38 protein-coding genes (2 of these 38 cut by a window edge) are annotated in these 57671 nt (G+C 54.6%); 10 read left to right on the forward strand and 28 right to left on the reverse strand.

Annotation, left to right across the window (positions count from 1 at the left end; genetic code table 11):
* The 9 genes from BQ7382_RS06385 to BQ7382_RS06425 all read right to left on the reverse strand — a co-directional run.
* Nucleotides 1–531: the 5' portion of a sensor histidine kinase gene (locus BQ7382_RS06385; RefSeq protein ID WP_077391294.1), read on the reverse strand. The gene continues 942 nt to the left of window position 1, outside the view; 531 of the gene's 1473 nt are visible here — the first part of the coding sequence; it begins with the start codon at nucleotides 529–531; its stop codon lies off the left edge, out of view.
* Entirely contained in the window at nucleotides 497–1192 is a 696-nt protein-coding gene (locus tag BQ7382_RS06390) for a response regulator transcription factor (RefSeq protein WP_077391295.1), read from the reverse strand. Before BQ7382_RS06390 ends, BQ7382_RS06385 begins: the two co-directional genes overlap by 35 nt.
* Nucleotides 1193–1346: 154 nt before the next feature.
* Nucleotides 1347–2714 (reverse strand): DNA repair protein RadA, encoded by a 1368-nt coding sequence (radA, locus tag BQ7382_RS06395; RefSeq protein ID WP_077391296.1) that lies wholly within the window; start codon nucleotides 2712–2714, stop codon nucleotides 1347–1349.
* Nucleotides 2715–2806: 92 nt separating this feature from the next.
* On the reverse strand, nucleotides 2807–4765 hold the full coding sequence (locus BQ7382_RS06400; RefSeq protein WP_328587316.1) for an elongation factor G: 1959 nt from the start codon (nucleotides 4763–4765) through the stop codon (nucleotides 2807–2809).
* 105 nt (nucleotides 4766–4870) lie between these two features.
* Entirely contained in the window at nucleotides 4871–6265 is a 1395-nt protein-coding gene (gene asnS / locus BQ7382_RS06405) for an asparagine--tRNA ligase (RefSeq protein WP_077391298.1), read from the reverse strand.
* Between the two features lie 140 nt (nucleotides 6266–6405).
* Complete coding sequence (locus BQ7382_RS06410) at nucleotides 6406–6894, reverse strand: methylglyoxal synthase (protein WP_077391299.1); 489 nt, start codon at nucleotides 6892–6894, stop codon at nucleotides 6406–6408.
* A gap of 6 nt (nucleotides 6895–6900) precedes the next feature.
* Complete coding sequence (locus BQ7382_RS06415; RefSeq protein WP_077391300.1) at nucleotides 6901–8247, reverse strand: replication-associated recombination protein A; 1347 nt, start codon at nucleotides 8245–8247, stop codon at nucleotides 6901–6903.
* Entirely contained in the window at nucleotides 8247–9419 is a 1173-nt protein-coding gene (locus BQ7382_RS06420) for a SpoIIE family protein phosphatase (protein ID WP_077391301.1), read from the reverse strand. Before BQ7382_RS06420 ends, BQ7382_RS06415 begins: the two co-directional genes overlap by 1 nt.
* Nucleotides 9412–11082: a [Fe-Fe] hydrogenase large subunit C-terminal domain-containing protein gene (locus tag BQ7382_RS06425; protein WP_077391302.1), complete on the reverse strand. Its 1671-nt coding sequence runs from the start codon at nucleotides 11080–11082 to the stop codon at nucleotides 9412–9414. The genes BQ7382_RS06420 and BQ7382_RS06425 overlap by 8 nt, the downstream gene beginning before the upstream one ends.
* A 301-nt stretch (nucleotides 11083–11383) precedes the next feature.
* On the opposite strand from BQ7382_RS06425, the gene BQ7382_RS06430 reads away from it, so the two are divergent.
* Complete coding sequence (locus BQ7382_RS06430) at nucleotides 11384–12175, forward strand: IclR family transcriptional regulator (protein WP_159437247.1); 792 nt, start codon at nucleotides 11384–11386, stop codon at nucleotides 12173–12175.
* A 78-nt stretch (nucleotides 12176–12253) separates the two neighbouring features.
* Here BQ7382_RS06430 and BQ7382_RS06435 read toward each other — a convergent pair whose 3' ends face one another.
* Genes BQ7382_RS06435 through BQ7382_RS06450 form a run of 4 tightly spaced genes read right to left on the reverse strand, consistent with a single transcriptional unit; the run spans nucleotide 12254 to nucleotide 14818 of the window.
* Nucleotides 12254–12790, reverse strand: a complete 537-nt coding sequence (locus BQ7382_RS06435) for a 2-oxoacid:acceptor oxidoreductase family protein (RefSeq protein ID WP_077391304.1) — start codon at nucleotides 12788–12790, stop codon at nucleotides 12254–12256.
* Nucleotides 12791–12803: 13 nt separating this feature from the next.
* Complete coding sequence (locus tag BQ7382_RS06440) at nucleotides 12804–13529, reverse strand: thiamine pyrophosphate-dependent enzyme (RefSeq protein WP_077391305.1); 726 nt, start codon at nucleotides 13527–13529, stop codon at nucleotides 12804–12806.
* Entirely contained in the window at nucleotides 13529–14602 is a 1074-nt protein-coding gene (locus BQ7382_RS06445; RefSeq protein ID WP_077391306.1) for a transketolase C-terminal domain-containing protein, read from the reverse strand. The genes BQ7382_RS06440 and BQ7382_RS06445 overlap by 1 nt, the downstream gene beginning before the upstream one ends.
* 18 nt (nucleotides 14603–14620) lie before the next feature.
* Nucleotides 14621–14818, reverse strand: coding sequence for a 4Fe-4S dicluster domain-containing protein (locus BQ7382_RS06450; protein ID WP_077391307.1), 198 nt, complete (start codon nucleotides 14816–14818; stop codon nucleotides 14621–14623).
* Between the two features lie 401 nt (nucleotides 14819–15219).
* Between BQ7382_RS06450 and nhaC (BQ7382_RS06455) the strand changes: the two genes are divergently transcribed.
* Together nhaC (BQ7382_RS06455) and BQ7382_RS06460 are read left to right on the forward strand one after the other, a co-directional pair.
* On the forward strand, nucleotides 15220–16677 hold the full coding sequence (nhaC, locus tag BQ7382_RS06455; RefSeq protein ID WP_077391308.1) for a Na+/H+ antiporter NhaC: 1458 nt from the start codon (nucleotides 15220–15222) through the stop codon (nucleotides 16675–16677).
* Between the two features lie 43 nt (nucleotides 16678–16720).
* The gene (locus BQ7382_RS06460; RefSeq protein WP_077391309.1) at nucleotides 16721–17887 is read left to right on the forward strand and encodes a M20 family metallopeptidase; all 1167 of its coding nucleotides are present in this window, start codon (nucleotides 16721–16723) and stop codon (nucleotides 17885–17887) included.
* A gap of 89 nt (nucleotides 17888–17976) precedes the next feature.
* Here the strand turns inward: BQ7382_RS06460 and nhaC (BQ7382_RS06465) are convergent, their stop codons facing one another.
* Nucleotides 17977–19413: a Na+/H+ antiporter NhaC gene (nhaC, locus tag BQ7382_RS06465; RefSeq protein WP_077391310.1), complete on the reverse strand. Its 1437-nt coding sequence runs from the start codon at nucleotides 19411–19413 to the stop codon at nucleotides 17977–17979.
* A gap of 40 nt (nucleotides 19414–19453) precedes the next feature.
* Nucleotides 19454–20449, reverse strand: a complete 996-nt coding sequence (locus BQ7382_RS06470) for an amidohydrolase family protein (RefSeq protein WP_159437248.1) — start codon at nucleotides 20447–20449, stop codon at nucleotides 19454–19456.
* A gap of 180 nt (nucleotides 20450–20629) precedes the next feature.
* Here BQ7382_RS06470 and BQ7382_RS06475 point away from each other — a divergent pair, with 180 nt between their 5' ends.
* The gene (locus tag BQ7382_RS06475; RefSeq protein WP_077391312.1) at nucleotides 20630–21523 is read left to right on the forward strand and encodes a LysR family transcriptional regulator; all 894 of its coding nucleotides are present in this window, start codon (nucleotides 20630–20632) and stop codon (nucleotides 21521–21523) included.
* A gap of 187 nt (nucleotides 21524–21710) precedes the next feature.
* Here BQ7382_RS06475 and BQ7382_RS06480 read toward each other — a convergent pair whose 3' ends face one another.
* From BQ7382_RS06480 to buk, 3 genes are all read right to left on the reverse strand, one after another.
* Nucleotides 21711–22988, reverse strand: coding sequence for an MFS transporter (locus BQ7382_RS06480; protein WP_077391313.1), 1278 nt, complete (start codon nucleotides 22986–22988; stop codon nucleotides 21711–21713).
* Nucleotides 22989–23004: 16 nt separating this feature from the next.
* Complete coding sequence (locus BQ7382_RS06485) at nucleotides 23005–24201, reverse strand: aminotransferase-like domain-containing protein (protein ID WP_077391314.1); 1197 nt, start codon at nucleotides 24199–24201, stop codon at nucleotides 23005–23007.
* A gap of 70 nt (nucleotides 24202–24271) precedes the next feature.
* Nucleotides 24272–25333, reverse strand: a complete 1062-nt coding sequence (buk, locus tag BQ7382_RS06490) for a butyrate kinase (protein ID WP_077391315.1) — start codon at nucleotides 25331–25333, stop codon at nucleotides 24272–24274.
* A 250-nt stretch (nucleotides 25334–25583) separates the two neighbouring features.
* On the opposite strand from buk, the gene BQ7382_RS06495 reads away from it, so the two are divergent.
* Complete coding sequence (locus tag BQ7382_RS06495; RefSeq protein ID WP_077391316.1) at nucleotides 25584–26162, forward strand: PduL/EutD family phosphate acyltransferase; 579 nt, start codon at nucleotides 25584–25586, stop codon at nucleotides 26160–26162.
* A 184-nt stretch (nucleotides 26163–26346) separates the two neighbouring features.
* Here the strand turns inward: BQ7382_RS06495 and BQ7382_RS06500 are convergent, their stop codons facing one another.
* Genes BQ7382_RS06500 through BQ7382_RS06510 form a run of 3 tightly spaced genes read right to left on the reverse strand, consistent with a single transcriptional unit; the run spans nucleotide 26347 to nucleotide 29592 of the window.
* Nucleotides 26347–26520, reverse strand: a complete 174-nt coding sequence (locus BQ7382_RS06500) for a FeoB-associated Cys-rich membrane protein (RefSeq protein ID WP_077391317.1) — start codon at nucleotides 26518–26520, stop codon at nucleotides 26347–26349.
* 36 nt (nucleotides 26521–26556) lie between these two features.
* Complete coding sequence (locus tag BQ7382_RS06505; RefSeq protein WP_077391318.1) at nucleotides 26557–29160, reverse strand: heavy metal translocating P-type ATPase; 2604 nt, start codon at nucleotides 29158–29160, stop codon at nucleotides 26557–26559.
* Nucleotides 29161–29190: 30 nt separating this feature from the next.
* On the reverse strand, nucleotides 29191–29592 hold the full coding sequence (locus BQ7382_RS06510; protein ID WP_330618571.1) for a metal-sensing transcriptional repressor: 402 nt from the start codon (nucleotides 29590–29592) through the stop codon (nucleotides 29191–29193).
* Between the two features lie 221 nt (nucleotides 29593–29813).
* Here BQ7382_RS06510 and BQ7382_RS06515 point away from each other — a divergent pair, with 221 nt between their 5' ends.
* Nucleotides 29814–30713 (forward strand): DMT family transporter, encoded by a 900-nt coding sequence (locus tag BQ7382_RS06515; RefSeq protein ID WP_077391843.1) that lies wholly within the window; start codon nucleotides 29814–29816, stop codon nucleotides 30711–30713.
* 169 nt (nucleotides 30714–30882) lie between these two features.
* Here BQ7382_RS06515 and BQ7382_RS06520 read toward each other — a convergent pair whose 3' ends face one another.
* Nucleotides 30883–31857 carry a DJ-1 family glyoxalase III gene (locus BQ7382_RS06520; RefSeq protein ID WP_077391319.1) on the reverse strand — a complete coding sequence of 325 codons (975 nt, stop codon included), beginning with the start codon at nucleotides 31855–31857 and terminating at the stop codon, nucleotides 30883–30885.
* Between the two features lie 148 nt (nucleotides 31858–32005).
* Between BQ7382_RS06520 and BQ7382_RS06525 the strand changes: the two genes are divergently transcribed.
* On the forward strand, nucleotides 32006–33385 hold the full coding sequence (locus BQ7382_RS06525) for a BaiN/RdsA family NAD(P)/FAD-dependent oxidoreductase (RefSeq protein ID WP_159437249.1): 1380 nt from the start codon (nucleotides 32006–32008) through the stop codon (nucleotides 33383–33385).
* Nucleotides 33386–33484: 99 nt separating this feature from the next.
* Here BQ7382_RS06525 and BQ7382_RS06530 read toward each other — a convergent pair whose 3' ends face one another.
* The 3 genes from BQ7382_RS06530 to surE all read right to left on the reverse strand — a co-directional run bounded on the left by BQ7382_RS06530 (nucleotide 33485) and on the right by surE (nucleotide 36995).
* The gene (locus BQ7382_RS06530) at nucleotides 33485–34738 is read right to left on the reverse strand and encodes an MFS transporter (protein ID WP_077391321.1); all 1254 of its coding nucleotides are present in this window, start codon (nucleotides 34736–34738) and stop codon (nucleotides 33485–33487) included.
* A 145-nt stretch (nucleotides 34739–34883) separates the two neighbouring features.
* The gene (locus tag BQ7382_RS06535) at nucleotides 34884–35588 is read right to left on the reverse strand and encodes a B3/B4 domain-containing protein (RefSeq protein ID WP_159437250.1); all 705 of its coding nucleotides are present in this window, start codon (nucleotides 35586–35588) and stop codon (nucleotides 34884–34886) included.
* Nucleotides 35589–35609: 21 nt separating this feature from the next.
* Entirely contained in the window at nucleotides 35610–36995 is a 1386-nt protein-coding gene (gene surE / locus BQ7382_RS06540) for a 5'/3'-nucleotidase SurE (protein ID WP_077391323.1), read from the reverse strand.
* A 148-nt stretch (nucleotides 36996–37143) separates the two neighbouring features.
* Between surE and BQ7382_RS06545 the strand changes: the two genes are divergently transcribed.
* A complete protein-coding gene (locus BQ7382_RS06545; RefSeq protein ID WP_077391324.1) occupies nucleotides 37144–38250 on the forward strand; it encodes a biotin--[acetyl-CoA-carboxylase] ligase in 1107 nt (368 codons plus the stop codon).
* Between the two features lie 43 nt (nucleotides 38251–38293).
* Here BQ7382_RS06545 and pdxR read toward each other — a convergent pair whose 3' ends face one another.
* Both pdxR and BQ7382_RS06555 read right to left on the reverse strand, forming a co-directional pair.
* On the reverse strand, nucleotides 38294–39820 hold the full coding sequence (gene pdxR, locus BQ7382_RS06550) for a MocR-like pyridoxine biosynthesis transcription factor PdxR (RefSeq protein WP_077391325.1): 1527 nt from the start codon (nucleotides 39818–39820) through the stop codon (nucleotides 38294–38296).
* Between the two features lie 23 nt (nucleotides 39821–39843).
* Nucleotides 39844–40914: an FAD:protein FMN transferase gene (locus BQ7382_RS06555; protein ID WP_235847970.1), complete on the reverse strand. Its 1071-nt coding sequence runs from the start codon at nucleotides 40912–40914 to the stop codon at nucleotides 39844–39846.
* 35 nt (nucleotides 40915–40949) lie between these two features.
* Here BQ7382_RS06555 and BQ7382_RS06560 point away from each other — a divergent pair, with 35 nt between their 5' ends.
* Both BQ7382_RS06560 and BQ7382_RS06565 read left to right on the forward strand, forming a co-directional pair.
* Nucleotides 40950–41333 carry a NusG domain II-containing protein gene (locus BQ7382_RS06560; protein WP_077391327.1) on the forward strand — a complete coding sequence of 128 codons (384 nt, stop codon included), beginning with the start codon at nucleotides 40950–40952 and terminating at the stop codon, nucleotides 41331–41333.
* On the forward strand, nucleotides 41317–41877 hold the full coding sequence (locus tag BQ7382_RS06565; RefSeq protein ID WP_077391328.1) for a Gx transporter family protein: 561 nt from the start codon (nucleotides 41317–41319) through the stop codon (nucleotides 41875–41877). The genes BQ7382_RS06560 and BQ7382_RS06565 overlap by 17 nt, the downstream gene beginning before the upstream one ends.
* A gap of 126 nt (nucleotides 41878–42003) precedes the next feature.
* Here the strand turns inward: BQ7382_RS06565 and BQ7382_RS06570 are convergent, their stop codons facing one another.
* Nucleotides 42004–57671, reverse strand: partial view of a YDG domain-containing protein gene (locus BQ7382_RS06570; RefSeq protein ID WP_077391329.1) — the 3' portion only. Its footprint extends 538 nt past the window's final position; 15668 of the gene's 16206 nt are visible here — the last part of the coding sequence; its start codon lies beyond the right edge, outside the window; it ends in the stop codon at nucleotides 42004–42006.

Here is a 57671-nt window from a genome sequence, read left to right on the forward strand (position 1 = left end):
GGCGACCACGAAAAGCACGTTGCCATCGTCCTTGTCGCCGAGATAACTCACGTGCACAAGCCTGGAATATCCGCTGTTGTTGTTGTCTTTTACGATGACGGAAGCCGAGCTGAAGGAGCTCTGTCCCAGTTGCTCCCTGGCCGCCTGGATCTCCGGGCTGAAAGGAGCGAGGGATCCGTCCTGTTCAGTGCCGTTTTCGTAAATGGTAGTCGAATCAGGGGTCTCCACTCTTATCGTGACCCCATTGCTCAGGGAATAACGCAGAGCCTTGGAGGCAAATTTCTCAGGGCTCTTCTCATAGAGACTCTCCAGCGTATGTGAGGTCTGGTTGGTCTCCCTTATCTTCATCCTCTGATAGTAGTTATCAACGAAAAAGGTCTGGAGGCACCATATCAGCAGGATGAGAATAATGGCATACATCACAAAATAGAGCAGCGTCACCGTCTTGATGCTGCTCCTGTCCACCTTGGACTTGAATTTGTCTTTGAGGAATCCTTTACTTGTCCTTGTCCTTGTCGTCTTCGTACTCAAACTTATACCCTACTCCTCTGAGCGTCACGATGAAATTCCTGTAAGGTCCCAGGTTGTTCCTGAGGTTCTTGATGTGAGTATCGATGGTCCTGTCGTCTCCGAAGAAGTCGTATCCCCAGATATCTGAAAGCAGCTTGTCCCTGGAGAGGGCGATGTTCCTGTTCTGGATCAGGTAGAACAGCAGGTCGTACTCCTTAGGCGTGAGGTCCACCCTCTTGCCGTCCACGGAGATCGTCCTGGCCGCGAAGTTCACCTCCAGGCCGTCGAACTTCATGACGTTCGAGGTGGCCTGGTCGGATCCGCTCTTTCTGGTGAGGACAGCGTTGACTCTGGCCATCAGCTCCTTCGGGCTGAAAGGCTTCACAACGTAGTCGTCGATCCCCAGCTCGAAGCCGAAGAGCTTGTCGTACTCCTCGCCCCTGGCGCTGAGCATGATAACAGGGATGTCCTTTATTTTCTTGATCTCTTTGATTGCACTGAAGCCGTCCAGCTTCGGCATCATCACGTCCATGATGATCAGGTCATAGTCGTTCAGCTTGCACAGGCCGATGGCGCTCATGCCGTCCTCTGCCTCGGTGACCTCGTATCCGCTGAACTCAGCATATTCTCTGATGACCTCTCTGATCTTTGCTTCATCATCTACTACAAGAAGCTTTTTCATTTTCTTTTTATCTCCTTGATTATAGTATTTGCAGGCGCCTTATAAGGTGCTTTTTGTTACTGGTGATTATATCACATGGTGTTTTTTTATAAAACGTGGGTTACTTTACAGGCGCGTGGGGCTTCGGTGAAGAGCACAAGGCGCCTGTGTGGAGCTACTGCTCCCTGAAGATCTTTATTGCGTCTCTGATCCCCGCCGCCCTGTGCACGGCGATGCTGCCCTCTTTTTTCACGGATGTCCTCGACGGTATGATGACCCCGTCAAACCCGAGGCGCTCCGCCTCCGGCAAAATCTTGTCCACGTTTCTCACAGATCTGAGATTTCCCGTGAGGCCTACCTCTCCCACTGCGATAAGCTTTTTCTTCGGGGATATGCCCCTGAAGGAGCTGTATATTGCGAGGGCCGTGGCCAGGTCCGCGGATGGTCCGTCGGGGCGTATGCCGCCCACCACATTCACGTACACGTCGTAGTTCAGGAGAGAGATGCCAGCCTTTTTCTCCAGGACAGCCAGGATCATGTTCAGCCTGTTGCTGTCCACGCCGACCGAGGTCCTCCTGGCGAAACCAACGTTCGCCGGTGACACAAGGGCCTGGATCTCGAAAAACACGGGGCGGGAACCCTCGTAGACGCCGGAGACCACGGAGCCCTCTTCGGAAATGTCCATGTTCTCCACCATGCTGCCGGACAGGTCGCTCACCTCTTCCATACCCTGTGCGCCCATCCTGAAGGCGCCGATCTCCTCCGTGGTGCCGAACCTGTTTTTGAAGGCCCTGAGAAGCCTCAGCTCCCCGTTGCGCTCTCCGGTAAAGCTGAGGACCGCATCCACCATGTGCTCGATGGTCTTCGGGCCGGCGATGTCGCCGGACTTGTTGATGTGGGCCACCATGAACACCGGAACCCCCTCGGACTTGGCGTACTGCATCAGGAGGCTGGAGCAGGCTCTTATCTGGGTGACGCTCCCGGCGATGTTGTCCAGCTCCTGGGTGTACATGGTCTGGATGGAGTCGATCACCAGGAACCGGGGCTTTATTTTCTTGCAGGCCTGGAGCACTCTCTCCATGTTCGTCTCCGAAAAGATATAGAGTTCCTCCGAGATGTCGCCGCACACACGGTCGGCCCTCAGCTTTATCTGCTCTTCGGATTCTTCTCCCGATACGTAGAGCACCCTGCCGTAGGTCCTTGCAACGCTGTCCGAGACCTGGATTATCAATGTGGATTTTCCTATTCCCGGCTCCCCGGATATCAGGATCAGCGAACCGGGGATGACGCCCCCTCCCAGCACCCTGTTCAGCTCTCCTATCCCCGTGTCTATACGGGAATACGTCCTGGTGCCGACTTTGCCAAGGGGGATCGGCTCCGTGGAATCAGAGAGTCCCCTGGGACGGTCTCCCGCCGGTGCCGACGGTGGGGTGTACTCTTCCAGCGTTCCCCAGGCTCTGCAGTTCGGGCACTGCCCCGCCCACGTGGGGCTCTCGAAGCCGCACTCGGAGCAAAGAAACACCTTTTTCACTTTTTTCGCCATAAATATCTCCTGCTTTCCTGATATATCAACGGAAGCCCCGGCATCAGCCGGAGCTTCCTGGTATCTGTCTCGGTAGAGACTTTTTCTTCTGTCTATGCCTCCTGGGCGGCATGCTCTGCGATGACCTTCTCCGCCAGGTTCCCAGGGAGTTCCTCATACTTGCAGAACTCCATCTCGAAGGAGCCTCTCGCCTGGGTCATGGCCCTCAGCTTGATGGCGTAATCGAAGAGCTCTGACTGAGGCGCCTCTGCGCTGAGGACGGTCTTGCCGTTCTCGGCAGGCTCCATTCCCAGGATCCTGCCTCTCCTCTTGTTCATGTCTCCCATCACGTCTCCCGTGTACTTCTCAGGAACGGTGATGGTCAGCTTCATGATAGGCTCGAGGAGACAAGGCTTTGCAGCCTTGATGCCCTTCTTGAAGGCGATGGAAGCGGCGATCTTGAATGACACCTCGTTGGAGTCCACCTCGTGATAGGAACCGTCGTAGAGAACGGCCTTAACGTTCACGACCTTGCAGCCCGCCAGAGGGCCCTTGTCCATACACTCTCTCAGTCCCTTCTCGACGGCAGGAACGTAGTTCTTCGGAACGGATCCGCCGAAGAGCTCCTCGGAGAACTCGAACTCCTCCTTGGACGGGGAGAACCTGATGTGCACGTCTCCGTACTGGCCCGCGCCTCCGGACTGCTTCTTGTGCTTGCCCTGGACGTCCGACGTTCCCTTGATGGTCTCCCTGTAGGCGATCTTCTGAGGAACGATCTTCACGTCGACGCCATAGCGCTCCTTGAGCTTAGCCAGGATGATGTTGATATGCATGTCTCCCTGACCTCCCAGGAGAGACTGGTGGGTCTCACTGTTCCTCTCCAGAACGAAGGACGGATCCTCCTCGTTCAGCTTGTGGAGGGACTGGGCCATCTTCTCTTCGTCGTTCTTGTCCTTAGCCTCGATAGCAACGTAATAAGTAGGCTTAGGGAACTTGATAGGATCCAGCGTCACCGGCTTCGCCTTGAGGCACAGGGTGTCGCCTGTTCCGGTGTGCTGGAGCTTGGCCAGGGCCACGATGTCTCCCGCAGGGACCTCTGTGGCGGCCTCCTGGCTCTTTCCTCTCACGAAGAACATGGATCCCAGCTTCTCTGTCTTCTGTGTCCTCGGGTTGTACATCTCCGCCCCGGACTTTACTGTCCCCGTGATCACCTTCGCATAGGAGATCTTTCCGAGGAAAGGATCCGCGATGGTCTTGAACACGTAGAGCAGTGGGTCCCTCTTCACGTCTGTAGGGATCTCTATCCTGTCTCCCGCGTTGTCTGTTGCCGGGTAAGGAGCGTGATCCTCCGGGTTCGGAACATACTTGGAGATGCACCTCAGCACCTCATCCACACCGTCGCCGCCTTCCAGGGCGGAGCACTTGATGATAGGAACGATGTCGCCGTTGGCGATGCCCTCTCTCAGGCCGGTAGTGAACTCCTCCTCGGTGAACGGCTCATCGTTGAAGAACTTTTCCATTAGCTCCTCGGAGGCGCCTGCGACTGCCTCGTTCAGCGCGTCCTGATCGTCGTCTGTAACGACGGAGTTGCCGAATGTCTCCCTGATCTGAGCAACTACCGCATCCGCGTCGACGCCCGGCTTGTCCATCTTGTTCAGGACCATGAACTTAGGCGTGTGATACTTGCTGCACATCTCCCAGGCCTTTTCCGTTCCGACCTGGACTCCCTCGGCGGCGTCCACCATGATGATGGCGGCTCCTGCCGTGCTGAGAGCCGAGATGACCTCTCCCTCAAAGTCGAAAAATCCTGGAGTATCGAGGAAGTTGTACTTGTACCCTTTGTATTCAACGGGAACCAGTGTGGTGTTGATGGAAAATTTCTTCTCTATTTCCATCTTGTCATAGTCGGATACAGTGTTTCCGTCCTCGACTCTTCCGAGTCTCTTGGTAACGCCGGTAGCCAGCAGTGCAGCTTCAATAAAAGTAGTCTTGCCGCAGCCTCCGTGTCCGAGAAGAACAACGTTTCTTACCTTGTCGCTGGAATATCCCTTCATCTTCGATCCTCCAATCATTTTTGTTTATTTTTGCAGATTTATGCATAACCTGCGTTAAGATTATATCAAACCGACAGCGGTACTACAATTCCCCGGCGGTCAAATATCTATCTTCATGCGCGCCTAGAACTCCGCGTTCTTAGGCGTGCGAGGGAACGGCAGCACGTCTCTGATGTTGCTCATCCCCGTGATGTACATGATGATCCTCTCGAATCCGAGACCGTACCCGGCGTGTTTCACGCCGCCGTACTTCCGGAGATCCATGTACCAGTCGTAACTGGAGCCGCCGATGCCCAGTTCCTCCATCCTTCTTGACAGCACGTCGAAGCGCTCTTCCCTCTGGCTTCCGCCGATGATCTCCCCGACTCCTGGCACAAGCATGTCGCATGCGGCCACGGTCTTCCCGTCGTCGTTGAGCCTCATGTAGAAGGCCTTGATGTCCTTAGGATAATCCGTCACGAAAATAGGCTTCTTGAACACCTCCTCCGTGAGGTATCTCTCGTGCTCGGTCTGCAGGTCGATGCCCCACTCTACAGGGTACTCGAACTTCCTGTCCGCCTTCTTGAGGATGTCCACGGCCTCGGTGTAGGTCACCCTGCGGAATTCCGAGTTCACTATGTGGTTCAGCCTGTCCAGAAGGCCCTTGTCGATGAACTTATTGAAGAACTCCATCTCCTCTGGAGCGTTCTCCAGAACGTAGCTGATGATGTACTTCACCATGTCCTCCGCCAGATCCATGTCGTCCTGAAGGTCGGCGAATGCGATCTCAGGCTCGATCATCCAGAACTCGGAGGCGTGGCGGGCGGTGTTGGAGTTCTCGGCCCTGAATGTAGGCCCGAACGTATAGACGTTCCTGAAGGCCAGTGCAAATGCCTCCGCCTCCAGCTGTCCGGATACGGTCAGGTTCGTCTCCTTGCCGAAGAAGTCCTGGGAATAGTCTATGGAGCCGTCTTCGTTCCTCGGGATGTTGTCCAGGTCGAGGGTGGTCACCTGGAACATCTCTCCTGCTCCCTCTGCGTCGCTTCCCGTGATCAGAGGAGCGTGGACGTATACGAAGTTCCTCTCCTGGAAAAATTTATGTATGGCGTAGGCCACCAGGCTGCGCACCCTAAACACCGCGGAAAAGGTGTTGCTCCTCGGGCGCAGATGTGCGATCTCCCTGAGGAACTCCATGGAGTGGCGCTTGTTCTGGAGCGGGTAGTCGGCGTCCGATCCCGCCTCCACCACTATCTCCAGGGCCTTGATCTCAAAAGGCTGTTTGGCCTCCGGAGTAAGGCGGAACATGCCCCTGACCATGAGGCCGGAGGCCAGATGAGCCTTGGCTATCTCATCGTAGTTCTCGAGATCTTCGGCCTCGTAGACCACCTGCACCGGCTTGAAGAAGGTGCCATCGTTCAGCTCGATGAAGCCGAATTTCTTTGAATTTCGATTGTTCCTGATCCAGCCTCTCACCACGATCTCCTGATCGGCATACTTCTCACTGTTCCGAAACAACTCTCTGATCTCGATATCTTTCATAGATTGATTCCTTCCTACGGGTAAAATTTCTTAATATTGTCTCAACAAGACAAAGTATAACATAGGGGTGTATTCTTTTCCACACAAAAAGAGGCCCCAAGCCGTACAGCGCAAGGGCTGAAAGCCGGCGGCCCCTTCTCCTATCTTCTGGCGTTTATCTCCGCCTGGATGTCTTTTTCACGCCTGCTGTTCAGCTCCGTGTAGTCCTCCTCGGTGCCGGAGTACTCGCTGTCGAAGAACTTGCTGGTGATCATGAAATCAGCAGTGGCCCTGTTGGAAGCGTAGGGAATGTTGTAGACGTTGGCGATGCGGAGCAGCGCCTTGATGTCGGGATCGTGGGGCTGTGCCTCCAGGGGATCGCTGAAAAAGATCACCATGTCGATCTGGCCTTCCGCTATCCTGGCGCCCACCTCCTGGTCTCCACCAAGAGGGCCGCTCTTAAGAGCCTCCACAGGGAGTCCCGTGTTTGCCGAGATCAGCTTTGCCGTCGTCCCCGTTCCGCACAGAAAGTGCCTTCCCAGTATCTCCTTGTTGCTCTTGCACCAGTCCACCATGGTGTCCTTCTTGTGGTCGTGGGCTATGAGAGCTATCCTCTTCTGTGCTTTCATAGTCTTCTGGTTTTCTTTCATTTCTCGTCACCTCTTCTTTCTCTGCTCTTCCTTCCATTTTTTTATCTGCTCCAGACGCTGTCCGTATCTTACCTCAAGCCCCTGGTCCGAAGGGTGGTAATAGGTCTTTCCCTTCAGGGAGTCCGGCAGACACTCCATGTCCGTAATGTGTCCTTCATAATCGTGGGCGTACTTGTATCCCTCTCCGTAGCCCTGGTCCTTCATGAGGCGTGTCGGAGCGTTCCGGATGTTCATCGGCACCGGCTCCGCCAGCTGCTTCATGGCGTCCTTCTTCGCATCCAGGTAGGCGGTCTCCATGGCGTTGGACTTCGGCGCCAGAGCCATGTACACCACCGCCTGGGTGAGGTTGACGCTGCACTCCGGCATCCCGATGTAGTGGCAGGCCTGGTACGCCGCGACGGCGAGCTCCAAGGCTCTCGGGTCAGCCATGCCCACGTCTTCCGAGGAAAATCTTATTATTCTCCTGGCGATGTACAGCGGCTCCTCTCCCGCCTCCAGCATCCTGGCGAGCCAGTATACCGCCGCGTCGGGGTCTGAGTTTCTCATGCTCTTGTGGAGGGCCGAGATCAGGTTGTAGTGTTCCTCTCCGTTCTTGTCATACAGCAAAGACTTCCTGGAAAGGCACTGCTCCATCACCTGTTCCGTCACGTGTATGGTGCCATTGCTGTCTATGTCGCCGTTCAGGACGACTATCTCCAGGGTGGAAAGGGCGTTTCTTGCATCCCCGTTGGAAAAGGCGGCGATCGCCGCGATCTTGTCATCGCTTATGTCCACGTCGCTCCTGCCGAATCCCCTGGGGTCGGTGACCGCACGCCTCAGCAGAGTCTCGATATCCTTTTTTTCAAGCTGCTTCAGCACGAACACCCGGCATCTGGACAGGAGAGCGCCGTTCACCTCGAAGGACGGATTCTCGGTCGTGGCGCCGATGAGGATGATGCTTCCCTTTTCCACGAAGGGCAGAAAAGCGTCCTGCTGTGCCTTGTTGAACCTGTGGATCTCATCCACGAAGAGGATCGTCCTCTGGCCGAACCGCCTGTTTTTCTCTGCGTCCTCCATCACCTGGCGTATCTCTTTGATGCCGCTGGTGACCGCAGAAAAATCGATGAAACGCGCTTTCGTTTCGTGGGCGATTATCCGGGCGAGGGTGGTCTTGCCGACTCCAGGAGGGCCCCAGAAGATCATGGAGGTCACCTGGTCCTGCTGGATCACCCTGGTGAGCACCTTCCCCGGCCCAAGCAGGTGATCCTGCCCCACGAACTCGTCCAGGCTCACCGGCCGCATCCTGGCGGCAAGCGGCTGGAGCCTGTCGTCTCCCGTATTGATCTGTTCGTCGGTGAATGACATCTGTTCCATCAGAACAAGCTCACTTTCACGTTTTTACCCATGGCCTCCAGACAGCTGGTGAGCTCGCCGATCAGGTTCACCTTCACGTTGAAGCTGATGCTGGTGTTGCTGCCGTGGTGAGCCGGGTTGATGGCCTTGCCCACCATGAAGTTTATGTCCGTGGCCTCTTCAAAAAGGATCCTGCTTATCTCCGCCGCCGCGTCGTGCTGGAATCCCCACTGCATGTATCCTTCATCTCTGTCGAGATATTCCTTTGCGTATTTGAGGACTTTGTCCATGGTCACGATGCCCTCTGTGACCAGGTCCACGCCCTCGATCTCAGACGTGGGCGGCACATCCCGGCTCACGATCTTTGACGTGTATGTTATCGGCTTCCCCAGGTAGTCCGCCGCGATCTTGGCGGTGGTGCCTCCGCAGATGATCTTTTTTCCCTTCTTGGAAAAGAAGATGGACATCATGCGGTCGCAGTCGTCGGGGTCCGCAGGCGGCCCGAAGAGGAGATTCACCTGCTGCCTCTTTATCACCTTTACTATGCACGCCGTGGCGTCGTCCAGCGGCTTGCCGTCATACAGCTTGTTGCACTCCTCGATCAGGATCGCGGCCAGAGTCTTGGCGGTGTATCCCACGTGGGAGATGGTGGCCATGAAATCAGCTATGTCGGAGACCTTCCAGTTCATATTGTAGGTCCGTTCGGCGTTGGCGTGTGGGCACCCGTCGCTCATGGCCACGAAAATATCCCCCTCCTGAAGAGGTATCGCGGACCTGAGGACCTTGTTGCCGTCTATCACGGTCTCGATGGTCTCGTACTCATAGATCTTGTTGTCCCTGATCATGATGACTTCAGGGTTCTCGAACTGGATGACCTCTGCGGTCTCGTTCTCGATTATGTGGATGATGGTGAATGTTGAGTAAGCCACACCGTGGTCCTTGTTGAGCGGAAGTGTGGCTATGATGGTCCTCACGCACTCCTCGAGGCCCAGCCCCTCCGCCATCATGGTGGATATGATCTTTGACGTGAGCGTGGACAGGATGCTTGCCTTCACTCCGCTCCCAAGCCCGTCGGCAAGGACCACCACCTTTGAGTTCGGCCCCTGCTCCACCACGTCCACGTGATCGCCGCAGAGCTGCTCGTCCACGTGGTTTATGCTTCTGTATCCGATGTCAACGCTGAGATCATTCATCTGATATCGACTCCTTAAGTTTGGTCAGGGCTATCTTCGTCTCCGCAGCCGTCTCTCCGAGCAGGGAGGCGATCTCCTGGACGATCCTCATCTGCTTGTCCACCACCTTGTCCGCGATGTCCGTGGTCTGGAGGCGGATCTCTTCTTTTCTCGCCCTCTCCCTGGCCTCGTCGCTCACGTCTCTCAGGAGGCAGAAGAGCATGCCGTATTTTTTATCATATAAGACGGTCTCCTCCACGTACCTGTCGTACTCCGCGAGATACAGGCACAGGAAAATCTGCCGCCCGCCCTCCATGGCGTCGATGAAAGGCTTCGGCTCGAGCAGAGTCACCACCTGCTCACCCTTTACGTCCGAAGGCATCCTCACGTTCAGGATCTTGCATGCTGCAGGGTTTATCTGCTGTATCTCCATCCTCTCGTTCACGACTATGATGCCGTTAGGAGTGCTGTCGAACATGATATTGGACATGTCCTCGGCCTTGTTTCTCATGTACGGCAGGCACATGCCGATCTCGGCCTTGCCCTGTATGACGGCGATGGCCTTGTCCCTGCAGGTCTCGTATCCGCAGGTGCCGCAGTTCAGCTCGTCCGCCGGTGTGTACTTGCCCATGCGCCTCAGGGTGGCCTGGATCTCCCTTTCCGGCGGCTTGATGCTGTCCATCTTTATCACCTCGAAGCCCTTCCTGATCTGGTTCAGATCGGGCTGCTCCACCGGAAAGTCCTCCATCCCGGCATACTGGGCTATGGCCATGTACTCCGCCACAGGATGGGAGTTGTACTTCTCCATTACAGGGCCGTTCATGCAGCTCCCTGCGCATGCGGACATCTCTATGAAAAGCTTCCCGTCCCCGCCTTTTCTTATGTCCTCCAGGGCAGCCATGCAGTTCTCCACGCCGTCCACCACCAGGTATTTCACATCCGGGTTCCTCTTCTCCATCGACTTGAGGATCCCTCCTGATGTAGGAAAGATCCTGGTCTTTGAGTCGTTTCTGAATTTCATGGACCGGGTGAGCTCTATCCCCTCGTCCTCCAGCCACCGGCTCAGGTCCTCGAAGGTGAGGGTCCCGTCTACTATGTCGTCATACTGAAGGGCCTCGTCCTTCTTGGCCACGCACGGCCCTATGAACACCACCTTTGCATCAGGGTGTCTCCTCTTGATGTCGAGAGCATGGGCCTGCATAGGACTGGCAATGTCTATGAGCCTGTTCAGAAGGTCCGGATAGTGCTTCTGGATCAACAGGTTCACGGCGTGGCAGCAGGAGGAGATCATGCACTCCTCGTCTCCCGCATCCACCATCTTGTCGTATTCTCTCTTTACTATCGTGGCTCCGATGGCGGTCTCCTCCGCTCCGGCGAACCCCAGCTTTCTCACCGCCTCATCTATGGACTCGATGCCCACGTTGTAGTTGGCTACAAATGACGGGGCCATGCTCACGTAAACGGGAGCGTCGTCCTGGAGCATCACCTTTATGGCTTCCCTGTCGTCCACGATCTCCTTGGCGTTCTGAGGACAGACAACAAAACACGTGCCGCAGAGGATGCACTCCTCGTCGATGATGTGGGCCTGACCGCCCGAGAACCGTATGGCCTTCACAGGGCAGTGGCGTATGCATTTATAGCAGTTCTGACAATTCGACTTCTTCAGTCTCAAGACCTGGGACATGGCTTCCCTCCCGAAAAAACCTCTCTGAGTTTCACGCCGGCGGTCTGCCGACGGTACAATACTAACTATATCATCAGCGGCCCTTCTTGTCATTTATTTCACCGCCGGGTCCGCCGCTGAACGACCGTCCCGTGAGGCAGAAAAAGATTTGATTTTCCGCCGTTTGTGTTGAAACTAATACATCTTGAACGGCGATTTTTTTTGTTTTAACATGTATGCAATACATGAAGCTAAAAGAATATCGTCCTGCTCAGGCAAGGCATATACCCGCGCCCCCGGGACAGGCGAGAGGAAAAGAAAAATGGCAGAAAAAAGCACCGACAAGTCTTCAGTCATCATCAACTCTGTGAGCCGTACGCTGGACATCCTGGAATATCTCTACACGGCCGGACAGGGGGTGGCGGTATCCCAGATCAGCAAAGATCTGGATCTCTACAAGAGCACCGTGTTCCGGTCGCTGGCCACGCTCCAGAGCAGGGGATACGTGATACAGGATCCGAAGAGCGAGCTCTACATGCTGGGGCCTAAGATCTTCGCATTTTCCCCGTCCCGCTACGGATCCAGCGGGCTTCCCGAGCTGATCCACCCTTATCTCGACAAGCTGAACGCCAGATTCTGGGATGCGGTGAATCTGGGACAGCTTTCCAGAAGCAGCGACGGTATGTACCACATCATGATCGTGGGAGAGTGCGCAAGCCGCTTGTCCCTGGGTGCGAAGATCGAGGTCGGCTCCATGAGCGAGTGCTACTGCGCTTCACTGGGAAAGTGCCTGCTGGCCTTTTCCGACAATATAGATCTTTCAGTGTACGAAAACGCGAAGATGGAAAAGTTCACCGAAAACACCATCACCACGGTGGACGGTCTCCGCAGAGAGCTCGAGAAAGTGAGGGAGCAGGGATACGCCATAGACAACGAGGAAAGGGAAAAAGGCCTGTACTGTATAGGCGTCCCGATCCTCAGAGACGGCGCGGCGGTCGCTGCCTTCAGTCTCTCCGGTCCGGTGACCAGGACGAGGGACGACCACCGGGAGGAAAAGATAGAATACATGAAAGAGCTGAGCAAGCAGATCACGAAGGATCTGTTCATAAACTAGATGAGAAAGAGCTGCCCCTGACGGAGCAGCCCTTTTTTTACCTTTTATCTGCCATTTACCAGTGCCGTCTTGGGCGGATCAAAGGCCGTATCCTGCCTCTACGCACTTGCAGTTTCCTTCGTTGAACCTGCCCTTTCCCTGCTTTTCGAAGTAGGAGCACATGGAATCCTCGAACTCCTTCCGAGAGAAGAGCTCAGAATCCTTTATCACGCTTCCCAGCATGCAGAGGTTCGCATTCCTCTCGCTCTTCAGCTCGATGGCGAGGTCGGTCGCAGGAACTTTCACCACCTTGATGTCGTCCCTGTATTTCCTGTCAGGGTCGACCATGGAGCTGTTAACGTACAGAGTCCCGCCAGGTGCCATGGATCCCTCGTAGATGTCAACCGCAGACGTGCTCATTGCGATGAGGATGTCCGGATGGTCGGCATACGGCGTCGCGATCTTCTTGTCGCTGATGATGACGTTGCAATTGGCGTTTCCACCCCTCATCTCATTGCCGTACGAAGGGAACCAGGTCACCGAAAGTTCCTTGTCATAGGCCGCATACATGAGGAGCTTTCCTGCCGTGAGAACTCCCTGGCCTCCAAGGCCTGCGCAAATTACTCTCCTTATCATCGCTGCCTCCCTCCTACTTGTCTATGAGCTCGCCCAGCTGATACTGGGTCGAAACGACCTGGTCAATATACTCCATGGACTTCACAGGAGTCATGCCCCAGTTCGTAGGGCACGGAACGAGGACCTCCACCAGTGAGAAGCCCTTGCCGTCTCTTTGTTTCTCCAGCGCCTTGCGCACGAACTTCTTGGTCTTCGCTATGTTGCCCGGGTTCGTAACGGAGGTGCGCGCCAGGTATGCAATATCCAGTCCCTGCATCACCTTGAAGACGTCGAAGTTCTCACCGTATTCCTCATAGGTCCTGCCGGCCTTGGAGGAAGCCGTTTTCTGCCCCATCATGGTGGTAGGGGCCAGCTGTCCGCCGGTCATTCCGTATACCGTGTTGTTCATCACGAAAAAGGTGACGTTCTCATTTCTCGTGGCTGCGGCCATGGTCTCTCCGAGGCCGATGGCGTAGGCTCCTCCGTCTCCGCAGATGGTGAGCGCGTACTTGTCGGGACGGACGTGCTTCTGAGCGGTGAGTGCGGCTCCCATCTTCCCGTGAGGCGGTACTATGGCATCCACTCTCATGCAGAACTGGAACTGGTGATTACATCCTATGTCGGAGCAGATGATGGTGTCCTGTACTATCCCCATCTCTGTCAGGACCTCTCCCAGGATCCTGTCGAAGATCCCGTGTCCGCATCCGGCACAGAACCTGTTTTCCGCATACATCAAATCAGGTGCTTTTCTAGCTGGCATCAGTATACCTCCTCTTCCCGGATCTTTCCGTCGTAAACGTCCTTCGCATACTGCACGACCTGATCCACCTTGGCGATCCTCTGGTTCGTGGTGAGGGCGAAGGTCGGGAACTTTCCTTTTACTGTGATGATCACGTCGTCCCTCATCTGGCCCATCATGTTTACCTCGACCGTGATCACGCCCCTGCAGGTGTCAGGGATCTCCTTGAAGGCCTTGCGAGGATATGGCCACAGCGTTATAGGCCTGATGAGTCCTAGTTTGAATCCCTCTTCGCGGGCCTGATGGACGGCGCTCTCTGCTACTCTGGAGGATATGCCATAGGCCACCAGAACTATGTCGGCGTCCTCGACGCAGAAGCTCTCCCACCTCTGTTCTGTTTCGCTTATCTCTCTCATCTTCTTCAGGTATCCCGCGTTCCATTCGTCGATGTCCTGGAAGTAGGTGATGTCTGTGATGACCTTGTTCTTCTCTCCGTCCTTGCAGCCTTTGACAGCCCAAGGCTGATCCATGTCGTAGTCCACCATAGGAGGGAGCACGCACGGCTCCATCATCTGGCCGATCGTGCCGTCGGAGAGGATGAGCACAGGGTGCATCCACTTTTCCGCAAGGGCGAACGATTCATAGGCCATGTCCACGTTCTCCTGGACGCTGTTAGGCGCCAGGGTGATAAGGTGGTAGTCTCCGTTTCCGCCGCCTTTTACTGCCTGCCAGTAGTTGTCCTGTCCGGCGGAGATGAACCCGTCGCCGATGCCGAAACGCTGCACACAGGCCACTACCGCCGGCACTCCTGCGGACACCCAGTAAGCAATGCCCTCCTGATACAGGGAAAATCCAGGGCCGGATGTAGACGTGAGAGCTCTTGCTCCTAGAGAGCGTGCAGCGAATGTCATGTTAACGCTGGCTATCTCAGACTCTCCCTGAATGAAAACTCCACCTACTTCCTTCTGCCTCCAGGACATCCACTCCAGGATCTCCGACTGAGGCGTGATGGGATATCCGGCATAGAAGCGACATCCGCCTCTCACTGCTCCCTCTGCCAGGGCCTCGTTGCCCTTCATTATTCTCTTCTCCATGTTACTTCTCCTTATTGACTACAGGATCTCGAATACAAGGTCCGGACACATAGCATAGCAGCATCCGCAGCCGATACATTTCTCCTGATCCACCTTGACAGTGATAACACCCTTGCCGTTCGTCTCGCCGGACAGAGAAAGAGCACCGGGCTTGCAGTTGGCTATGCAGAGATAACATCCCTTGCAGCGCTGAGTATCCAGTCTGATCTTTTCCATAGGATATCGTCCTTTCTCAACAACCTGCATGGACCGATGATCCATGCGCTTTACTGTAGTACTGATAGAAACACGGCGGATCCAGATCTCCTCTCTTCGTATGGTTAAGGTTACGCTAATCTGTTCCGCATAATAGAACGTTGTTCTGTTTTAACGGGATTATACCATTGCACATATATCCCGTCAACCACGAGAGGTGCCCCGGACCCCCTTGATGTTTATTTAACAAGCTGTCACGGTTTACAACATGAAGGAAATATGCTAAGTTCTATTTTAGAACAGCGTTCTAATTTTGTGTTTCTACATCTTATCGTTCTATTTCTACTAGCAGGACCTCCTGACGCGGAAGCCCGTCTTTTTCCGCAGTCAAAAATACTTTTTCCAAAGAGGAGGCAAACACCATGAGTAAGAACAAACAGCCAGCACCTGCCGCTCCTAAGGAGCCCGGCCTTCTCATCTCGCTGGTGCCGATTTTTTCAGTATTCATCCTGCTGCTCCTGGCGCTTATAAAGTACGACGTGGATATCCAGATCCCGCTTATAATCGCCTCGGTGATATCCGGGCTGATATCGGCGCTCGTGCTCAAGAATCCGTGGAAGGATATCGAAAAGGGCATCATAGATTCCATCACCAACGCAATGCAGGCGATCCTGATCGCCTGTATCATCGGCCTGATCATAGGTTCCTGGATATCCGGCGGGATAGTGCCGAGCATCATCTACTACGGCCTGAAGATACTATCCCCGAGATTCTTTCTCGTTACGTGCCTGATAGTATGTTCCGTGATCAGCATATCCACGGGCAGCTCCTGGACCACCGCCGGCACACTGGGCGTGGCCATGGTCGGCATAGGGATCAGCATGGGCATCCCCGCTCCTGTCACCGCCGGATGCGTGGTCTCCGGGGCGTACTTCGGAGACAAGATGTCGCCTTTTTCCGACACTACTAACCTGGCCCCTGCCGTGTCCGGGACCACCATCTTCGCCCACATCAGGCACATGATGTACACCACCGGCGTGAGCTACGCCCTCGCCTGCGTGGCCTTCATGATCCTGAACCTCAGGTACACCGCGGGTAACGAAAACAGCGGCACCATCGCCAGGGTCTCCCGCGACCTTGCGGACAATTTCGTGGTGTCGCCGCTACTGCTCCTGCCGCTGCTCATACTTTTCCTGATGATCTATTTCAAGACCCCGGCCATCCCGGGACTCATCTTCAGCGTGGCTCTCGGCATCTTCTGTGCCGTGTGCGTTCAGCACCAGGGGATCACGGAGATCGGGACGGCGCTCAGCTACGGGTACACGAGCAAAACGGGGAATCAGGTCCTGGACGATCTCCTCACAAAGGGCGGCCTCCAGAACATGATGTGGACGGTATCCCTCATCCTGTGCTCCCTCACCTTCGGAGGGATCATGCACCAGTCGGGCATGCTCCACACGATAGGCGAGAACATCCTGAAGCTGGCGAAGGGCAACAGAGGCCTGATCGTGGCAACGGGCTTCACCGCCATAGTGATCAACTTCATATGCGGCGAACAGTACCTTTCCATTCTTCTTACGGGTAAAATGTACAAGGAAGAATACGAGAAGCGTGACCTGGCTCCTCAGAACCTCTCCAGAGCTCTTGAGGACTTCGGGACCATCACCTCGCCTCTCATCCCGTGGACCACGTGTGCCGTTGCCATGAGCACGTACCTGGGAGTTCCAACGGTGCAGTACCTGCCGTACGCGTTTTTCAACCTGCTGAACCCGCTGGTGGCGATCGCGTTCGCGGTGCTTGGGATCACCATCAGGAAGAGGTCGGAGGTGCCGCCGGAGGACATCGTCTCTGCGGGGTCTGACGTGCCGGATGTTTTTTAGTAAAAGAAAAATCGCATAGCATGACACAAGGAGGATCGGACATATGAGCATCAGCGAAAAGGATACCGTCAGAAGGCGGCTCATGGAGATGGCCGACGAGAGAAGGGATCAGGCCTTCTCCATTGCGGACTACATTTTCCAGCATCCGGAGACTTCGATGAAAGAATACGAGTCCTCCGCCTACCTGGCGGGGGTCCTCAGGGACGAGGGGTTCGATGTGGAGTACCCATACTGCGGAATAGATACGGCATTCAAGGCGACTAAGAAAAACGGCGATGGCCCGCGCATCTGCTTCCTGGCGGAGTACGACGCCCTGCCAGGCTCCGGCCACGCCTGCGGCCACCAATGGATAGGCACCGTCTCGGCCATGTCGGGCATCGTACTGGCAGATGCCCTGAAGGACTTTCCCGGAGAGGTCACGGTCTTCGGGACTCCCGGAGAAGAGACCGGAGAGGGAAAACCTGTCATGGTGGAAGCCGGTGCCTTCGACGGGTACAACGCCGCCCTGGAGATCCATGGAAACTACGCAACGACGCTGGCACCTGTTGTAGTCGGCATAGGCGGCATCGACATAGAGTTTTTCGGAAAGGCCGCCCACGCCGGCGAGCACCCGTGGTACGGGAAAAACGCCCTCGACGCGGTCATCCAGCTCTTCAACAGCATCAACGCCCTGCGCCAGCAGACGATGGACGGAACGAGGATACACGGGATCATAACCAACGGTGGCGACGAGGTCAACACCGTTCCCGCCTACACTTCCGCAAGGATCGAGTACAGATCGCAGGATCAGGAGTACCTGGAGGGTCTCCTGAAAAGGATAGTCGCCTGCGCCGAGGGAGCGGCCCTGGCCACGGGATGCACCATGAAGTGGGCGCATTTCGAGCCTACCTGTGAGGCTCTCATAACAAACCCGGTTCTCATGGAGCTCTGCAGGGACCACCTGCCGGAGTTCCCGGAGCTCACGGAGAGCGGCATCGATTTCGCCGGAGGAGCCTCGGACACAGGCAACGTGAGCCAGGTCATCCCGACCTTCCACCCTATGATCAAGATGGCTCAGCACGGAGAGGGCTGCCACACGGAGGCCTTCAGGGATGCTCTCCTCCAGCCTTACGCAAAGGAAAGAGCCATCGACTCCATAAAGCTCCTGACCGAGATAGGCCTTGACCTCCTCGAGGATCCGGAGCTGGCGTACAGCCTGAAGGTCAGATAAGCAGACACTTAAGTGCGGCGGCAGGAGATGATGTGTATACGAAAAAGGTCCTCCCTTGCGGGAGGATCATTTTTATGCGAAGTCTCGGACTATTCCGTCTGTAAAGCCTTCTTCTCAATGAATGGTGTGCCGTCCGAATGCCACATTGCCCAGCCCGTAAACGCTGATATCAATGTGAATACCGGTACTATGTAGCAGAAGAATTCATAAGGAATGAATGATGCATTGCCTGTGCCGAGGACCCCGACAGCATATACAGTTGCAACAGACCACGGGATCAGCGCCGAACCGTTTATTGTCGTATCTCCCATGCACCTGGTAAGGACTTTACGATGAATGTTCATCTCATCATACGTTTCTGCAAAAGTAGGGCCTGACATTACAGCGCCGAGCATCTGGTTACCCGATACTGCCAGAATGAGATAATTATATATCATCGTAATGACAACAAGAGACCTGGCACTTTTTACCCTCTTCATAAGCACATTGTCCATGAATACTTTAAGTGCCCCTGTCGCCTGAAGCGCACCTCCCATCATGCAGGCGAGCATGATCATTCCTACAGTTCCCATCATAGAGCTCATTCCGCCCCTGTTAAGGATCCCATCTACAAGTTCCACACCGGTGTCAGAAGCATATCCATTCTGTGCTACCACCATCACCTCGCTTAAGCTGCATCCCTGCATGAGGATAGCATAAAACACACTGAAAATAGAGCAGGCCGTAAGTCCCAGAACAGCCGGTATCCTGGCGACCGCAATGACTATCATCAGAATCGCAGGAACAAGTGCCAGAAGGCTGATATTGAAGTTTGCATCCAGAGTATTCAGCATCAAGTGAACATTTTTATCCGCTGTTTCATTGCCTGTGTATCTCATTCCCATGACCCAGTACAGTATCAATGAGATCAATGCTGCCGGAACGGTGGTATGCATCATTGATCCTATATGATCATAGAGATCTACACCTGCTACACCTGAACAAAGATTTGTGCTGTCTGACATAGGGGACATTTTATCTCCAACGTGGGCACCTGCCACAACAGCACCCGCTACAAGCGGCATCGGGACCCCAACTCCAATTGCAACGCCAGTAACTGCGATCCCCATGGTTGCGATCGAGCCGAAGCTCGTTCCTGTAAAGATCGACATGACTGCACATAACAGAAATGCCATCGGTACTACCAGATTGGGAGAGATCAGTTTCAGGCCATAATACATCAATGATGGAACCGTCCCTCCGATTATCCAGGATCCTACCATAATTCCTACATCGATAAGAATTATGCAGACGACCAGAGTTCCACTCATAAAATCCAGAATCGGCTTCTGAACTTCATCCCACTGTTTCCTCAGGATCAGGCAGGCGATCATGGCTTCAAATGCACCTGCAAAGAGCGACATGTTTGTGCCGTATCCTAGCCGGATCCCTCCAATGATAGTTGCAAAAATAACTGCAAGTATGAGTATCGAACCAGAAATCGTCAGCTTTCGCTCTGGTTTCTTATCTTTATCTTTCATTCCCATATCAGTTCTCCAGTGTCATACCATAATCAGAACAACGATTTTACTTAAGATCAATGTGGAAAAGCTCTGCCGCATTTGTTCTTCCCATTTTCTCCTTATCGATATCGCTGAACGGGATATTATCAAACCAGTCAGATGCCTGCTTCATAGTCTCATAAGGATAATCTGTAGAGAACATGATCCTGTCTGTGCTCATCTCCATCATTGCGCACATCAATGCAGGAGTGCTGCAGTTTCCGGAAGTTGTGATTGAAATATTCCTCTGGAAATACTGGTTGATAGGCAGCTCAGCAAGGCAGTCTCTCTTATGGGTGTTACACCTGTTCGTTATCCTCCATAGGAACATCGGAAGGAGTTCTCCCATGTGACCGATCACGATCTGAAGATTTGTATATTTATCGAAAATACCGCTCGATACAAGTCTCAGTATCTGTGTTCCAAGGTTTGCATGCCATCCCCATGCAGCTGTTTCCATCCAGAAGTGGTTGTCTCCGAACATGATGTCTTTCACAGCCTGTGGAACTGGCCTTGGATGAATGTAAATTGGCGTACCGAGCTCAGCTGCCTTGGCCCAGAATGGTTCGTATTGAGGCTCATCAAGAAAAACAGGTTTTGTCGGATCATCCACATTGCAGTAAGCATTGATAAGTGCGCCCTTAAAATCATACTCTTTTACGCAGCGCTCCAGCTCCCTCGCTGCAGCTTCCGGTGACTGTGTCGGAAGTGCTGCGAAAGCTTCAAACCTGTCTCTGCGGGGAGCGATCTGGTTTGCGGTGTACTCATTGATCGCCTTCGCTGCTTCAATGGCATCTTCTGTGTTGCAGATCGCCTGAATAGTAGGGGATGAAAGCGAAAGGATGGATTTTTCTATACCTGCCTCATCCATCTTTTCGAGTCTTTCGCCTCCGGTAATATCACAGATCGTATTCTTTGCTTTTTCCCATACATCAGCTCCTTCGCGGATAAAGAATCTCTTCACATCCTGAAGATATTCTTCGGTAGCAAAATGTTCTTCCAGTGCGATTTTGTTTTTCATGAGATCCTCCTTTTTCACATTCGTTCCCGATATGATCATTAGCGCTTCAAACTCGTTATTTGATTGCACATCCTTTTTTGTTCTATCTGGATTTTATTAAAAGCGGGGTTTGACCTGGATTCCGATCCGTCGTATTATTATTCTCAATTGGAATAGTAGAATTGTACTGAAAGGAAAGATATGGACTTCGACGATCTGCAATTTATGCTGGCGATAAATAAATACCGCAACATTTCTGAAGCGGCCGCGAGCTGTCACGTTTCACAGTCGGTAATGTCAAAACACATTGCAAAACTTGAGGCTGAACTGAATGGCGTCACGCTCTGCAATCGTTCCAAACGGCCGATCTCAATAACCCCTGCCGGAAAAGAATTCATCCAGTATGCAGAATCGATTTGTCAATATCATCACGATATGAAGCTGGCCATGGCAAAATATGTGATCCATTCCGCGAATGTTCTCAGGATCGGATCGATCCCTGTCATGGGGCGCATGGGTATTTCTACCATGCTCTACGATTTTCGAAAACAGGGTAATAGCGAAGTTGAATACACTATCATCGATCTGCCCAGTTTCGATTTGCTTGAGATGCTCGAAAGCGAAGAGATCGATGCTGCATTTATCATGATCTCACCAACGATGAAGCTGGACCGTAAATTCACCACTTACCGGTTATCAAAAAACAAGCTTATGCTGGCTGTTAATTCCAGTCATCGTTTTGCCAGACGGTCATCTGTAGATCTTCGTGAGTTGATAAATGAACACATCGCTCTTCCAGACCAAAAGACAGGTATGTACGATCTTACTACCAAAGCCCTTGCTGATGCAGGGATAAGCAGCCGAAACATCCAGCCATTCAGAAATATAGACACTGTAATAAACGCCACTATCTCAGGCAGAGCAGTTACCCTTCTCTCTGAACGACTGGCTAAATCATATGAAGATCTTGGCATACGTCTGATATCCATCGATAAGGATCTGCAAATCACCATGGCACTCGTAATAAAAAACAATCATCACATTGATCCACTTTTACGGGAACTCATCGATTTCGTGACGGATTACAAACTGTGAGCTTAAGCACTTAATAACAAAATGTAATTGTAGTATTCCATTTTGTAATAATGGAGCTGCATTCCACATGATCACCACGAAAAAGCCCTTCCCCGGCCACCAGTGAACGGCCGGGGAAGGGCTTTTCCTAAAGCTAAAGTATTATCATATGAGGTAAATAGTTGATCGTGTCACTTTTGTTGACGGACTACTGAACCTCTGCGAGTACCGTCTTCTTCCTCTTAAGGATGGTAGCCGCCGCCAGGATGCCCACCACCAGAACGATAGTCTGGTATACGAACATGTAGGTGAACGCGGCGTCTCCGCAGTTGTCCATCCAGTATCCGAACAGAGTGAACTGGAACAGGTCAGGTGAGAATCCGACCGCAGCAGCAACTCCGATGGTGGATGCGCTGAGCTCTCTCGGGACTCCGGCCTCTGTCAGCGTTGCGTAATATGCTCCTCTTCCTATGTACACGAAGAACGACAGTATGAGCGTAAGTGCGATGATCATGGCCACGGTGACGTTGCTCTTAGGCATGAGCATGTAGATGAGCCCCGCGATACCAACGATATACACTATTATCAGTACCTTGGACGGAGACTTCACCTTGTCCGTCATCACTCCGCCTACGGGAGCGCCCACCAGCTGCATTCCGTACTGCCTTGCTATTGCGGCCCATCCCGTGAGGGTGACCGTCACGCCCATGACCTGTGTGAAATACGGCGTGAAGTACGTTAGTGTGGTCATGAATGAATATACGGCGAAGATGTTGAGAGCGACCAGCCATGTGGCCTTCTGCTTAGCGATCTTCTTGAAATCGTGGAAGAAGTTTGCGTGCTCCTCCTCGACCGCAGGAGCCGCCTCTTTGACTTCCACCGTCTCAGCATTTTTCTTCTTTTTCTTAGGGTTCTCCAGCACGACCATCACGAGGCCCGTGAGTATGAAGGATATCACGGCGTTGCAGATAACAGCAGCCTTGATGCCGCCGATATCCGTGGCCGCTTTTGTAAAGGCGATCATCATCAGCGAGCTGAAGACTATGTTTCCGAGGCCGATGGCCGTCTCGTTGAAGCCGAAGATCTTGCCCTGGTCCTCGTCGCTGGCCAGCTCTCTCACGATCTTGATGTGAGCCGGATAGTTGAAGAACAGGCTCGCCACAGCGAAGCCGATCCACATGAACACGGCGAATCCGTATGTCGGATGCACCAGGAACAGCAGTGCGAAGATGCCGTTCAGCAGCACGGACAGAACGTATATCACCTTGTAGTTGAACCTGTCTGAGATCCATCCTCCCACAGGCGCTCCGAAAACGTTTCCGAATCCGTATATCGTCAGGAGCAGCCCCAGCTGCGTGTTGGACGCCCCTATGAACTCCTTGAACGGGTCATACCAGGTGTACTGGAGATACGGCACCAGGTACACTACGGACCAGCAGCTCCCCAACACCAGCAGGGTGATGACAAGTTTTGCTTTGCTTTTCATATATCAGTCCTCCCTTTTATTTATTCGACCCCTGGATGTGACGCGAGAACACCTCTCCCAGGATCTTTATCCCGTCTCTTATCTGCTGATCGTTCACCATGGTGAAGTTCATCCTCACGGTGTTCTTCACGCCCTCCTGGGCGAAGAAGGACTCTCCCGGGATGTAGGCCACGCCGGCCTCCACGGCCTCGTCCAGGATCTTGTCGCTGTCCAGGCCCTCAGGGAGCTCCAGCCACAGGAACATGCCGCCTTCAGGATCGGTGTACTTGATCTCCTTAGGGAAGTACTTCTTTATCATCTCGATCATCAGCTCGCATCTCTCTTTGTATGTCTCCTGGATCTCCTTGATGTGGGCTTCCAGATCGAACATGTTCATGTAGTATGTGGCGAGCATCTGGGTGAGCTCAGGGCTCTGGAGATCGTTGGTCTCCTTGAGCTCCTCCACCTTCGATGCGATCTCCGGAGATGCGCAGACCCAAGCGATCCTCATTCCGGGGCTCAGCACCTTCGAGAGGGACCCAAGGTACATCACCTGCCCCGTCTTGTCCAGGGACTTAAGATCAGGCAGCGGATCGCCCTTGAAGCGGATCTCTCCATACGGGTTGTCCTCGACTACGACAACATCGTATTTTTCTATCACCTCCATGAACCTCTGCCTGCGCTCGAGGGTCCAGGCCTTTCCTGTCGGGTTCTGGAAATTAGGTATCATGTAGAGGAGTTTAGCCCTCGGGTTCTCCTCCAGCACCTTCTCAAGGTCCTCGATCACTATGCCGTCATCGTCGGTATCCACGCCTGCGAACTCTGCCCCGTAAGGCCTGAAGGCGTTGATGGCGCCGAGGTAGCTCGGGTTCTCCGTGATGACCACGTCACCCTCGTCAATGAAGAGCTGCGCGGCTAGCCCGAGGCCCTGCTGGGATCCGCTGAGGATGCAGATGTTTTCCAGGGAGCATTGAACATGCTCCTTCTCGTTCATCCTCTTTACCAGGATATCCAGGAGCGGTCCGTAACCTTTCGTGAGCCCGTATGAAAAAGCTTTTCTCCCGTCCTTCGCGTACAGCTCGGCCGTCGCCTTCTCCAGGTCTTCCATCGGATAGAGCGCCGGGTCAGGGAGTCCTGCCGCGAAGGAGATGATATCGGATCTTCCCGCAATTCTCTTCTGCACCGCTCTGATACCCGAAGCCTTGATCCTGTCCATGCGTACTGAAAACTTCATTATTCAAACCTCCTTGATCACTGTGCCGCTTATGCGGCCGCGGCCGCGCATCATGTGCGTGCCCGTGATTCTACACGTACTCCCTGGCCTCTTCCTCTCCTCTCAGGACTCTGAGAGAACCGAGGGCCAGAGCCTTCATCTCGAACTCTCCCGCAACTACCTCCATCGGAGCTACAGATGCGGTCATCCTGGAGACCTCGTCCACGACGTACTGAGAATGGGCGATCCCTCCGGTCATGATCACCCTGTCCACCGGACCGCTGAAGGCCGGTACGTAGGACGCGATCTCCCTCGCCGTTAAGTATGTGAACGCCTGCATGATAAGGGCCGCCTTTTCGTCTCCTCCGTTCATGCGGTCTTCTATCTCCTGCATGTCCTTCGTTCCGAGGTAGTCGTACATGCCTCCCACGCTGCTCACCTTGGAGACCATCTCCTCATGGGTGTATTTTCCAGAGTAGCAGAGTTCGATGAGCGGGTAGGTAGGAAGTCCTCCGCTTCTCTCAGGCGAAAAAGGTCCGTTGGTCCTGCCGCCGCTTCCGTCCACCATCTTCCCGTGGTCGTGGGCCACGATGGAGATGCCCGATCCCAGATGGGCCACGATGAAGTTGCAGTCCTCGTATCTCTTTCCCAGCTTCTCCGCGGTGAACCTCGCCACGGCCTTGTGGTTGAGGGCGTGGAACCAGCTCGGCCTCTCCAGGTCCTTTATTCCGGCGATCCTGGCCTTAGGCATCATCTCATCCACGGACACCGGATCCACCACGAAGGACGGAACTCCCAGGGAATCGCCGATGCCCTTAGCGAGGGGGGCTCCCAGGTTGGATGCGTGTTCACCCTCGACGGCGTTCCGCAGATCGTCCACCATTTTTTCATTGACCCTATAGGTGCCGCCCACCACCGGACGCATGAGCCCGCCTCTTCCGGCGACGCACCCGATCTCCTTGAGATCGATGCCGGCTTCTTCTACGGCGTCGAGGATGAGCTTCTTCCTGTACTCGTATTCATCGAAGACGTGTGGAAAAGGTTTCAGCTCCTCCGCCGTGTGGGGTATGGACTTCTTGAACACCTCTTCCTCGTCGTTGTAAACAGCAATTTTCGTACTCGTGCCACCGGGATTGATAATCAGCAGCTTCATTGAATGACCTCCCATCGGTTTCCGGTCCAAGGTGTGATAACGTGGTGTGTTTCTATCTCTTTGTGTTCTATATAGCAGAACTATGTTCTATTAATGAAATTATAGAGACGGTATGCCGAAAAGTCAATTACTTTGATTTTTTCCCGGACTAATTGTTTTTCCTGTGCTATAATTCTGACGATCAAGGTCCCGGGGAAGCCGGGGCGGAAGGAAAAGAAAGAACTATCGATTTTTTCAGGAGGAAGACATTATGGGTAGATTGGATGTAACAGTAGAGGTGAGCGCACGCCACGTGCACCTGTCCCAGGCGGACATCGAGAAGCTCTTCGGAGCAGGCGCGGAGCTCACTGTAAAAAAAGAGATCCCCGGCGGTTACGTTGCGGCCGAGAGAGTGACTCTCGTAGGGCCTAAGCGTTCCATGGAGAGAGTCGCCATCCTGGGACCTGCCAGAAAGGAGACTCAGGTAGAGCTTTCCGCTACCGACGCGAGATCACTCGGCGTGGATGCGCCTATCCGCCTTTCCGGACATCTGGAAAACACGCCTGGCATCAAGATCGTAGCGGGCAACGGCAATTACGTTGAGATCGACCACGGCTGCATCATCGCTCAGAGACACGTGCACCTCAATGAGGAGGACGCCGCAAAGCTGGGCGTGACTCAGAATCAGAACATCGATCTCCGCATAGACACGGGCAAGGACAGAGCCCTGACATTCAGTGACGTGATCGTCCGCATCGGAGGACCTGACAGCGTGGTCCACCTGGATACAGACGAAGGAAATGCCGCATTCACAGGAGCTTCCTGCGTCGGCACATGCATCGCGGAGTAAGCTCTTGGTAGAGTAAGCTCCGGCAAAAAACAGAAAGAACTGAAAACCGGTAAAAGCAGCATACGGGGCTGGCGCATCTGGAATGTGCCAGCCTTTTCTGGTAGAAAAATCAGGCTGCCGCATTTGTCTTTCAAAATGCAGCAGCCTGTATACTCGTGTTCCTCTGGTCCCGCACAGTGTCGTTTCAGCGGGAAACGTCTTTTCTCTCAACTTCGCACCGGTCCTGCCCGTGGCAGCTCCCCGCGTAAGGACAGCCGATGCAGGCGTTGCCCTTCTTCTTTTCCCTGTACACGTAGCGCAGGGCCAGGAATACCGCCACCGCAAGTGCGGCCAGTATTATCAACGATGCTCCATTCATTCAGGTCCACCGCCTTTCTGCAGCCTTCCGGCCGGTCTATGCAACGGAGACTACCTTGTAGTCCTTGTCCTCCACTGCCTTCTTGAGAACGTCGTCCGCCACGTCCTCGGTCATGGAGACCACTGCCTCTCCTGCCTCGTGGCTCACCTTCGCCTCGGTCACTCCGTCCAGGTTCTCCAGGGCCTTCTTGACTGTGGCCTCGCAGTGCGTGCACATCATTCCCTCGATCTTCATGGTCTTTGTCATAGCGTCTTCCTCCTTTTCGTTACTTCTCAGCGTCTCTGTCACTAATGGTTCGTTACCTGTATCTGATCCCGCGCTCCGGGCGGCGAACTTGCCCGGGTCGTGGAGCTTGAAAAAGTTAAGTCTCAAGGCGTTCATGCACACGCAGAAGCTCGAGAGGCTCATGGCCGCGGCGCCCCACATCGGGTTCATTGTCCAGCCGTGGAAAAGCGCAGTGTACAGGCCTGCGGCCAGCGGGATGAGCAGGATGTTGTAGAAGAACGCCCAGAAGAGGTTCTCCTTTATGTTCCTCACCGTTCCCTTGCTCAGCCTTATGGCGGCGGCTGCGTCTGTCAGTTTGCTGTTCATGAGCACCACGTCCGCGGCATCCACCGCCACGTCTGCGCCGGCGCCGATGGCGATGCCTATGTCCGCCCTGGTGAGGGCCGGCGCGTCGTTGATGCCGTCGCCTATCATGGCGACTTTTCCTTTTTCCTGAAGCCTCCTTATCTCGGCCTCCTTGTCTCCAGGGAGCACCCCTGCGATGACTTCGTCAACTCCGGCCTGCCTGCCGATGGCGCGGGCGGTCACCTGGTTGTCCCCAGTGAGCATGACCACCTTGATGTCCATGCTGTGGAGCTCCCTGATGGCCTCAGGACTGTCCTCCTTGATGGTGTCCGCGATGCCCATCATGCCGGCGTATTTTCCGGCCTCGGAGAAGTAGACGCAGGTCTTACCCTGAGAGGCGAGCTCCTGTGCCTTCGCCGGGTCGGGGCCGCTGCCGTCCTTCAGCTTCGTCTGGATGAAGGCCAGGTTCCCTCCCGCGAGCTCGGCGCCGTCGACAGTGCCCGTGAGCCCGTTGCCCGAGAGGACCTTGAATCCGGACACCTCCCTGAACGGAGTGCCGTCCTCCTCTGCCCTGGCGAGAATGGCTTTTGCCAGCGGGTGCTCGCTCTTCTTTTCAAGGGAGTAGGCCAGGGACAGGAGGCTCTCTTCTGTGTAACCCTCTCCCGGAACGATATCGGTGAGTGAAGGCTGGCCTTTCGTGATGGTGCCGGTCTTGTCCAGAGCGGCTATCTCGATGCGCCCGGTCTCCTCCAGGGCGGCAGAGGTCTTGAAAAGTATGCCGTTTCTGGCGCCAAGTCCGTTCCCCACCATGATGGCAACAGGTGTCGCCAGTCCGAGGGCGCAAGGGCAGCTGATCACCAGTACGGCGATGCCCCTCGCCAGTGCGAAGCCTGGAGTCTGTCCCAGCAGAATCCAGATCGCAGTGACCGCGGCGGCTATTATCAGTACCGCAGGGACGAACACGCCTGCGACCTTGTCCGCGATCTTGGCGATAGGCGCCTTTGTGGCGGCCGCGTCGCTCACCATCTGGATGATCTGGGAAAGTGTGGTGTCCTCTCCTATCCTGGAGGCCTTTGCCTTGATGTATCCGGACATGTTGACGGTCGCGGCGGAGACCCTGTCTCCAGGGGCCTTGTCCACCGGGATGCTCTCTCCCGTCAGGGCCGACTCATCTACTGAGGCCTCTCCGCTGACTATCACGGCGTCCACCGGGATGCTCTCTCCGGCCCTCACCACGATAACATCGCCTAAGGACACCTGGTCCACCGGGACCTCTTTTTCCTGGCCGTCACGCTCGACCGTGGCGGTCTGAGGGACCAGCTTCATCAGGCCCTTCAGGGCATCCGTCGTCTTGCCCTTGGACATGGCCTCCAGCATCTTTCCCACGGTGATAAGCGTCACGATCATGGCCGCGGATTCGAAGTAGAAGCTGTGCATGTCGGACATCACGGCTGCGGAGTCACCGGTGAGCTGGTCACCGGTCATCTTGAAAAGGACGAACACGCTCCAGGCGAAAGACACCGATGAGCCCATGGCCACCAGTGTGTCCATGTTCGGGCCGCCCCGGAAGAGGCTGGTGAACCCGCTGGTGAAGAAGTCCTTGTTTATCATCATTATTATCGCCGACAGGATCATCTCTATGAGCCCCATGGCAATGTGATTTCCATCGAGCCACTGCGGCACCGGCCAGCTCCACATCATGTGTCCCATCGAAAAATACATGAGCACGAGGAGGAAGCCCAAGGATGTTATGAGTCTCTTTCTCAGCCTCGGGGTGTCCTTGTCCTCAAGAGCTTTTTTCTGCTGCTCGAGCCTCTCATTGTATTCTCGCACGCTGCTTCCGTCCGAAGATCTGCTCTCAGCGGCCTCTCCGCCCATGAGACTGGCACCGTAACCCGCCTTTTCCACGGCCTCGATTATCTCCTCGGGGGACGCATCCCCCTCTACTCCCATGGAGTTGGTGAGAAGACTGACTGAGCAGGAATCGACCCCCGGCACCTTGCTCACCGCCTTTTCGACCCTCGTACTGCACGCGGCGCAGTGCATTCCTTCTACATTGAACTTTTCCATAATATCTCGCCTCCCGGCACCATTCCGGAACTACTTCATGAGCTTCTTCAGAAGTTCCACCAGCTCGTCTATGGTGTCCTCTCTTCCATCTTTTATGTCTTCCACCACGCAGCTCCGCAGGTGCTCTGCCAGGAGCTCCTTGCAGAAGCCGTTCATTGCGCTGTTCACCGCCGACGCCTGCACCAGGATGTCCGGACAGTAGGCATCGGAATCCACCATCCTCTCCAGGCCCCTCACCTGGCCGTCGATGCGTCTCAGCCGGTTGAGCAGCTTTTTCTTCTCTTCGGGAGCCCTCAGCTTCTTGCGGTGAGAGCATGTTGGACAGACGTCCTCCGACATCTGGTCACAGCCCTGTTTGCAGGCCTGCTCGGGGATATTGTTGCCGTCGTCCGGTCTTTCGGCCGGAGCCGCGGTCTTGTTTTTATCCGTCATGGCGTCCACCTCTTGTGATCAATATCTGCTTGATGAAAGCGTCCACATCCATCGGACGCTGTATCTTTATCTTTCTGGTTGGGATAATATACCCCCTGGGGGTATTTGTCAACAAGTGAGGTTGTACTTGGTTTTGTCCAATCGGTCCGGTCGGGTAAACAGGAGAAACTGCGGATCTTATAAGTCCGTCTGTCTCGCCTCCATGTGATATAATGTCCAGCATGGCTAAGAAAAAAATCTCAAACAGAACAAAGGGAATCATCTGTATCATCGCCGCGGCCTTCGGGTTCTCAGGCATGACACTCTGCGTGCGCCTCGCCGGAGACGTGCCATCCCTCGAAAAAGCCTTTTTCCGCAACTTCGTGGCACTTGTGATCATGAGCATCATGCTCGTCCGCAAGGGGATCTCTCCTATGCCCCGGCGAAAAAACGTGCCGGATCTGTTTCTCCGGTGCCTGTGCGGGACCATCGGCCTCATGTGCAACTTCTATGCGATCGACAGGATGGTGATAACCGACTCCACCATGCTGAACAAGCTGTCGCCGTTCTTTTCGATACTTTTTTCGATCTTCCTTCTCAGGGAAAAGCCGGACAGGATCCAGATCATTGGGGTGTGCGTGGCGCTTGCGGGGAGCGCGCTGATAATCAAGCCGGGGTTCGACAACCCGGAGATGATCCCGGCCATCGCGGGGCTGATCGGCGGCGCGGGTGCGGGTTCCGCCTACACATTCGTGAGGAAGCTGAGCTTCAACGGCGAAATAAGCGACAGGATAATATTCTGGTTCTCCGCATTTTCATGTGCATCCTGTCTGCCCTTCATGATTGGCGATTTTCATCCCATGGAGCTGTGGCAGTTTGGAATGCTGATGCTGGCGGGTGCCTTCGGATGCGTGGGTCAGTTCGGGATAACGCGGGCGTACATGTATGCACCGGCAAAAGAGATATCCGTGTATGATTACACCCAGGTGCTGTTCACGGCGCTGCTCGGCTGGATCTTCCTGGCACAGGTGCCGGACCATCTGAGCGTGCTGGGTTACACATGCATCTGCGGCGCCGGCATAGCTATGTTCTTCCACAACAAGCACGCGGATGAGTGTGTCACTGAGGACGTTTCCCGGTGACGCACGCGATACCGGACGCGCACGCACGATAAAAAAGGCCGCCGCATTTTCATCGAAATGCGACAGCCCCATGTGCATCAAAGCAGGCATCACGGAACGCCTGCTTTTTACTTTCTATTTAACTCCTGTCCGATACCCTCGACCGGAGCAACGGCCCTTCAGAAACGCATCAGTTCACAGACTGCGGCAGCAGATCGGCGATCTTCATCTTCTTTACACCGTCCGGTGCTTTCACCAGCACGAAGGCTTCCGGATTAGTCTCTAAGATCGTCTGCCTGCTGGCTCCGTCCGGCATCACCATGTGCCTTCCGGACTGTCCTTTGACAGTCACCACCGTGGTGATCTCCGTCTCGCCCGCGGCCAGAGCGGCGCTTATCGCCGCCTGCTCCGAGCTGATCCCGTGATCCATCACTATGTTCACCGCCGTGTATATCTCTCCGGAGCCGCCCATGACGCCCGACGCGGCAGTCGCCATGTGAGCCCCCGCCTCGTAGCATTTGCTTATGGTCCTCTGGGCAGCCTTGATCAGCTCCACGTCAGCCTTCGTGAGGCTGAAGGTCTCGTGACGGATGTTGTACTCCATGTACCCGAGGAGCATATCGTCCCTGATGATCGCGGCCTCGGCCACCTTGCCCATGGCCTCCAGGATCGTGAGGGCGAAATAGATGGAAGTGGCCGGGCCCCTTGAAGTTATCAGGTTCCCGTCGATGCATACCGGGTTCTGCTGGAGCTTCCCGTATGACAGATACTGGTCGAAACCCGGATAGCAAGTTCCTGTGCGGCCCTCCAGGATACCGGCCTTCTCCAGGACCACCGGGCCCGCGCATATGGACGCGATGAGCTTGCCAGCCTTGTCGAAGTCGGCGATGAAGTTCAGCACGTTCTCGTTCTCGCTCATCTTCTCGTACTCCGGCCCGCCGGGGATCACCAGCACGTCGTAGTCCTTGAAGCGTGTGCCGTTCCCCAGGATATCCACCGCCTCCACGATAACGCCGCGGCTGCTCTTCACCCTGAGATTTTCCTTGACGCTCACCAGCTGCACATCCACGCCGCCGCGCCTGAGCACGTCATACGTCCCGAGAGCCTCCATCTCCTCAAAACCGTCATCTATGATTATCATGGCCTTTTCAAGCATCCTGCCCATGCGAACCTCCCTGCCGAGCACAACTCTGTGATAAAATGCTCTGAATGATCTTCTGAACCCGCCGGCCGACCGGCTTCATTTGCACTTCACTTTGTGTTTAAATTATAGCACAAAGGCAATAGGTTTAATGTTAACGAAAGCACATAATATGAACACTTCACCAACTTCTGCAGCATTTGAAAAGGCCTCCGGCGCTGCGTCTCCCGGAAAAAAGTGCATCTACAGGGCGATAGTCATCGGTGCCGGAGCTTCGGGGCTGTTTTTCGCCAGCTCCACCGACCTGAGCTCTCCTGACCCGAGTACCGGCGCCGCCGGCGGCCTCATCCTGGAGCATACGGCAAAGCCGGGATCCAAGCTCCTGATATCCGGCGGAGGCCGCTGCAACTTCACCCACGCCGGATCCGTGAAGGATTTTCCAGCCCACTACAACAACGGCACCTTCGTGCGGTCCGCCCTGTACAAGCACAGCAACATAAAATTCACGGAGTTCATGGAAGACCTCGGCATCCGTTCCGTCACGGAGAAAGACGGGAGGATATTTCCCGAATGCCGGCGATCCGCTCCCGTCCTGGACGCACTGCTGAAAAGATCCGCGGCAAACGGCTTCACCATACGCACCGGGACTGATGTCACTGCCATCCGTCCGCCTGAAGGACCAGGAAGACCGTGGGGCATCTGCGTCGCCCGCAACGGAAACGGGTATCCGGGGAACGACGGATGTGGTGCGGCTGACGAGATCTTCTTCTGCGAAAACCTCATCATCGCCACCGGCGGGATAACTTATCCTGCCACTGGTTCCGACGGGAGCCTCATACCCGTGCTCCAGCGGGATCTTGGGATCCGCTTCACCGAGCTGGTGCCTTCGCTCATGCCTCTGACGATCGCCGGTGATCCCTACAGATCACTTGCCGGAGTGTCTGTCGAAAACGCGGCTATGACCATCGAAGAAAAGAGCGGCCGCAAAATACACCAGGCATCCGGCCCGATCCTGTTCACGGAAAAAGGCATTTCCGGTCCCGCGGCCCTCAACGCCTCGGCCCATCTGAGGCCTGACGCGGTGATCTCGCTGAGCCTGATCCCAGGGATCAGCAGGGATCAGGTGATGAGAAGTCTGCAGGAGGAGCTGAAGGGCCGCCCTCAGGACATCAATACAACGTCCGCAGCGGCGGCCCGCCTCTTCGGTCTCCCGAAGAGCCTTACCAGGATCCTTGCCGAAAGGTCCTGCGGCGCCGGCAGCTCACCATCGCTTAAAAGCATGGCCGGCCTCCTGACGGCAGACCGCCTGCCCCTCGACCAGGAGACACTTTCTTTTTCCGGAAAAAGCAGCCCGGCCGGCATGTGCACCAGAGGCGGCATTGCCCTCGACCAGATAAACACGAAAACAATGGAACTCAGAAACGCCCCCGGACTCTTCGCCGTAGGTGAAGTACTCGACGTGGACGGAGAGACTGGCGGGTATAACCTTCAGTTCGCCTTCTCATCGGCGCAGGCGGCCTCGGAATGTGTCAACGGAAAACTTCACGGGTGACACCACGAAGCACGATCAAACACGGTGACAAAAACAGCCCCTCCCGGGAAATTCCCAGGGAAGGGCTGTTTATATTGCAATGCAGATGTACGAGCGGTCTTACTTCTGCTCGTATTTTCTGCTCAGTCCGTTCAGGACTACCATGAGTCCGAAGCCGATGATGGCGCATACAAGGATCGTGATGAAGTTGCTTCCGTAGTTTCCGCCGGACTTCTCCAGGAGGCTTGCGGAGATCATAGGTCCGATGATGGCTGCAGGCAGCAGGGAGAAGTTGGCCAGAGGGAAGTTAACAGGAAAGTACTTCGGTCCAAAGGCCTTGTTCACGTATGTGGAAGTGATGGTCGGGTTTCCGCCGTAGGCCATTCCCACGAAGATCAGTCCGATAACAACCAGTGCCAGGGATCCTGTGGCGTTTCCAGCGATCATCAGCACGCCGGCGATCACGAAGAACAGCGTGTTGACCAGCATGGCGATCTTTCTGCCGAACTTGTCGAAGTTGGTTCCAGCGATGATCCTTCCCACGCCGTTGAACAGAGAAACGATCATTCCCAGCACGGCGGTACCACCGAATGCTATGGAGATGTTTGCCGCGCTGTTGATTACCAGCAGCCCAGCGGAGTTCAGAACGATGGTCCACAGGATGAACATCCAGAATCTGGATGTCCTGAGCATCTCACCGGATGTGTAGTTCTTCTTTCTGATCGGATCCGTCTCGTCCTCGTCCTCATCATCGGCCGCCTTGGCTGCAGATGCCGCAGGAGCCTCAGGCGCCTTGATGATCAGTGTTCCGAGGATCAGCACTACTGCGATGGCGATGGCGAGGAACCTGAATGTGGCGAAGATCCCCTTGCTGCCGATCATGGAATTCACGACGCTTCCCAGAGCAAGTCCGCCCAGACCGAAGCCCATGAGCATGATGCCGTTGCAGAGGCCCACCTTGTCCGGGAACCACTTTGTTACAGTGGTGATAACTCCGTTGTAGGCAAAGCCCACTCCGCTTCCTCCGAAGACTCCGTAGAAGATGTATACCATCACGAGGCTTCTGGAGGAGTTGTTCGGGTCAAGGGTGGATACCGTGAAGAATCCCACGAAGAGCAGGATCGCAGCGATGATGAATCTCACCTTTACATCGAACTTCCTGGCCATGAGTCCTGCAAGGTATCCGCCGATGCAGAAGAAGGCCATGGAGATCGTGAATACCATGGACAGCTGGGACAGAGTCCAGTCTGTGTAGATGGCATTGAAAGGCGCCTTGAAGATGGACCATGCGTAGATCAGGCCCACGAAAAGGAGGATCACTGTGCCTGTGATGAGGTACAGCCACCTCTTGTTGTTAGTCGTCACGTTTTCCATTAACAAACTCCTTTACTGTTCTTTCTGTCGATCTTTTTTTGATCTTTCTAACCAATTATATACATACACGAACGTATTTAAAAAGATTTCCAACAAAAATGCAGCTGCCCGCCACGAACAGCTGCGGAAATACGGAACTATGTTATCACAGCTGTGTCTCAAATTCCATATTTTCTTTATTGATAAGTCCTTCTTTTATTTTTCCGCCCAGGTATTTTCTGCACAGCCCGGCCAGTTCTTCCCTGCAGGCCAGGATGCTGTCCAGATTGCTCTCGAACCCGTCGATGATGAAGAGTACGTGGCTCGTGTCCTCCGTGATCTTCCCCTCATCGCCCTGGCGCCACGTCCACCTTCTGGTCCTCACGTGGCTGCCCGTGACGTAAACGACCTCGCCCTCAGGGACAGGTTCTCTCTCCTCCGCACCGAACGGCAGGAACGTGTCCCCTTCCACGGCAGGTCTCACACCGAAATCTCCGAGCATGGTGTCCAGGTCGTGGGCTCCGATCGGGATGATGTACTTATAGGAAAGTGCATTTCCTATGTCCACGATCTTGTTGATGGAGTGCATCCCCTGCCCCTTTGCGACTCTGGTCATCAGCGCCTCCGCGGCGCACATGTACCTGTTCGGGTTTATTCCTATGGCCTTGAACGCCTCTCTGTACGGCTGCAGTTCCGGCTCGTTCTTTACCTTCTTTCCTTCGAAGTGCTCTGCGCAGGCCTTGATGGACGAATCCAGAAGTTCCAGTATCTCCTGGCTCTCTCCCTTGTTGTCTCCGCCCTCCACGCTAACGAGGCCGAACTGGGCATCAGGTATCATCTTGAAAACATCTTCAGAAACGTAGAATCTCATCTTATCCTCCATTTTCCTCTTTTACCTGAATATCTGATCGAAGGCATCGCATCCCATCCTGCCGGTGATGCGCCCTGTCTCTGCGGCCCAAGCCTGGCTGGTGGTTATCTCGCAGCCTCTGTCTCGAAGCAGCTCGATGGCGGCTTCGTGATCCTGCTTAGACCTGGACGAACAGCAGTCCCTCAGGATGGTCACCTTGATCCCCCTGTCCAGGAGATCCATAGCGGCGGCGGCGACCTCCACATGAGTCTCTCCTCCCGCGAGGACCACCCTTTTTTCAGATGAGGCAGCCATCTTTTCCTTGAGGTCCGGAGTGTCCAGAAGGCTGAACCCTATGCGGTCCACCGTTTCATACCCGTCAAGCGACCTGGTTATACCGGGGTCTATCACGTCTCCCCTCCGGTAGAACGGAGTGCTGAGCACCGTATAAACTCCCAGTCGCCCGAGAGCCCTGCTGAGCGCGATCAGATTTTCCTTGAGCTTCTCTCCCCTCCACATGTCATAAAGAACAGTATCGACAGGGTCTATAATGAAGCACAGAACCTTCCCGCCATCTCTGCGCATTATGCGGATGAGAGCATCCCGGTCCGTGAGATCCACGGACATCGGAGTTATCACCGCATACCCGTCCTGCAGAGCGGCCAGATCGTTGTTCTGACCCGAGCCTGAGTGATCCTGATGGATACCCTGATATCTGTAGACGGTGCCTTTTTTCTCGCCTGTGCCCGGTGTGCCGGGAAGCCCGCCAGTGAGCCGACCCCCGGCAGAGCTTTCCGCGCCGTCCGGCGCCTTTTCCTCATGGATCTCTTCCTGCGGATCCCGCGGCTTTTCCTCCAACCTGTCGTCGAAGGTCCTCGGCCCCATCGGAAGTATTTTCGTTCCCTTGACCTTCCATATCGGCAGATCAGGCGCGTTTACGTTCAGCACGGTCCCGCTTCCCAGCTCCGAAGAGATCTCCATGAGTTCCGGGATCATGTCGCATATATACTGGAAATCGGTGGGATCCCAGCTGTCCACCGAGAGCGCTATGCTCCGGATCCCGGACATCCCGCCCTCTACGGCGGCGCCCACCGTCCCGGAGTAATGGATGTCCGTGCCTGCGTTGGACCCCTTGTTGATCCCCGCGAACAGGATGTCCGGCCTCTTCCCGGCGTCCTCCAGCATCTGGATCCCGAACTTGGCACAGTCCGCGGGAGTCCCGCTGACCGCCCAGGCCTTTTCCGCGTTCTTGAAGGAGATCTCCCTCGCCGTTATATCCCCGAAAAGTGTCACCGACTGGGCCGTGGCACTTCGCTCACCGTCCGGGGCGCACACGTACACTTCACCCCTCGGTGACAGGGTGCGCACCAGCACCCGCAGCCCCTCGGATTCGATCCCATCATCATTGACTACTAGAAATCTAGGCATGTTTATTCCTTTTCTGACAAAAAATTTCAAGCATTTTGTACAGTTTACCACATGTCCTTTTTCGACTCCACACTTTGGAAACAGACTTGCCTTTCATTTTGAGATACAATAGGCATATGATCGTAAGGCGATAACAGGAGGTCCACTGATGAGTGATATAAATGCAAAGTCCGATGATATGAGAGGTGTTTCCACCCGCGACGGTGTCCTGAGGCTTCTCGGCGGTCCCAGGGAAAAAGAGATCTCCGGCGAGGAGCTGGCTCTTCGCCTCGGCGTATCCAGAAACGCCGTCTGGAAGGCTGTTAAAGCCTTGCAAGCGCAGGGTTACAACATTCAGAGCCTGCGAGGCAGAGGCTACCGCCTGGTGGAAGACTCAAACATCCTCTCCCGTGCACTGGTCGAGAGACGGCTGGACGAATGGTCCGGGAACGATCCTGCCGTTAAGGGTATCCTCCCCCGCATCATCGTCCTGGACACCGTGGATTCCACGAACAACTACTGCAAGGCGCTGCCCGAAACGGATCTTCCGGTGGTGGTGGCCTCCGACGAGCAGACCGCAGGCCGCGGCCGCCGCGGGAAAAGTTTTTCCTCTCCAAAGGGATACGGCCTGTATTTCTCCTTCGCCTTCCGCCCCGAGTTCTCCATGGAGGATTCCATGAATGTGACGGCAGTGGCCGCGTCGGTGGCCAGGCAGGTACTGGCCGACTTGAGCGGAAAACCCGTGGAGATCAAGTGGGTGAACGACCTGTATCTTCACGGGAAAAAGATCGCCGGCATCCTCACCGAGGGTGTCGCAGGCCTTGAGGAACAGGGCTTCGAGCGCATCGTTGTCGGCATAGGCATAAACTGCTTCAGCCACCCGCTGCCGCCGGAGCTCCGGGACATCGCCGGGGCACTATTTGACGACGACCCCGCCGACACCGCCCACGATGCTGACCGCGCGAACGGCCCAAGCCGTCCTGAAGGCGAATCATCTTTTGCGAGAAACGACCTTCTCGCCAGGCTCTCCCTGGAGCTCACCCGCGCCTTCTGCGGCAGGGATAATCTTGACGCCCGGCGGTGGATGGACGACTACAGGGAGCACTGCTTCATCACCGGCCGTGAAGTGCTGGTGGAGGCCGCGGGCCGCCAGCCCTACAGCGCGCTCGTCACGGGCGTGGACGACGACTTCGCCCTGGTGGTGGAGCCTCTCGAAGGGGCGGACGCGGGCACAGAAAAACACCTGACCAGCGGCCAGGTGTCACTGAAGCTGTGATCCTTTATCTCATTGTGAATCGAAGCCGTATCTTTCAAAGGCCTTACATCTCCGTCTCCGCCTTTATCTCCTCGTCGTCCCTGCGCAGGCCGTAGCTCTTTTTTTCCTCTGCCTCCCTGAGGCGCTCCTGCTCGGCCCTGAGCTCCGCCTGCCTGATCCGGGTCTCCTCCCTCTCTATGTTCTTCACGAACTGTGCCACCAGCATCTTGAGCAGGCTGTTGGACACTCTGTAGAAATAGAAGGTCACCGCCTTGATCTCGTCTGTGCACAGGTCGTCCACGGGCTGCATAAGAAGGCCGGTCCGTCTTGCTATCTGGCAGATGTGCTCCGGTGACAGGGTACTGTGGATCTTCAGCAGAACCGCCAGGCCGGACCTGGAGTTGACCGGCTCCACCTTGCCGCTGCCCGCCTTTTCGAACTCCCGCATGGTGGTCTCAAGCTTGCCGGCGTAGAGATTCCTGCACTTCTTGATGTTCTTCTGGTAAAACCCGTCCTCCATGTACAGCGCCAGGCAGATTTGCTCTGCCTTGGAGCACGTCTGGCTGTATCTGCCGCTGAACTTGTGAAATATCTCCATCATGTTCTCCGGCAGGACCATGTAGCTGATCTTGATCGCCTCGAACAGCGTGGACGAGAAGGACCCAAGGTAGATGACCCTGTCCTCGTGGTCCAGACCCTGGAGCGCCGGGATAGGCTTTCCGAAATACCGGAGCTCGCTGTCGTAGTCGTCCTCAAGGACGTAGCTGTCGTTTTCCTTTGCCCAGTTCAGGAGCGCATATCTCCTGGCCACCGGCATCACTGCCCCCGTCGGGAACTGGTTGTTCGGGTTCACGTAGGCGATGCTCCTCATGTTGACAGGGAGCTTTTCCAGCACGATGCCGTTATCGTCCACCGGGATGTTCAGGACCGTAAATCCGTGTTCTTTGAATATCTCCCGCACCGGTCCGTATCCCGGGCTCTCGGCCGCGACGTTTGCTATCTCCATCTCCCGCAGTATCCTGCAAAGGTGTCCGGTGAGCTGCTGTGAGCCCGCGCCTATCACCACCTGATCCGGGGAGCACTTCACGCCCCTGCTCTGGAAAAGGTATTTCGCGATCTCGTACCTCAGCGCCGGCTCGCCCTGAACGTCTCCGGCTATGCGCAGGAGATGGGAGTATTCGTTGAAGACGCGGTGCATGCACTTTTTCCACCTGGAAAAGCCGAAGCTCTCCTCGTCGTACAGAAGCGGTATCTCGTTCCCTATGTGGGCGCCCTCCGGCGGGAGTAGCTGCTCCAGTGTCACGCCGCCGGTGTCCGGTCCGTTCTCGGATGCCTCGATGGCTACCGCGTTGCTGACGTAGTAGCCGGACTTCGGCATGCTCTTCACGTATCCCTCCAGGCGGAGCTGATTGTAAGCCGCCCCGACGGTGGAGACGCTCACCCTGTTCTCCTCTGCGAATCTCCTGAGAGAAGGCAGCCTGCTTCCGGCTTCGATACGCCCCGTGACGATGTTTTCCTTGAGCTGGGAATATATCTGCTCGTACAGGCTGTCCTCCGCTGTGTTGTCCAAATTCAGAATTATGCTCTTCATATATGTCCTCTGTCTGTCTTAGTCTATTTCTCAGCCTGGAATCTGGCGTCCTTCGTCGTCACTATCTTGCCGTTCGACTTGCAGAACACCGCCTCGGTGTCGTCCAGGCTGTTCACCAGCTCCTTGCCCTTGTCCGTGCCGTATATCAGGCAGATGGTGCTGAGGGCGTCTATGTCCATGGACATGCCCCTCGTGGACATGAGCGTTACCGAATCGAGATCCGTATCCACCGGATATCCCGTGGTCGAGCTCAGGATGTGGTGGTATACCTTTCCCTTGTACTTAAACTGGCGCTCGTAGACTCCGGATGTGACCACCGTGCCGCTCGATATCTGCGTCTTGCCGATGACCTCGCTCCTGTCGCTGTACGGCTTTTCGATGCCGATGACGAAGTCGCTCCCGTCCGGCTTGCTCCCGATGGTGACGATGTTTCCACCAAGGTTGATCACCGCAGATGTGACGCCGGCCTCCTGGAGGGTGTCCGCCACCTGATCGGCGATGTACCCCTTGGCGATGCCGCCCAGGTCGATCTTGGCCTTCGGGTCCAGAAGCCTTACATAATTACCGTTTATCTGGATGTTCTTGTAGTTGACGTGGGTCAGCGCCTCGTCTATCTTCGACTGCTCCGGTGGCTTCGGGTGCTCCGCGTGGTAGTCCCACAGGTCGGCCACCGTGCCGATGGTGATGTCGAAGGCCCCGTTGGAAAGGTCTCCATATTTTATGCCGCCCTTGATGACGGTCAGGGCGTCGTCTCCTACCTGGGTCCACTGGCCGCCGCTGTTGTTTATCCTGCTGATGTCGCTGGCGTCCACGGTGTTGCTGAGCTCCTTGTCGAGCTCCCGGCACCTGTCGTAACCCTTGTCAATGGCCGCCTTCGCCTTCTTTTCCTTCAGGCCGCCCTTCATGTCGTAAACGCTGATCTTGCACACCGTGTCCAGGTAGTAGCCCTCCTGCTCCACGGGCTGGACCTCGTCAGACTTACTTGAACTGGTGCAGGCCGTCTGTGTTATAATGAGCGGCAGCAGTGCCAGGACGGCGACTGCCTTGATGAAACGTCTCCTTGAAAAAGATGGGATCATTGATCTCCTTTCCATATAAATAAAATATAAATCCAGAGAAACTATCGAATATGAGAATTATCAAGCAATTTTTCACGAAGGCCGACCTGATCCTCATGGCCGCGATAATAGTGGTGGGGATCAGCGCCTCCCTCCTGCTTGCCACCAGCAAGGACTCCGGCAGCACGGTGGAGATAAAACTCGACGGAAAGGTCTGGGGGACCTACTCCCTGTCCCACGACCGGGAGATAACCATCCGCGACGGCAAGGACAGGAACGTGGTGAAGATCTACCACGGCTCTGTATCCATGAAGTCGGCCAACTGCCGCAACCAGGTGTGCGTCGAGCACAGCCCGATCTCCAGATCGGGAGAGACCATCGTGTGCCTGCCCCACAAGGTTGTGGTCACCATAAAAGGCGGAGGAGGTGATGAATACGATGCCATCTCGAACTAGGAAAACCGGGAAGGAAAATTCCCGTCCGGGAAGCCCCTACTCGAGGGGCCGCAGCCGGTACGTCGCCACGGTGGCTCTCATGGCCGCCCTCGCCCTGATCTTTTCGTACGTGGAAGTAATTATACCATACAATGCGGGGATCCCGGGCGTGAAACTCGGCATTGCAAATATCGTCACGGTCATTGCGCTGTACAAGCTCTCGGCAAAGCACGCCGCCGCTGTCAACGCGATCCGCATCGCCGTGGCGGGCCTGCTTTTCAACGGGCTCTTCGGCGCCCTGTACGCTTTCGCCGGAGCGACATTGAGCTTCATCGTCATGGTGCTCCTGAAAAAGACAGGAAAATTCAGCGTCACCGGCGTCAGTATGGCGGGCGGCGTCTTCCACAACATGGGACAGCTGATCATCGCGTCGCTCCTCGTCGAGGACCTGCGGATGTTCTTCTACTTCCCGGTGCTCCTGTTTTCAGGGATGCTTGCCGGTATCGCGGTCGGCATAACTGCGGCGCTTATCATTCCGAGGCTGCCGGACGTAAAGGCCAACTGATACTGAAACAGATTTCTGAACACACAAAATCTCCCGGCTGCGGGGACGATACCTACCGTCTCGTCCTCACAGCGCGGGAGTCTTTATTTTCCGGAAGATCTTATGGGCGATCGATCCCCGGGTCTGCTATTCGCCTTCTCTTTTTCTTCTGTATCTCGTCTCTGCCCCGGCAACTCCTGCTGCCCCGGCGGAAGAAGCTGCCAGAAGGAATATCCACAGAGCCAGCGAGCCCTGATCTCCGGTCTTAGGTCCTCCGGATCTGCCTCCGGATCCGCCCACGGCACTCAAGCCGGCCGTGCCGGAAGGTCTTTCCACTGCCCTGTCCTCGTATGTTATCACGTACTCCGAGAACTTGTCCGTTTCAAAGGTGAGGGTCTGGTTTTCAGCATCGTACACCACTGGTATGTTCTGCACGGAACCTTCGTGGTATCTGATCAGCTCGAAACTCCTGCGGATATTTCCGCTCCTGTTTATCAGGTCCTCTGGGATGCTGATCGTTATCGAGACCGGAGAATCCGTGGAGGTGATCCTGGTCGTATCTTTCTGGCTGTTCAGTTTCTTGAACATGCTCACGTCAACATATTTTCCGGACTTCATTCCCATGGATCCCGCCTTCTCGTCAAGAGCCGCCTTTGTTTCAGGACTGATGGTGGAATCGATGCCGGTCACCTCGAGCCAGATGTTCATCTCGTCACCGTCGGCCACGGATGACAGGTCTTCTGCATCAGCAGCGACCTCTACCACTCCAGCCTTTGAAGTGTTCATCACGGTGGCAGGAGCCGAAGGAGCCACGTTTACATCGACGTTGATCTTTCCGAGATCATCTACTCGCTCATTCCCGGCCAGGATGACCCACGTCTTTTTTACAGACCCCTTGAAGTTGCCTGTTCCTGTTATGGTCATCACGTGGGCGCCCGGTTCTGAAGCGGTGTTTCCCTCGACATCGAATGTGGCATTCAGTCCCTGGATCACCACGCTCTTCACTGCCTGAGTCTGTACCTCTCCGTTATCCTTGAGAACATGTCCAAGAGTAACGGCTGCTCCGGAGATGTCTTTTCTGTGGATCGTTCCTGTCGTGGTATCTCCCGGATACAGGATCCTGTAGTTTCGGAGCTCTGTCCCTGTTTCTCCAGGCCTTACCGCGATGCCGCTCCTGTCCACCTGCACCGTCTTGTCTTTTCCTGCATCCGGAGTGGTGAACCTTCCTGAGAGTCCGGACAGAGTCAAGGTCTCTCCCTTAATTCCGGTCTCCACAGAAGCGTGGACAACAGCTTTCTCATTTCCATCGTAGGTCTTGCCATCACAGCTGTAGGCGGCCGTGATCTCCTTCGGGTCGATCTCTCCTGTGCTGATCTCTCCAGGATATTTGATAATGTAGTTTGCCAGATCTGTTCCACTGCTTCCTTTAGCCGCAGCATTGCTGCTGTCGACCTGGACCTTCTTGTCTGTACCAGCGTTCTTGTCATCGAATGTTCCAGTTAATCCGCTTACGCTGATGGTCTGGCCTTCAACACCAGTCTCAATGGAACCATGGAGAGCAGCCTTCCGGTTCCCGTCATAGGTCTTGCTGTCTGCCTTGACCTGTACGGTGACCGCTCTTCTTGAAATGGTGAACTGCTTTTCCCCACTTGCGGCAAGATGATCGCTGTCTTCGTTCCTGGTAGCTACCACGACATACTTGCCTGCAGTAACAGGAGCACCATCCAGTTTTGTTCTGTTCCCATTCTCTGCCAGACGGTAGTAGGTCAGCGAAGCGGAATCGCCATCTGTTTTCTCATGAGGATACCTGACCTCGTAAGCAGGCGCCTCTACAGCTTTTCCGTTGTAGACACCCGATGGGTCTCCGGTTATCTCCACTATAGGCTGCGCCTTCACCACCTTCAGTGTGAAGGATGTGGTGGAAGGCAGCTGATTGTCTGAGAAAGCAGTCCTGCTTCCATCCTCTCCCGTCTGATCGTCTGTACGGATGGTCCCGGAGACTCCCATAGGATCATAGGTCACTTCTGCTTTGTGATCCCCTGCAGCCAGGTCCTTCAGATATCCGTTAAGCAGTTCAATGTCGGCTTTCCTGCCATCAGCATCATAAGTCACCCTGTAGTCTTCTGGCCTCAGTGGTTTTCCATCAACGGAAATATCTCTGATGGTATTTCCGTTTGCATCGACCACGGCCTCTGCATCATCCGGGGATGTTCTGGTAAATGTGATCTCTCTTGTATCCTGAGATCCGTCGGTATACATGACCAGCCCCTCGGAGCTGAGGTAAGTTACATGACCTGCCTTGTCTTCCAGTCGGGCGTACACGACGGCCTTCTCGTTTGGCGCCAGGGATACCGTGCTCCCCTCAGTCCACTTATCGCTTGCGAGAACGGACGGGTCGATCTGACCTTCAGTCTTGTAATACTTTGTGGATGCCATTCCGCTGATATCGTCGGCCGACGTTATCTGAGCCTGAACAGTATCCTTGAAGAACAGGCCGAAGGTGATGTGCTCGAGCAGCGATCTGAAGGTGCTGTTCTTGATCTTGATCGATCCCGTAGCCGAAGTCTTGTCCACGTTCACTCCGGTTATGGATGATCGGAGCTCCGGGTCATAGGCAACACTGATCTTTTCAGTTTTTGCTCCGTCCTCATCCCTCCTGAGATAATAGCTTATCGGATCTTCACCCTCACTGGTGATGGTAATGGACCCAGAATATGCGCCATCCTGTTCTCTTGAAATGGAGTAACCTTCTGGAGCCGTTACGTCCACGTCGCTGACGAACCATACGTTGTTTCCCCTGGTGCCCGATATCCTTGCCATGAGGTCTCCGGCAGGCATTGGAGAGATCGAATAGCTTCCTCCTGTAAGCGTAACGTCGTAGTTCTGAGCGGTCTTTCCGTCCCTGTCATAGTCGAGGACCACACCATAAGCCCCTGACGACGTGCCGCTTCCAATGGTGACGGCCTTTCCATTTCCATCTCTTGCCGTCTCGACTATCCCGAGAGCCTTTTCATCTTCCAGAGAAGCGATCTTGTACTTTCCCGAATCTGTATAGGTCAGTGTGCCGACCGGATCCCCGTTTCTGTCTCTGCTGCTGCCGTAGTAGGCCACCTTGTCGTCTGCTTTGATCGTTACAGGTCTCCTGGTCACCGATATCATTATGAACGGAGTGCTCGTCACACTTCCAGCCGTCGTCATCTCGCAGGTATAGTATCCGCTTTCGCTGACATTTCTGACATTTAATGTCTTATCGACGGCACCTTCCAGCTTCTTCCCGTTCCTGTACCACTGATACGCAGTCTCGCCGTCTTTTCCGCCTTCTGCGGTGAGAACGGCTCCATCGCGGTCGTACATCTGGGTATAGCTGGTCCCTGCTGCATCAGAAGTTCCACTTCCGGATACTGTGATCCTGCCTCCCGTGCGGAACACGTCTGAAACGGCCTCGTTGCTGTTGTCGCAGTTTGCGGTCTCTTTTTCCGTGACCGCACTCACTTTGAACCTGTACTCTCCGCCGCCCTGAACGTCCTCCAGGATATCGAGCGATGTGTTGCTGGTCTCCGGATAGGTCTTGATGTCAGTCCATTCTCCGGAAGCAGCATCCTTTTTCTGCAGCACTACCCTGTACAGGATATCGGTCTCACCTGCGCTGTCGCCATTTCCGCCGTTTTCCTTTACAGGCGGGACTGCGTTCCATGATATTCTTCCATAGTTTGCTCTGTTTTCTTCGTCTGTCCCCATGGACTTCAAGCCGGAAGGAACGGCAAGCTTGCCCTTTTTGATGGTGAAGGTCTCCCAGACGGTCGTGATCTCGTCGTAATCTCCGGTTTCACCAATGATGGCACGGATATCGTATTGTCCTGCATCCTTTGGTATCTCAGTGGTGGCGGCGCTTCCCGCGTCACCGTGCTTCCTGAACTGGAAGGTGACCGCAGGGTCCTCACGCAGCTCCGTGATGTTCTTTTCGGCGGAAGGAACAATTCTTTTCTCACCGTAGACCCATCCGGAATAATCTCTGATCTCCGGCGCATAGCTCCCCTTCTGGATATTGATGGTCACTCCCTTCTCGCGGCCGGTGGATACTTTCACGGACTGTCCATTATCTTTCCTGATCGCAGTTACCGTGACCCCTACGTGATACCTGTTCACAGCGTACTTCATGTTCTCCGGGAACGTATACTGATCGCTGTCTGTACCAACTGCCTGCCCTATGACCTTATCGTAGAGGGTCCAGGAATAATGATATGTATAATCCTTGTATTCCTCTGTGTGGACAGGGGTCACCGTGATCACAGGAGAAACGTCATAGCCGTATTTTATGTCGTAGATGTTGTCTCCCGTCTTGCTTCCGTTCTCGACCGACAGTGTCACACCAGCCTCTGCCGGGACTGCCTTCAGGACCAGTGTGATAGTGCACTTGTTCTGGTCCATGTCAGGGCTCATGGAAAAGGCCGACTGGTATTCCCTGCCACTGCGGCTCTTCTCCGGCTGATCCCCGTTGACCACGGAAACCGCATCACTGCTGCAGGTGACTGAATCGATCTGGTATCCTGTGCCGTTCTTCAGATCAGCCTTCAGCTCGATGTCCTTCTGTCCAGGGAGGACCACCTTGGAATGAGCGCCTCCTACAGAGATGTTTTCACCTTTCCCTGCAGCGGTAACGGAGTCATCGGCAAATGCGAACGTCACCTCCGCTGCGTGGAGCGTATCCGAAATGCCCTCGGCGCTATCCATAACATTGGTAGGATTCCTGTTTCCCTTCTCCGACGCGATGGCCTTTACCTTTACAGTATATGATCCGGCCTCTGTCATCTCGTCCGTGTAATTATAGGAAAGTGTATCGGCGGAGACCTTGTGCTCCGACCCGTCCACGAGAGTGCCGTCTCTGTACAGAGCTATCTCATAGCTTTCAGGTCCTATGCCGTGGATGCCATCCACCGCCTTCCAGGAGATCCTTCCCGCGTTCTCGTTTCCTCCGGAGTACGATCCGGATCCTTTTACATCCCATACAGGCTGCGGAGCCGCAAGCTGGTTCTTCTCAACGAACAGTGAGCCATTGGAGTAGGTCACATCGTAGTTCTCCACATTCACATCCGTGCTGTGGAAGTTTGCCGGGATGACAGGGTATTTCGCCGTCATCGTCCCGCCTTCAGATGTGACGTTCTTGCCGGGATCGTAGTCCGGTGCATCCATATCAACGTTGCTGCTGCCGATCTTGCCGGCTTCACCGGAGACCAGACCTTCCACGGCGGCATTATTCTGATCGACTGGTGCGAATGATGCCGTGAACGCCGGTTTATCCTGTCCGAATTTTATGGTCTTGTCGTCTGCTGTTATCCTGAGCGGACGCCTGTTGATCGTGCTGGTAGTATCAAAAACGTTGGATGTAAGGTCGTAGCGGCTGCTGAGGTAGTCTCCCAGGGTCAGCCTGAGTTCCACATCCTTCGCTTTGGCCTTCCCGTTTGGATCCAGCTGCACATCCTTGCCGGTCTTGTATTTTCCTGTCACATCGATGGCGTTTTCGGCGGTAAGCCCTGTGCTGTCATCATTTGCATAGTCCACGTCCAGCTGCTGGAGCCCCTGATAATTCGTGGTGTTGAATTCAGGCAGGACGATCTGGTCACGATGTACTTCGTCCGTTCCATCGTAGACCCTGTCTGAGGTCTTTATCCCCTTCACCGTGAGGCTCAGCTTAGTGACCGTCAGAGTGCCGTCTGCAGAAGCAAAGTAGTAGTCGTCTGACTTGAAGTCCTTCATGGACATCGTTATTTTGTACTCACCTGCAGGCGAAGAGATCAGGTCGTCAGACGTCCGCCCGAGTCCGGATATCTCATACTCCGGCGTTCCTGAAAATGCCGATGCCGTATCGTCGTAGGCAAGCCCGCTGGTAGAATAAGTCACCTCACTGCCTGTATTGAACCGGGATCCGTAGCTGTAGGAGCCCTGTCTGGTCTCTGGCTTGAAAGTGAGCTTTTTCTTTTCCACCGTGAGCGTTCCCGGGTGATAGTGGATGTCGTAGTTATCGGACGTCAGTCCATCAGGGGTTATCTGATATTCTCCCGCACCCCTGCTGTCGCTCTTGCTGTTGTCGTAGCTGCAGTGGAATACCGGGGTCACGTTATCCGTACCGGCTCCTTTTACATCGCTACCGCTGAGGATGCTCTCCCCGTCGGCAAAGCCCGAATATTTCACCGTGAATTCCGGTGACTTCTCATCTCCATATGTGATGCTCTTGTCCTCGGCGGTCACATCGAGATCTCTCTTTGTGATGGAGCAATCTGAAAGAGTGAACTGTCCGTCCTTTTCCGGCAGCTGATAGTTGTCGGAATCTATAGTACAGTTCGAGACCGTCACCGTTTTTTTATCCCCGGCATCCTTGCTGTCGTAGGAGGCATCCCAGGACTTGAGCACCAATGTGTCTCCATTGGCGAGGTTTCCGAAGGTGTAATTGTCGTCTGTAATGACCGCTCCCCTTCTTCCGTCATAGGTCTTTGTGACGCTGCCTCTTCCCGAGATCGTAACAGTCCGCCTGTCCACCGTGAGGATACCGCTGTCATCTGCCTGGAAAGCATAATTCTCTGCAGACAGTCCTGACACATCCGGCACGATGTTGTATTCCCCTGCACCGGTACTACCGCTGTATGCCTGAGCCTGATCTGCCGATGCTCCTTTTTTCACCACCTTGAAGGCTATGCCGTCTCTTCCCTGGACGGTCCCCTCGTCCTCTCCGTCTGCGAATCCCGAGAAGACGGCTTTGAAGTCCTTGTCCGGTGCAGCATTTCCATAAGTGGAGCTGTCGTCCTCAGCCTTTACAGTAACGATCCTCTTCGTGATATCTGCGGTCGCTTCGCTCTGGCTCTGGTCGCTGAGAGCGTAGTTCTCAGGATCTGTCCCGTCTGCGCCCGTGATGGCTCCCTGTTCGAAGGTGATCTTTACAGGGATGTTCTCACCGGCAGAAGTCTGCTGGAATTCTCCGTGGACCTTCGAAGGATCGAGGCTCAGCTTCTCTCCTTCTGCGGCTCCTTCTATCACTGCACCTGACAGATCCAGCTCCGCCTTGCTGTTTCCGTCATACACCTTGTTTTCCGCCTTGATGCCGGACACGGTCACCTGTTTTTTCCCGATCGTCAGTGTGCCTGTCCCTTCAGTGATGTCATAATTGGAGGTGACTGAAGCGCCGCTGCCGTCCAGGATCCTCGTGTTCTTTCCGGAGAGAGTGTACTTGCCGGCGGCAGTGTAACTCCTGTCATCGTCACATGTAAAATGATGGCCCTGAGCCAGAGGAGTCGCCTCATCGACCGTGAATTTCGTCAGCGTGTGCGGCTTTCCATCATATTCTAAGGTCTCGTCCGAAGGCCTGACGGTGACCGGCCGCTTCTTGATCTGGAACGGCTTGCTCCCGTTATCGATAGAATAGTTGTCCAGGTTTACGTCCTTGTCATCTGAGTTCTTCAGGACGATATTCGCAGCTGCCGAATAGCTGCCCGCGTTTATCTGACCTCCCTGGATCTTCAATGCCAGGGCATCTCCCTGAGGGATCCTGTCCTGATCTTCTATGGCGGCAGCAGGGATCTTCTCCGTTCCGTCATAGACCAGATCGTCTGCCCCGGTCCACTTGAGCGTTATCACATATGGCCGTATGCTGGCAGGCATTGAAATGGAATACGAATCACTGAAGACATAGTTGTTGTCGTACTTGTAATCTCCGGAGCCGTCCTTGTACATTAGCTTGATGTCAGAAAGCGTTACGCTGCTGGCTGTATCCACATCGGGATGATCAAATGACGCCCTGCAGTCTATGATGTGAGCCGTGCCTGTTTCTGCCGGCAGTATCCCGTTGATCTTGTAGCTTCCACCCTGTGCAAGATTTCCAAGCTGGGTGCTGCTGTCTGACGCACTGCCGCTGACCTCTGCAGAACCATCATATGTTTTTTCAAAGGTCGTATCGGTCTCACCAAGGGTAAGCTGTACCGGGTGGATGTTTACTGTCGCGCTTCCACTGGTATCTCCGTAATTGCTGTTCTTGCTTCTGATGTAATAGTAAACAGTGTACGGCTGCCTCTTCCCGTCCACCACGTTCACATCTGTGTACTCAGGGATGGTCGTGCTCCCCGAAGTGTAATCGTCCTTCGTCAGCTCCTTGTCAGAATAATAAATCTGATACATTGACGGGTCTTTTACATTGGTCACCTTGATGTTTGCCGAATGAGGAAGGCCGTCGTAGTCGCCGTCATAATTCTTTACAGACGCCTCCGTCGTTATCTCTGCAGGGCTTACTGTGACATCGTGCTCTCCAGAAGTGACCGTTGCCTGTTTTCCGTTATCATAGCGAGTCACGGTGACTGCACAGGTGTATTTGTATACCCCTGCGTCTTTTCCCGTCTCCACCCTGTAGTTGGCAGAGTCGGCCCCTTCGATTGCCTGGCCGTTGCAATACCACTGATAGGCCGAGACCTTGTTCGCACTGTCTGTTCCGTCAGGGAAGGTCACCTCTGCCTTCAGCACGTTTGCGGTGTCGTCTCCATATCCATAGGAAAGGATGCTGATGCCGTTGATGGTGACCGAAGGTGTTGCGGCCTCCCTCGCCTTCATCACAGCAATGTAGTCGCCGGACTCTGCCGCTGTCCATCTGATGGACTTATCTGCCGACATAGGTGTGACTCCTGAAATGTCGTCCTTCAGCGTGTGTCCAAGGTCCTCCTGAGGATCGTAGTCCTGCAGCACGTCTGCCGCCTTGTACCATCCGGCGAAGTCATACCCTTCGGCAGGATCTGCGGCCAGTGATACAGCCTCGCCGTAATAGTGCGCTCCTGCACCGGATACCGATCCTTCTTTCCCAGTGTACTGGCTGTTGCTTACTGCAATGCCCGCCCTTATCTGTATGTTGCGGATGAGCTGGTAGTAGCAGCTGAGGTCCATTCCGTATTCTGCCGTCACCTTATCATCGGCGGATGTCATTGTCCTGAAGTTGCTGCCGCTTTCCATCACCGCCTGGGAGAACGTATATCCGTCACAGGACTGGATGTGGTCTCTCAGGGATATCTCATCCTCAGACTTCGGCTGTAACTTCTCCACAGCGCCGATCCTGTTTACCGATCTCAGGGTATATGGGTCCTGCAGGCTGCCCGGATCGTAGAACACCGTGAGATCTCCCGTTGAGGATGATCCGGCGGAGAGGGCGATGACCTGGCCTGAGGAATTCTTGTACTCTTTTCCCTCTATCGTCTTTCCATCTACGCTTATCTGATGAGGGGTCCCATCCATGGCTGCCAGCTCTCTGACTTTTTCTTCCTGATAGGATCCGTCTACTCCCTGGTAGTAATGGAATATCTGCTGTGGGAAAGATACCGGCGTCCACTGTGCCACCGCCCTGATATCCTCGTCAGGCATGGTGAGCACTGCCGCAGCGTCTGTTGTCGTCAGAATCTTCCCGGCCTCGCTGTCATCCAGCAGTGTCCACTGCTCTTCTCCCTGAGAGTCTGCAATTTTGTGATAGAGTTTCCAGCCGCCAAAAGCATACCCGTCTCTGGAAGGTTTACTCAGTTTGAGCTCCTGCCCGAAAACGGTCTCCTTCGTTTCATCCGCGGTCTTGTTCTGCCGCTGTATCTCCAGCTGGTGCTGGTCTCTTGCGTAATAGCTCCTGAGCTCCGCACCCTGACCGGTAAGATAACTGCTGGTGCTGTTGGCGGAATTGGACTTGTCGAACCTGAATCCCGCCTGACTGAACGCATCCGTGTCCATGGACAGTGTCTCATAGGACCTGGAATACACAGGGAGCATCTTCATCACTAGCTGCCCTTTATAGTAGTATTCCTTTTCTTTGACCGTCTTTGTCACGTTTCCGGTATCTGTGGCGACCGTCTGCTCAACGTCTTTGGTCTTTTCGGTGATGTCGCTTCCAAATGCGGTGAGGTCTTTTTCCGTGATGTAATCGTAGGACGTGCCGTTCTGCACCACCGGAGCGCTCAGCTGATAATATGCGTACTCTTTATTTTCGTATATCTGATGCTCGTGATTTCCGTACAGCGTGGTGGTCTGCTGAATGGTAAAAGGCGCCTCCGCCCTCTCGGTCAGTCCTGCATCCTTATACCAGTTCGTGGTGTATCCCGTATCGTTCCGCTCAAGGTGCGGACAGCCGATCTCCTTCACGGTGTCTCCCGGGGAATACGGATGCTGATAGCATGTGGCTCCGCCATAGGAATACAGCAGGTAGACAGGGTCCTTATAATACAGGATCACGGTAAGATCATCGCTGTCCCCGTACGTTGTCGACAGACCGTAGCTCCTGCTCCACACGGCAAGGCGGCCTGCCGCGCTGTCCATGTCGCTGCTGTGCCCGCCGGTCTCCCCCTGAGCCTTATGCTGATCCACGAAATCTTTTACCACCTGATAACCCGGCGCATCCTCAGGGAACGAATACGTCACCGCGTGTCCGCGGAAAAACCTGTTTTCCGGATCCGCCACGTAAAGCCAGCTGTCTCCTCCGTCAGAGGACTTCTGGAGATAGCATGTGTACCCGTTGATGGTCACCTTCTGAAAGCCGTCCTTCAGGTTGCTTTCAGATGTGTCATATACGTATTTGTTGTTTCCTGTGATGGAATTCGCCAGCCCCGGATAGGCCGAAAAATCCCCGTCCGCCGAGAACGTCACGTTCTTGTAAAAGTAGGCGTCACTTGCCACACGCACGCGGTAATCCGTGCCACCGTAGCTGTATGTGAGCGGCAGGTCGCTCGCAGCGCTGTGCCCGGTGACATTGGAGGTCTTCAGCTTCACGTTGAGGTAATACATTTTCGGAGGCTCGTTTTTCACGTAGTATACGTTTATCACGTTTCCTCTGTTTCCGGTGATCACCTTCTGATCCGACTTCAGGCTGTCCACCGTGTTGTATTCGTACGCGCTGCTGTGCTCCTGGTCGTCCAGGACATAATAGCTGTTGTATGACGCAACATAGCCGTTTTCTCTGAAGTTGTAGCCCTTCATGGAATCATCCTTGAATTCAGCAGAGTAATTCTCGCTGCTGAAGGCAGGCGTTCCGTTGAAATACGCCAGCGCCTCAGGATCGTACTTGTGGTTCGATCCCCACTTGACTTCCTTCGTAACTGTCGCCAGCGCCTTCCCGTCAGGATGATCGCTGTTCTTGTAGTAGTAATTGATGGTCACAGGCATCTTCTTGCGCTGAAAATAGATCTTCAGCGTGTTGTCCGATGACGATCCATCGGCGGTCAGCTTCGTGCTCAGCTTATTGCCGGAATTGTCTGCATCCATCTGATAATATGTGAAATACGGGATGAATTTAGAAAATCCCTCGCTGCTGTCGTTATAATCCACGGTCGAACTGCTGTCAGGACCCACAGATACCGTCTGCCCCTCTGAGCCGTAGTACTGGAACGTGGACGCCTTTGTGAAGGAAGGTACCGAGCTGTCGGAATCGTCCTCAAGGTACACCTCCACATTGTAGGGGATCTTGTAATCAGTGGAATACCGCTTGGTCACAGTCACGTCGCCGGCAGGCATGGACGAGGCGGCAGAGCCGGTGCTCCATCCGGTGTAATCAAGCAGGGCTGCTCCGCTGCTGGCCTTGTCTCCCCACTGGCTCTTGTTGTATCCCGAATAGTACTCAGGATCTATGGCAGCTCCAAAAGGTATCTTCCAGTTGTTCTCATAAAGGGTGGTGTCCTTGTCCGAGCTGTTTTCAAGCACCTGAAGTCTGAGGTCATAGGTGTTCCTGCTGTAGTAGCAGTTGATCACCATCTGATCTCCCGTCTTCGCTGAAGCGATCGCTGATACAGAATCCTTGAGATCTGACGGCTTTGAAGCGCCCGCCGGTCCTCCGTAGGAAACAGAATACCCCTGGAATGTAAATCCTTTTATCGCCCTTGCGTCCCCGCTGGAAAGATCCACCTCCTGGCCGTGCTTACATGTGTTAATCACGGTGAGAGCATCATCTAAACTGTACTGATCCGACACCTTTGCAGTCTCGCCGGTGCCGTCTCCGTCCTTCAGATCCTGCTTGTAGTACACCACCTTGTAGGTAGTCTCCTTTGGTGCGAACGAACCCACAGCCGTGATGTCCCTTGCAGGCATGGTGGAATCACTGCCATCCCCGGTGTCGGAAAGGATCCATCCGTTGAAGGAATACCCGTCCTCCGATGGTTTTGTGCTTTCAGAAAATGCCTGTGAGATGTCATCACCGTAATACTTCGTCACCACATCCTTTATCTTGTAGTCCGACTGTCCTGCCGGCTTGTATTTATAGGTGATCTGGTACTTGTTACGGGCGTAGTAAACGTTCAGCACGTCGCCGTTCTCATGAAGGGTGATCTTCTGCGCCGCGCCGTTGTTGTCACTTGCGATGGAAAAGCCTTCTTTTCGCAGGCTGATGGCGGAGTCGTCATATTTGACCGTGGTGTTCGCCAGGGCGGAATAAGTCTTTTCCTCCGCAGGCTCCGACGGGTATTTTCCGTCTGTTCCCATCTCGTAGTACTTCACCGTATACTGGAAGATCTCGTTGGTCCACTGGGCCGTCAGCGTATCGTCGCTGTTTCCGCTGTAGGCTCCTCCGTCAGTATAGATCCCTGTCGTTCCCTTCCAGTTCTGGAACGCGTATCCGTCCTTCGTAAAACTGTTTGCTGGCAGGTTCACCGTGGAGTTTTCGCTCTTCAGGATCGTGATCGCATCCCCGCTTCCTTCTCCGGGCTCAAGCGTTACTTTATATACGCTGAGAGCCTTTGAACTCACCACGTTCCCGCTGCTGTCTTTAACATAGAGATAATATGTGCCCTTTTCAGTGACGTCTGAATATCCTTCATATGATGTCGCCTGGTTCGGGACCGTCTGCCAGCCCTCGTCATCGGCAGATGGCTTCTCCGATGACCTGGTTATCATCCACCCTGAGAGTCCGATCACATCTGAGGCAGTGAACTTGAGCCTTACGCTCTTGAGATCGGCGGAGTTTTCCGCGGAAAAAGAGCCTATCACAGGGTCGTCATCCGTGGACTCTGCCGTTACTGTGGTGTTTTTCCAGGACTGGTGCAGATCATTTGCCGTGATGATGGTGTCCGCCTTGGAGCTGTCCTTGATTGTGACTCCTCCATTCGGTGAGATGGCCCACTGTGCAAATGTGTATCCGTCTGAGACCTCACCATGGAGAGAAAGGCTCTCACCGGAGATCAGTATGGCATCCTGCTGATCCTGTCCTGCCACTGCCTTGCTCACTCCTGCCGATCCCTTGATGTGGAGTGTGGCGGTGTACACAGGCCCGATCTCGGACGACACGCTGCTTTTCCTGTAATTACCTTCGTTGTCTCCTCCTGAAGGGATGGTCTGGATCGTGAAGGTATATGACGCCCCCGGGTGATCTTTTGCATATGCCTTGATCAGTCCGGAAAAGTCATAGGACGTCCCCGTCGTCACTATATCGTCCTGGTTGATCTTTACTTTGTCTGCATCAGAGGACGCGCCGTCGCCCGATGGCTCCGATCCATATAGATCCAGCTTGTAAGATACTTCCAATCCGTCACGTGTGACACCGGTCCAGGAGGCTTTTCCTCCGTTCTCCCATTTAGCATTCGACGGTGCAGGAAGGACACGAGGCTCTATGGTCAGGTCCCCCAGATCCTCAGACACCTCGTAATTTGAGGCTGTTACTCCCTCCTTGAAGGCGTACTCACATGTGTTCTTCTCCGTTCCCGTGTTCTTGATGCTACCAGTCACCTTAACATACTGGAAACCGTCGCTTCCCACGAAATCTCCGGTAGTGGTGTATCCAAGGTCCTGATGCTGCCTGCCATCGAAGCTCCAGGTGTTCGACGCTGTATGGATCGTTATCTTCACCGGCGTGATCTTGAATTCCACCGGATCCGTGACCACCTCGCTGTAATTTGACGTCCCCTGGATCTTCCCGTAGACATCGTAGGTCCCTGCATTTTTCGGAGCGGTCTCTGAGTATGAGCTGTCAGGCTCTCCGGCCTTTTTATAGTAAAAGGTGACCTTGCCGCCACTCGCATTGCTGCTGAGCTGCGGATCGGGAGCCCCGTTCCGGTACTGGAGATCACTTACCAGCACTTCGGATTTGAAGCTGGCCTTGGTGATGTCAAAGGTAACTGTAGCACTTCCCGTGTAATTCCCCTTGAATGTCACGGTCGCCGATGGTGCCGGATCGTCTTTTCCGTTCACGGCCTTGTTGTTCTGATATGAGACTGTGTAATCGCTTCCCTGGGTCAGCTTTATGTCTCCGGCATCGACCGTCACATCCGGTGTCTTCTGATGATCTGGATCATAAGAATAGTCGTAGTGATCACTGTCAGGCAGCGAAAGAGAGACCTTATCTGAAAGGTCCATCGGATCGACCGTCAGAGTTCCAGTCTGATACTGTATCTTGTAGTCAGGGTCTGTCAGGCCGCTCACCTTTATCGTGTAATCTCCTGCCGGATCCCCCTGTTTGTAGCCGCACTCAAAGCTGACACCAGAGCCGTCCAGTTCATCTCCTTCTTCAAGACCCGTGTTTTCGCCTTCCGCAGGCTGCACCTCGTAAGTGTAATCAGGCGCGCCATCTTCGTATGTGATCTTCTTGTTTTCTGCCTTCACCACCAGAGGCTTCGGCTGGATCGTAACGTTGCAGTGAGTGCTCTCCCCGGACTCGCCGTTCTCCAGAGTTGCCTTCACGTAGTACTCTCCGGACTCCTCCACACCCTTTATGTGAAGAGTGCTGCCCGTAGCACCTTCAACAGCCTTTCCATCCTTGTACCACTGATACGTGACATTTCCGCTGTTTGCGGCTTTTACAGACAGATCCGTGCCCTTGCTCGTGTACTCCGCAGTCAGCGTCTTATCCAGATCTTGGGAAAATCTAACACTCTGCTTGTTCCACTTCAGATAAAATGTGTAACCATTCTCAGGATCTCCAGAAGTCAGAGATCCCGGCGCCTCCTCCGTCAGTTCCGGATCACTGTAGATCCCGGCAAAGTCGTAAGATGGCCTGCTGAAAGCACTCTCTTTTTTCAGAGGATAATCATCCCCCGCAAAAAGATCCGACACACTGGTCTTCTCGCCGTTTTCATATACGTTCTCGTATGTGACCTTCGTGACAGCGATGCTGTCCTTGCTTTTTGCGATGTTGCCGTCCGCGTCTTTCACGTAGAAATAATATTTCCCCGGTTCCTGCGGATCCAGGTGGAACGTCTGCGCATCCTTAGGAGCTGATGCGACCTCGGCCCAGTTGTCCACGTCGGCGGCGCTGCTCTTCCTGGAAAAAGAATATGCCGCTATGCCGCTGTCTCCGTCCGCTGCCTTCGCGGAGAGACGGTCGTAGTATTCCGAGTCATCGCTTTTCTTTGCAGGAGCGAAGGAACTGATCTCAGGCGCCTTCTTGTCCTTAGTCTGAGCCTGGATGGTCACCTTTGTCGCACCGCTGTAATTCAAAGGTATCGAAACCGTTGTCGATGAAGAACCGGCCTTCTCAAAATCGAGTCCCTGCCCTCCATCTGACCACTTCTCGAACTCGTAGTCATCCTTTACTGCGGCGCTTATCTCACGGCCCTTCTGTCCCGGCCACAGGAACACCTTTTCCGGGCCTCCGAAGGATGCACTCGTTATTCCGCTGTCTCCCTGTATCGTGGCCTCCACTACCTTGTACGGCTTACCTTCAGCTGGTTCAGAAGTCTGGTACAGGTCGGTGTTCTCCGGGATCGCAGTTACGGTGAATGTGTAGGATCCGGCGTTTTCAAGGGAATTCGAAATGTTCGCATATGAGGGAGACGTGCTTGTATATGTGGCTGCACTTGTTCCATCCCTGTACACGTTTATCCGATATTCCTTCA

This window comes from Mobilibacterium timonense, from assembly GCF_900155555.1.
Classification (GTDB): Bacteria; Bacillota; Clostridia; order Peptostreptococcales; family Anaerovoracaceae; genus Allobaileyella; species Allobaileyella timonense.

Excerpts from the sequence above, each read along its gene's own strand:
- BQ7382_RS06390 (WP_077391295.1), bottom strand. The coding sequence starts at position 1,192 with ATGAAAAAGCTTCTTGTAGTAGATGATGAAGCAAAGATCAGAGAGGTC.
- radA (WP_077391296.1), bottom strand. The coding sequence starts at position 2,714 with ATGGCGAAAAAAGTGAAAAAGGTGTTTCTTTGCTCCGAGTGCGGCTTC.
- BQ7382_RS06400 (WP_328587316.1), bottom strand. The coding sequence starts at position 4,765 with ATGATTGGAGGATCGAAGATGAAGGGATATTCCAGCGACAAGGTAAGA.
- asnS (WP_077391298.1), bottom strand. The coding sequence starts at position 6,265 with ATGAAAGATATCGAGATCAGAGAGTTGTTTCGGAACAGTGAGAAGTAT.
- BQ7382_RS06410 (WP_077391299.1), bottom strand. The coding sequence starts at position 6,894 with ATGAAAGAAAACCAGAAGACTATGAAAGCACAGAAGAGGATAGCTCTC.
- BQ7382_RS06415 (WP_077391300.1), bottom strand. The coding sequence starts at position 8,247 with ATGGAACAGATGTCATTCACCGACGAACAGATCAATACGGGAGACGAC.
- BQ7382_RS06420 (WP_077391301.1), bottom strand. The coding sequence starts at position 9,419 with ATGAATGATCTCAGCGTTGACATCGGATACAGAAGCATAAACCACGTG.
- BQ7382_RS06425 (WP_077391302.1), bottom strand. The coding sequence starts at position 11,082 with ATGTCCCAGGTCTTGAGACTGAAGAAGTCGAATTGTCAGAACTGCTAT.
- BQ7382_RS06430 (WP_159437247.1), top strand. The coding sequence starts at position 11,384 with ATGGCAGAAAAAAGCACCGACAAGTCTTCAGTCATCATCAACTCTGTG.
- BQ7382_RS06435 (WP_077391304.1), bottom strand. The coding sequence starts at position 12,790 with ATGATAAGGAGAGTAATTTGCGCAGGCCTTGGAGGCCAGGGAGTTCTC.
- BQ7382_RS06440 (WP_077391305.1), bottom strand. The coding sequence starts at position 13,529 with ATGCCAGCTAGAAAAGCACCTGATTTGATGTATGCGGAAAACAGGTTC.
- BQ7382_RS06445 (WP_077391306.1), bottom strand. The coding sequence starts at position 14,602 with ATGGAGAAGAGAATAATGAAGGGCAACGAGGCCCTGGCAGAGGGAGCA.
- BQ7382_RS06450 (WP_077391307.1), bottom strand. The coding sequence starts at position 14,818 with ATGGAAAAGATCAGACTGGATACTCAGCGCTGCAAGGGATGTTATCTC.
- nhaC (WP_077391308.1), top strand. The coding sequence starts at position 15,220 with ATGAGTAAGAACAAACAGCCAGCACCTGCCGCTCCTAAGGAGCCCGGC.
- BQ7382_RS06460 (WP_077391309.1), top strand. The coding sequence starts at position 16,721 with ATGAGCATCAGCGAAAAGGATACCGTCAGAAGGCGGCTCATGGAGATG.
- nhaC (WP_077391310.1), bottom strand. The coding sequence starts at position 19,413 with ATGGGAATGAAAGATAAAGATAAGAAACCAGAGCGAAAGCTGACGATT.
- BQ7382_RS06470 (WP_159437248.1), bottom strand. The coding sequence starts at position 20,449 with ATGAAAAACAAAATCGCACTGGAAGAACATTTTGCTACCGAAGAATAT.
- BQ7382_RS06475 (WP_077391312.1), top strand. The coding sequence starts at position 20,630 with ATGGACTTCGACGATCTGCAATTTATGCTGGCGATAAATAAATACCGC.
- BQ7382_RS06480 (WP_077391313.1), bottom strand. The coding sequence starts at position 22,988 with ATGAAAAGCAAAGCAAAACTTGTCATCACCCTGCTGGTGTTGGGGAGC.
- BQ7382_RS06485 (WP_077391314.1), bottom strand. The coding sequence starts at position 24,201 with ATGAAGTTTTCAGTACGCATGGACAGGATCAAGGCTTCGGGTATCAGA.
- buk (WP_077391315.1), bottom strand. The coding sequence starts at position 25,333 with ATGAAGCTGCTGATTATCAATCCCGGTGGCACGAGTACGAAAATTGCT.
- BQ7382_RS06495 (WP_077391316.1), top strand. The coding sequence starts at position 25,584 with ATGGGTAGATTGGATGTAACAGTAGAGGTGAGCGCACGCCACGTGCAC.
- BQ7382_RS06500 (WP_077391317.1), bottom strand. The coding sequence starts at position 26,520 with ATGAATGGAGCATCGTTGATAATACTGGCCGCACTTGCGGTGGCGGTA.
- BQ7382_RS06505 (WP_077391318.1), bottom strand. The coding sequence starts at position 29,160 with ATGGAAAAGTTCAATGTAGAAGGAATGCACTGCGCCGCGTGCAGTACG.
- BQ7382_RS06510 (WP_330618571.1), bottom strand. The coding sequence starts at position 29,592 with ATGACGGATAAAAACAAGACCGCGGCTCCGGCCGAAAGACCGGACGAC.
- BQ7382_RS06515 (WP_077391843.1), top strand. The coding sequence starts at position 29,814 with ATGGCTAAGAAAAAAATCTCAAACAGAACAAAGGGAATCATCTGTATC.
- BQ7382_RS06520 (WP_077391319.1), bottom strand. The coding sequence starts at position 31,857 with ATGGGCAGGATGCTTGAAAAGGCCATGATAATCATAGATGACGGTTTT.
- BQ7382_RS06525 (WP_159437249.1), top strand. The coding sequence starts at position 32,006 with ATGAACACTTCACCAACTTCTGCAGCATTTGAAAAGGCCTCCGGCGCT.
- BQ7382_RS06530 (WP_077391321.1), bottom strand. The coding sequence starts at position 34,738 with ATGGAAAACGTGACGACTAACAACAAGAGGTGGCTGTACCTCATCACA.
- BQ7382_RS06535 (WP_159437250.1), bottom strand. The coding sequence starts at position 35,588 with ATGAGATTCTACGTTTCTGAAGATGTTTTCAAGATGATACCTGATGCC.
- surE (WP_077391323.1), bottom strand. The coding sequence starts at position 36,995 with ATGCCTAGATTTCTAGTAGTCAATGATGATGGGATCGAATCCGAGGGG.
- BQ7382_RS06545 (WP_077391324.1), top strand. The coding sequence starts at position 37,144 with ATGAGTGATATAAATGCAAAGTCCGATGATATGAGAGGTGTTTCCACC.
- pdxR (WP_077391325.1), bottom strand. The coding sequence starts at position 39,820 with ATGAAGAGCATAATTCTGAATTTGGACAACACAGCGGAGGACAGCCTG.
- BQ7382_RS06555 (WP_235847970.1), bottom strand. The coding sequence starts at position 40,914 with ATGGAAAGGAGATCAATGATCCCATCTTTTTCAAGGAGACGTTTCATC.
- BQ7382_RS06560 (WP_077391327.1), top strand. The coding sequence starts at position 40,950 with ATGAGAATTATCAAGCAATTTTTCACGAAGGCCGACCTGATCCTCATG.
- BQ7382_RS06565 (WP_077391328.1), top strand. The coding sequence starts at position 41,317 with ATGCCATCTCGAACTAGGAAAACCGGGAAGGAAAATTCCCGTCCGGGA.